General features: G+C 67.3%; 52 protein-coding genes (2 of these 52 only partly in view). 27 read left to right on the plus strand and 25 right to left on the minus strand.

What is annotated here, in order from left to right:
* On the plus strand, positions 1-1,074 hold the end of the coding sequence (locus tag C5O79_RS19895; RefSeq protein WP_046548397.1) for a patatin-like phospholipase family protein. Its footprint begins 1,353 nt before the window's first position; the window shows 1,074 of its 2,427 coding nt (coding positions 1,354-2,427); the start codon falls outside the window, past its left edge; its stop codon occupies positions 1,072-1,074.
* Between the two features lie 57 nt (positions 1,075-1,131).
* Here C5O79_RS19895 and C5O79_RS19900 read toward each other — a convergent pair whose 3' ends face one another.
* The 3 genes from C5O79_RS19900 to C5O79_RS19910 all read right to left on the minus strand — a co-directional run bounded on the left by C5O79_RS19900 (position 1,132) and on the right by C5O79_RS19910 (position 3,971).
* On the minus strand, positions 1,132-1,755 hold the full coding sequence (locus C5O79_RS19900; RefSeq protein ID WP_122476476.1) for an NAD(P)H-dependent oxidoreductase: 624 nt from the start codon (positions 1,753-1,755) through the stop codon (positions 1,132-1,134).
* 310 nt (positions 1,756-2,065) lie between these two features.
* Positions 2,066-3,196, minus strand: coding sequence for an ATP-binding protein (locus C5O79_RS19905; RefSeq protein ID WP_046548399.1), 1,131 nt, complete (start codon positions 3,194-3,196; stop codon positions 2,066-2,068).
* 64 nt (positions 3,197-3,260) lie between these two features.
* On the minus strand, positions 3,261-3,971 hold the full coding sequence (locus C5O79_RS19910) for a response regulator (RefSeq protein ID WP_046548400.1): 711 nt from the start codon (positions 3,969-3,971) through the stop codon (positions 3,261-3,263).
* 220 nt (positions 3,972-4,191) lie between these two features.
* Between C5O79_RS19910 and C5O79_RS19915 the strand changes: the two genes are divergently transcribed.
* Together C5O79_RS19915 and C5O79_RS19920 are read left to right on the plus strand one after the other, a co-directional pair.
* Positions 4,192-5,106, plus strand: a complete 915-nt coding sequence (locus tag C5O79_RS19915) for a glutaminase (RefSeq protein ID WP_047849601.1) — start codon at positions 4,192-4,194, stop codon at positions 5,104-5,106.
* Positions 5,107-5,244: 138 nt separating this feature from the next.
* Positions 5,245-5,619 (plus strand): cytochrome c, encoded by a 375-nt coding sequence (locus tag C5O79_RS19920; RefSeq protein ID WP_122476478.1) that lies wholly within the window; start codon positions 5,245-5,247, stop codon positions 5,617-5,619.
* Positions 5,620-5,775: 156 nt separating this feature from the next.
* Here the strand turns inward: C5O79_RS19920 and C5O79_RS19925 are convergent, their stop codons facing one another.
* Positions 5,776-6,162 carry a VOC family protein gene (locus C5O79_RS19925; protein ID WP_122476481.1) on the minus strand — a complete coding sequence of 129 codons (387 nt, stop codon included), beginning with the start codon at positions 6,160-6,162 and terminating at the stop codon, positions 5,776-5,778.
* 345 nt (positions 6,163-6,507) lie between these two features.
* Between C5O79_RS19925 and C5O79_RS19930 the strand changes: the two genes are divergently transcribed.
* Positions 6,508-7,143 carry an isochorismatase family cysteine hydrolase gene (locus C5O79_RS19930; RefSeq protein ID WP_122476484.1) on the plus strand — a complete coding sequence of 212 codons (636 nt, stop codon included), beginning with the start codon at positions 6,508-6,510 and terminating at the stop codon, positions 7,141-7,143.
* A gap of 251 nt (positions 7,144-7,394) precedes the next feature.
* Entirely contained in the window at positions 7,395-8,339 is a 945-nt protein-coding gene (locus C5O79_RS19940) for a fatty acid desaturase family protein (RefSeq protein WP_047849598.1), read from the plus strand.
* A 33-nt stretch (positions 8,340-8,372) separates the two neighbouring features.
* On the opposite strand, the gene C5O79_RS19945 is transcribed toward C5O79_RS19940, so the two are convergent.
* The 3 genes from C5O79_RS19945 to C5O79_RS19955 are packed head-to-tail and all read right to left on the minus strand — an operon-like array spanning position 8,373 to position 12,056.
* Positions 8,373-9,515, minus strand: a complete 1,143-nt coding sequence (locus tag C5O79_RS19945; RefSeq protein WP_236862341.1) for an aromatic ring-hydroxylating dioxygenase subunit alpha — start codon at positions 9,513-9,515, stop codon at positions 8,373-8,375.
* 4 nt (positions 9,516-9,519) lie between these two features.
* Positions 9,520-11,118 (minus strand): GH3 auxin-responsive promoter family protein, encoded by a 1,599-nt coding sequence (locus C5O79_RS19950; RefSeq protein WP_122476490.1) that lies wholly within the window; start codon positions 11,116-11,118, stop codon positions 9,520-9,522.
* Positions 11,118-12,056 (minus strand): fatty acid desaturase, encoded by a 939-nt coding sequence (locus C5O79_RS19955; protein ID WP_122476492.1) that lies wholly within the window; start codon positions 12,054-12,056, stop codon positions 11,118-11,120. The genes C5O79_RS19950 and C5O79_RS19955 overlap by 1 nt, the downstream gene beginning before the upstream one ends.
* 95 nt (positions 12,057-12,151) lie before the next feature.
* On the opposite strand from C5O79_RS19955, the gene C5O79_RS19960 reads away from it, so the two are divergent.
* Together C5O79_RS19960 and C5O79_RS19965 are read left to right on the plus strand one after the other, a co-directional pair.
* The gene (locus C5O79_RS19960; protein WP_122476495.1) at positions 12,152-13,039 is read left to right on the plus strand and encodes a metal-dependent hydrolase; all 888 of its coding nucleotides are present in this window, start codon (positions 12,152-12,154) and stop codon (positions 13,037-13,039) included.
* A complete protein-coding gene (locus tag C5O79_RS19965) occupies positions 13,036-13,935 on the plus strand; it encodes a hypothetical protein (protein WP_122476497.1) in 900 nt (299 codons plus the stop codon). The genes C5O79_RS19960 and C5O79_RS19965 overlap by 4 nt, the downstream gene beginning before the upstream one ends.
* Here the strand turns inward: C5O79_RS19965 and C5O79_RS19970 are convergent.
* Positions 13,923-15,038 (minus strand): hypothetical protein, encoded by a 1,116-nt coding sequence (locus C5O79_RS19970; protein ID WP_122476499.1) that lies wholly within the window; start codon positions 15,036-15,038, stop codon positions 13,923-13,925. The two genes, C5O79_RS19965 and C5O79_RS19970, sit on opposite strands and share 13 nt — an antisense overlap.
* Before the next feature lie 9 nt (positions 15,039-15,047).
* On the minus strand, positions 15,048-15,758 hold the full coding sequence (locus C5O79_RS19975) for a hypothetical protein (RefSeq protein ID WP_047849592.1): 711 nt from the start codon (positions 15,756-15,758) through the stop codon (positions 15,048-15,050).
* 61 nt (positions 15,759-15,819) lie between these two features.
* On the opposite strand from C5O79_RS19975, the gene C5O79_RS19980 reads away from it, so the two are divergent.
* Positions 15,820-17,280 (plus strand): fatty acid desaturase, encoded by a 1,461-nt coding sequence (locus C5O79_RS19980; protein ID WP_131931582.1) that lies wholly within the window; start codon positions 15,820-15,822, stop codon positions 17,278-17,280.
* 42 nt (positions 17,281-17,322) lie between these two features.
* Here the strand turns inward: C5O79_RS19980 and C5O79_RS19985 are convergent, their stop codons facing one another.
* From C5O79_RS19985 to C5O79_RS19995, 3 genes are all read right to left on the minus strand, one after another.
* Entirely contained in the window at positions 17,323-18,054 is a 732-nt protein-coding gene (locus tag C5O79_RS19985; RefSeq protein ID WP_046548427.1) for a ribonuclease T2, read from the minus strand.
* A gap of 195 nt (positions 18,055-18,249) precedes the next feature.
* Positions 18,250-18,828: a hypothetical protein gene (locus tag C5O79_RS19990; protein WP_047849590.1), complete on the minus strand. Its 579-nt coding sequence runs from the start codon at positions 18,826-18,828 to the stop codon at positions 18,250-18,252.
* Positions 18,829-18,923: 95 nt separating this feature from the next.
* Positions 18,924-20,327 (minus strand): DUF308 domain-containing protein, encoded by a 1,404-nt coding sequence (locus tag C5O79_RS19995; RefSeq protein ID WP_122476504.1) that lies wholly within the window; start codon positions 20,325-20,327, stop codon positions 18,924-18,926.
* Positions 20,328-20,670: 343 nt separating this feature from the next.
* Here C5O79_RS19995 and C5O79_RS20000 point away from each other — a divergent pair, with 343 nt between their 5' ends.
* The 8 genes from C5O79_RS20000 to C5O79_RS20035 all read left to right on the plus strand — a co-directional run bounded on the left by C5O79_RS20000 (position 20,671) and on the right by C5O79_RS20035 (position 28,627).
* Positions 20,671-21,309, plus strand: coding sequence for a hypothetical protein (locus C5O79_RS20000; RefSeq protein ID WP_122476507.1), 639 nt, complete (start codon positions 20,671-20,673; stop codon positions 21,307-21,309).
* A 34-nt stretch (positions 21,310-21,343) separates the two neighbouring features.
* Positions 21,344-21,910 (plus strand): helix-turn-helix transcriptional regulator, encoded by a 567-nt coding sequence (locus C5O79_RS20005; RefSeq protein WP_047849588.1) that lies wholly within the window; start codon positions 21,344-21,346, stop codon positions 21,908-21,910.
* 117 nt (positions 21,911-22,027) lie between these two features.
* Positions 22,028-22,237: a hypothetical protein gene (locus tag C5O79_RS20010; RefSeq protein ID WP_047849587.1), complete on the plus strand. Its 210-nt coding sequence runs from the start codon at positions 22,028-22,030 to the stop codon at positions 22,235-22,237.
* A 96-nt stretch (positions 22,238-22,333) separates the two neighbouring features.
* Entirely contained in the window at positions 22,334-22,915 is a 582-nt protein-coding gene (locus C5O79_RS20015; protein WP_047849586.1) for an HD domain-containing protein, read from the plus strand.
* Between the two features lie 55 nt (positions 22,916-22,970).
* On the plus strand, positions 22,971-23,699 hold the full coding sequence (locus C5O79_RS20020; RefSeq protein WP_046548434.1) for a class I SAM-dependent methyltransferase: 729 nt from the start codon (positions 22,971-22,973) through the stop codon (positions 23,697-23,699).
* 296 nt (positions 23,700-23,995) lie between these two features.
* On the plus strand, positions 23,996-25,177 hold the full coding sequence (gene macA, locus C5O79_RS20025) for a macrolide transporter subunit MacA (protein WP_047849585.1): 1,182 nt from the start codon (positions 23,996-23,998) through the stop codon (positions 25,175-25,177).
* A 2-nt stretch (positions 25,178-25,179) separates the two neighbouring features.
* Entirely contained in the window at positions 25,180-27,240 is a 2,061-nt protein-coding gene (locus C5O79_RS20030) for a MacB family efflux pump subunit (RefSeq protein WP_122476510.1), read from the plus strand.
* Positions 27,241-27,253: 13 nt separating this feature from the next.
* Entirely contained in the window at positions 27,254-28,627 is a 1,374-nt protein-coding gene (locus tag C5O79_RS20035; protein WP_122476513.1) for an efflux transporter outer membrane subunit, read from the plus strand.
* Between the two features lie 42 nt (positions 28,628-28,669).
* Here the strand turns inward: C5O79_RS20035 and C5O79_RS20040 are convergent, their stop codons facing one another.
* On the minus strand, positions 28,670-30,208 hold the full coding sequence (locus tag C5O79_RS20040; RefSeq protein WP_131931584.1) for an MFS transporter: 1,539 nt from the start codon (positions 30,206-30,208) through the stop codon (positions 28,670-28,672).
* A 171-nt stretch (positions 30,209-30,379) separates the two neighbouring features.
* Here C5O79_RS20040 and C5O79_RS20045 point away from each other — a divergent pair, with 171 nt between their 5' ends.
* The gene (locus C5O79_RS20045; RefSeq protein WP_047849581.1) at positions 30,380-31,285 is read left to right on the plus strand and encodes a LysR family transcriptional regulator; all 906 of its coding nucleotides are present in this window, start codon (positions 30,380-30,382) and stop codon (positions 31,283-31,285) included.
* A 67-nt stretch (positions 31,286-31,352) separates the two neighbouring features.
* Here the strand turns inward: C5O79_RS20045 and C5O79_RS20050 are convergent, their stop codons facing one another.
* The 9 genes from C5O79_RS20050 to C5O79_RS20100 all read right to left on the minus strand — a co-directional run bounded on the left by C5O79_RS20050 (position 31,353) and on the right by C5O79_RS20100 (position 43,331).
* Complete coding sequence (locus C5O79_RS20050; RefSeq protein ID WP_122476518.1) at positions 31,353-32,396, minus strand: AbrB family transcriptional regulator; 1,044 nt, start codon at positions 32,394-32,396, stop codon at positions 31,353-31,355.
* Complete coding sequence (locus tag C5O79_RS20055) at positions 32,393-33,766, minus strand: FAD/NAD(P)-binding protein (protein WP_163009034.1); 1,374 nt, start codon at positions 33,764-33,766, stop codon at positions 32,393-32,395. The genes C5O79_RS20050 and C5O79_RS20055 overlap by 4 nt, the downstream gene beginning before the upstream one ends.
* Before the next feature lie 88 nt (positions 33,767-33,854).
* Entirely contained in the window at positions 33,855-35,081 is a 1,227-nt protein-coding gene (locus tag C5O79_RS20060; RefSeq protein ID WP_122476524.1) for a biotin carboxylase, read from the minus strand.
* Positions 35,082-35,866: 785 nt separating this feature from the next.
* On the minus strand, positions 35,867-37,006 hold the full coding sequence (locus tag C5O79_RS20070) for an enoyl-CoA hydratase/isomerase family protein (RefSeq protein ID WP_047849579.1): 1,140 nt from the start codon (positions 37,004-37,006) through the stop codon (positions 35,867-35,869).
* Positions 37,003-37,794, minus strand: coding sequence for an enoyl-CoA hydratase (locus tag C5O79_RS20075; RefSeq protein WP_122476526.1), 792 nt, complete (start codon positions 37,792-37,794; stop codon positions 37,003-37,005). The genes C5O79_RS20070 and C5O79_RS20075 overlap by 4 nt, the downstream gene beginning before the upstream one ends.
* The gene (mmsB, locus tag C5O79_RS20080; protein WP_122476528.1) at positions 37,794-38,693 is read right to left on the minus strand and encodes a 3-hydroxyisobutyrate dehydrogenase; all 900 of its coding nucleotides are present in this window, start codon (positions 38,691-38,693) and stop codon (positions 37,794-37,796) included. The genes C5O79_RS20075 and mmsB overlap by 1 nt, the downstream gene beginning before the upstream one ends.
* Positions 38,694-38,711: 18 nt before the next feature.
* Positions 38,712-40,226, minus strand: coding sequence for a CoA-acylating methylmalonate-semialdehyde dehydrogenase (locus C5O79_RS20085; protein ID WP_122476530.1), 1,515 nt, complete (start codon positions 40,224-40,226; stop codon positions 38,712-38,714).
* A 110-nt stretch (positions 40,227-40,336) separates the two neighbouring features.
* Entirely contained in the window at positions 40,337-42,043 is a 1,707-nt protein-coding gene (locus tag C5O79_RS20090) for an AMP-binding protein (RefSeq protein WP_122476532.1), read from the minus strand.
* Between the two features lie 154 nt (positions 42,044-42,197).
* On the minus strand, positions 42,198-43,331 hold the full coding sequence (locus C5O79_RS20100) for an acyl-CoA dehydrogenase family protein (protein WP_023477775.1): 1,134 nt from the start codon (positions 43,329-43,331) through the stop codon (positions 42,198-42,200).
* Between the two features lie 137 nt (positions 43,332-43,468).
* On the opposite strand from C5O79_RS20100, the gene C5O79_RS20105 reads away from it, so the two are divergent.
* From C5O79_RS20105 to C5O79_RS20115, 3 genes are all read left to right on the plus strand, one after another.
* Positions 43,469-44,503: an AraC family transcriptional regulator gene (locus C5O79_RS20105; protein ID WP_046548446.1), complete on the plus strand. Its 1,035-nt coding sequence runs from the start codon at positions 43,469-43,471 to the stop codon at positions 44,501-44,503.
* Positions 44,504-44,624: 121 nt separating this feature from the next.
* Positions 44,625-46,217 (plus strand): nodulation protein NfeD, encoded by a 1,593-nt coding sequence (locus C5O79_RS20110; protein ID WP_131931589.1) that lies wholly within the window; start codon positions 44,625-44,627, stop codon positions 46,215-46,217.
* Complete coding sequence (locus C5O79_RS20115; protein WP_046548448.1) at positions 46,214-46,987, plus strand: slipin family protein; 774 nt, start codon at positions 46,214-46,216, stop codon at positions 46,985-46,987. The genes C5O79_RS20110 and C5O79_RS20115 overlap by 4 nt, the downstream gene beginning before the upstream one ends.
* A gap of 81 nt (positions 46,988-47,068) precedes the next feature.
* Here C5O79_RS20115 and C5O79_RS20120 read toward each other — a convergent pair whose 3' ends face one another.
* The gene (locus C5O79_RS20120) at positions 47,069-48,346 is read right to left on the minus strand and encodes a haloacid dehalogenase-like hydrolase (protein ID WP_122476537.1); all 1,278 of its coding nucleotides are present in this window, start codon (positions 48,344-48,346) and stop codon (positions 47,069-47,071) included.
* A gap of 503 nt (positions 48,347-48,849) precedes the next feature.
* Between C5O79_RS20120 and C5O79_RS20125 the strand changes: the two genes are divergently transcribed.
* From C5O79_RS20125 to C5O79_RS20150, 6 genes are all read left to right on the plus strand, one after another.
* Complete coding sequence (locus tag C5O79_RS20125) at positions 48,850-49,749, plus strand: M24 family metallopeptidase (RefSeq protein ID WP_046548450.1); 900 nt, start codon at positions 48,850-48,852, stop codon at positions 49,747-49,749.
* 45 nt (positions 49,750-49,794) lie between these two features.
* Positions 49,795-51,582 (plus strand): SDR family oxidoreductase, encoded by a 1,788-nt coding sequence (locus C5O79_RS20130; RefSeq protein ID WP_122476539.1) that lies wholly within the window; start codon positions 49,795-49,797, stop codon positions 51,580-51,582.
* Positions 51,583-51,612: 30 nt separating this feature from the next.
* Positions 51,613-52,518 (plus strand): metal-dependent hydrolase, encoded by a 906-nt coding sequence (locus tag C5O79_RS20135; RefSeq protein ID WP_122476542.1) that lies wholly within the window; start codon positions 51,613-51,615, stop codon positions 52,516-52,518.
* Positions 52,519-52,596: 78 nt separating this feature from the next.
* Entirely contained in the window at positions 52,597-52,884 is a 288-nt protein-coding gene (locus C5O79_RS20140) for a hypothetical protein (protein ID WP_046548453.1), read from the plus strand.
* 251 nt (positions 52,885-53,135) lie between these two features.
* Positions 53,136-53,513, plus strand: coding sequence for a DUF2917 domain-containing protein (locus C5O79_RS20145; RefSeq protein WP_047849571.1), 378 nt, complete (start codon positions 53,136-53,138; stop codon positions 53,511-53,513).
* 326 nt (positions 53,514-53,839) lie between these two features.
* Positions 53,840-54,214, plus strand: coding sequence for a DUF2917 domain-containing protein (locus C5O79_RS20150; RefSeq protein WP_047849570.1), 375 nt, complete (start codon positions 53,840-53,842; stop codon positions 54,212-54,214).
* Positions 54,215-54,374: 160 nt separating this feature from the next.
* Here C5O79_RS20150 and C5O79_RS20155 read toward each other — a convergent pair whose 3' ends face one another.
* Positions 54,375-54,653: a hypothetical protein gene (locus C5O79_RS20155; RefSeq protein ID WP_046548456.1), complete on the minus strand. Its 279-nt coding sequence runs from the start codon at positions 54,651-54,653 to the stop codon at positions 54,375-54,377.
* A 418-nt stretch (positions 54,654-55,071) separates the two neighbouring features.
* Positions 55,072-55,302 carry a hypothetical protein gene (locus C5O79_RS38160; RefSeq protein WP_163009035.1) on the minus strand — a complete coding sequence of 77 codons (231 nt, stop codon included), beginning with the start codon at positions 55,300-55,302 and terminating at the stop codon, positions 55,072-55,074.
* A gap of 140 nt (positions 55,303-55,442) precedes the next feature.
* Between C5O79_RS38160 and C5O79_RS20165 the strand changes: the two genes are divergently transcribed.
* Positions 55,443-56,086 carry the 5' end (the start) of an NCS2 family permease gene (locus C5O79_RS20165; protein WP_089462214.1) on the plus strand. It continues 658 nt past the right edge of the window, so only the first 644 of its 1,302 coding nucleotides appear in the window; its start codon is at positions 55,443-55,445; its stop codon lies off the right edge, out of view.

The following is a 56,086-nucleotide window of genomic DNA, read 5'->3' on the forward strand; positions in this document are numbered from 1 at the left end:
GTGCTCGAGATCGACGCGCGCGAGAAATACTGGGGGCCGAACTTCCTGCTGTTCGGGCTCGGCATGTCGAGCAGTTCGACCGATGAGGGCGGCTTCCGCCTGCACGTCGGCTACCGGCGGCCATGGCTCACCGAATCCGGGCTCGAATTCCGCGCGGACACGACGATCGGCAGCGACCTGCAATCGGCGCGCATCGAGTTCCGCCAGCCGCTGTCGATGGCATACGGCGTCTATCTGTCGCCGTATGCGGAATACCAGCGCCGCTATGCGAACCTGTACGACGACAGCGGCGACGTGAAGATCACGCAGTACCTGATGCAGACCGCACGCGCCGGGCTCGATTTCGGCCTGCCGATCGGGCGACTCGGCGATTTCCGGATCGGCCTCGGTTACGTGACCGGGCACGGCTCGCCGACCTACAACCTGCCGTTCGACGACGGCAACGGCCAGACGCTGCTGTGGCCGAGCTTCACGTCGCAGGCGCTGACCGCGCGCGCGCGGCTCGTCATCGACCAGCTCGACGATCCGCTGTTCCCGCGCAAGGGCTATTTCACCGAGCTGCGTATCGAACGCTCGCTGGTCTCGCGCAACGGGGGCTCGGCGTCGAACTTCGACGACAGCATCAACAACGCGCCCTACACCGAGATCTACGGCAAGGCGATGGTGGCGCAGCAGTTCGGCCGGCACAGCGTCAGCGCGACGATCGAGGGCGGCAAGAGCATCGGCGGCACGAACCTGATCAACGCGTTCAATTTCACGCTCGGCGGCTTCCAGCATCTGTCCGCGTATGCGGCCGACCAGTTGAACGGCAACGAGCTCGCGTATGCGCAGGTGACCTACATGAACCAACTGATGACGTTCAACGCATCGCCGATCAAGGCGCTGTCGGTGGGTGCCAGCGCAGAAGTCGGCAACGTCTGGTCGAGCGGCCAGCAGATCGGCGGCGGTGCGCTCAAGCAGAGCTATACGTTCTTCACGAGCCTGTCGACCGCGTTCGGGCCCGTGTACATCGGCGTCGCGCTCGCGCCCAGCGGCCGCCGCAACTTCTACCTGCAGCTCGGCCGTACCTATTGAGCGTGCGCGGATGCCGCTCCGGCGGCCTCCGCATCTGCCTCGCGCCGCCCGGCCGGGTCAGAACTCCGCCGCCATCGCGACCGCGCGGGCTTGCGCCCGTTCGATGCTGTCGCTGGCCCGCGCGCCCCACGTGTGTTCGACGGTCAGGCTCCTGACCTCGCTCACGCCGATGAACCTCAACCAGAATTCGATGTAGTCGGCCTGATGCCGGAACCCGGGATTGTCGGCGCCCGCACCGGGTTCCCGGCTTTGCCCGCGAACATGGATCACCAGCGCGCGCGGAATCTCCAGCAGCGGCGCGTACGCGTTGCCGTCGAACGTAAACAGCATGTTCCGCTGGCTGACGAGATCGATCAGCTGCTTGAGCTTGTACGGATAGCCGAAATTCCACATCGGCACGCCGACGACGATCCGGTCCGCCTCCTGAAAGCGCGTCACGAGCGACTGGATGCGCCGCCAGATCGACTGCTCCGCCTCATCCATCGGCGCGTTCGCGACGCCCTTGTACTTGGCGCCGATCGCATCGCTGTCGAAGTCCGGCAAGTCCTCCTCCCAGACATTCAGCGTATCGACGTCGATCGTGGCGCCTGTCTCCCGGTACGCATCGACAAAGGCATTGGCGACCGCGATCGAAGCCGACCTGGCGCCGCGAGGAGAAGACACGATATTCAAAAGCCGCATGATGTGTGACCCGGACAGGAATGCATGAACAACGGGGCAGCCATCATGGCGGCCCCGGCTTCACTGCTGCGTGGCGGGCCACTCGCCTGCATTGTCGTGGATCGGCCCGCCGATATAGTTGCAATTGCAATCGTAATGCAAAGCGCGTACGTGTGCCAAACGAATCGTCACGCGACGATTGCGGCGCGGGAACGCATTGATACCGGGAAGGAACGGCGGGAAGGGCCGGCGGCGCATTCGCATCCGGCGCGCGGCTGTGTGCTGTCGTGCTGTGGTTACTGACGAGGCCTGGCGCCCGGGCGGCGTCTCGCTAGACCGGCCAGCTGATCTCGAAGCGCGCGCCGCCAAGCTCGACGGGATCGACGACCGCGATCCGGCCGTTGTGCGCATGGAGCACCTGCCGCGTGATCGACAGGCCGAGGCCATAGCCGCCGGTGCGGCGGTCGAGGCGCACGAATGCGTCGAAGATTCGCTCGCGTTCGCTCTCCGGCACGCCGGGGCCGTCATCCTCGACGAAGATCCCGATGTTGCCGTGCACGAGCGAGATCCCGACGACGATCCGCGATTTCGCGTACTTGCTCGCGTTGCGCAACAGGTTGCGCATCGCATACGACATCAGCCGCCGGTCCATCTTCACGCGCAGGTCCGACGCGATCGCGATGCGCGACTCGATCGCACGCTCCGGATACAGCAGCTGCGCATCGCTGACCTGATGCTCGAACCACGCGACGGGGGCCGTCATCTCGAGGTTCGACTGCAGCGAGCTGTATTCGAGCCGTGCATACGTGAGGCTCATGTCGATCAGCTCTTCGAGCTCGGTCACGTCCTGCGCGATGCTCTCGAGCGCGCCCTGGTATTCTGCCGCGGAACCCGGTTCGCGCAGCATTTCGAGCGCGAACCGCACGCGCGCGAGCGGCGTGCGCAGCTCGTGCGAGATGCCGTTCGTCAGATCGCGCTGCGCGGCGATCAACCGTTCCATGCGCATCGCGAGCGCATTCAGCGTCCGCGCGAGCGGGCCGATGATCACGCTGTGCGATTCGCGCGCACGCGTGTTGAACCGTCCGCCCGTGAAGTCGATCGCGCGCTCGCGCACCATCACGAGATCCGACCACACGGGCCGCATCCACCGGTACGCCGCGAGTGCCGGTGCGGCGAACACGAAGACGAGCACGATCCAGATGTCGCCGGGCAGCGAGTCGAACGCATGCCACACGACCTGCGGCGACAGTTCGACGCACAGCGCGAGCGCCGGCACGAGCGCGGTCAGCAGCACGAGGCCGAGCAGATGGAGGTAGGTCCGCACGTAAAGGCGCGACCAGCTCGGGATGCGATCGGCGCGCGTGTCGGTCCACGCGCGGCGGAAATGCAGCCAGCGCCATTTGACGTAGCGCAGCGTCGGCAGCGGCGGTGCATCGGGGTGCGAACGGGTTCGTCGGATCATCTCGGCTCCCGGCCGGCGGGTGGGAAGCCCGCGCGGAACGTGACGGCGTCGTGCGAACGCCGCGTCATTCCCACGCGTGCTTGCTGAATTGATAGCCCTTGCTGCGGATCGTCTTGATCCGCTGCGGGTTGCTCGCGTCGTCGCGCAGCTTGCGGCGCAGCTTCGAGATGCGCCCGTCGATCGTGCGGTCGAGGCCGTCGAACTCGACGCCGCGCAACTGCAGCATCAGGTCGTCGCGGCTGACGACTTCGCCCGCATGGCAGACGAGCGCCCACAACAGGTCGAATTCCGCCGACGTCAGGTCGGGCGTACTGCCGTCGGGCAGCACGACGGAGCGGTCGGTGCGGTCGATCGAGAACTTGCCGAACGCGTAACGCTCGGGCTGCGGCGCGGTGCTCTCGGTCGCGCGCGCGGGCGCGCGGCGCAGCTGGGCCTTGATCCGTGCGAGCAGGATGCGCGGCTCGACCGGCTTGTGCACGTAGTCGTCCGCGCCGAACTCGAGGCCGAGCAGTTCGTCGAACGGCTCGTCGCGCGCCGTCACCATGATGATCACGCCGTCGTACTGCTTGCGTGCCTCGCGGCAGATTTCGAAGCCGTCCTTGCCCGGCAGGTTCACGTCGAGAATGACGAGATCGGGACGAATGGACAGGATCGCCGGCACCGCGGCGTCACCATGCAGCACAGTGTCGACTTCATAGTCGTTCTTGCGCAGGTAGCCGGCGATCAGCGTGGACAGGCGGGTGTCGTCTTCGACGAGCAGGATGCGAAAAGACATGGGCAGCGGTCGGGTCATCGAGGAAGCCGCGGCGGCGCCGGCCGGTGCCGGACGCCGGCCATCGGCCGAAACGTACCGCATGATACTGCGCCCGCCGATTGCCTGTTTAGACGTCTTGAAAATAAGGGCGCGATATCGCGCCGCGCTTGACGAATCGGCGCCGGGACGGTTCCATACGGGCTCGCCTGAATCCGGGCCATGCCCTGCCCCCCCTGACTTGATGAATTACCAGACGATCCTCGAACGCATCCACACCGACCTCGCCCCCTGGATTGGCCAGGGACGGGTTGCCGATTACATTCCCGAGCTCGCGAAAGTGCCCGCCGACAAGTTCGGGATGGCCGTCGTGACACTAGACGGAAACGTTTGCACGGTCGGCGACGCGTACGAGCGCTTCTCGATCCAGAGCATCTCGAAGCTGTTCGCGTGCACGCTTGCGTTCCAGCTGCTGGGCGACGAACTGTGGGAACGGGTCGGCCGCGAGCCGTCCGGGAACGCGTTCAATTCGCTGGTGCAGCTCGAGAGCGAGCGCGGCAAGCCGCGCAATCCGTTCATCAACGCCGGTGCGCTGGTCGTGACCGACGTGCTGTGCCGCCGCTTCGTGAAGGCCGAGACGGCGCTCGTCGAATTCGTGCGGCGGCTGATCGGCGCGAACGACATCGACTACGATTCGCGCGTCGCGCAATCGGAGCTGCAGCACGCGGAGCGCAACCGTGCGATGGCGCACTTCATGGCGAGCTTCGGCAACATGCAGATGCCGCCCGACATCGTGATCGATGCGTATTGCCGCCAGTGCGCGATCACGATGAACTGCGTCGAGCTTGCGCGCGCGGCGCTGTTCCTGGCTAACGGCGGTGTCGCGCCGGTCACCGGCGAGCGGATCGTCGATTCGAGTTCCGCGAAGCGGCTGTCGGCGCTAATGCTGACCTGCGGCACCTACGATGCGGCGGGGGATTTCGTATATCGCGTCGGGCTGCCCGCGAAAAGCGGGGTCGGCGGCGGGATCGTCGCGGTGCTGCCAGGCGAGATGGCCGTGTGCGTGTGGGCGCCGGGGCTCGATGCGAACGGGAACTCGTTGGCGGGGACGCTGGCGCTGGAGTGGTTGACGACTTATTCGGGAAGGTCGATTTTTTGAGGCGGCGGACTTGGGCGCGCCTCATCTGGCACGATGGGGGCGGATGAATATCGGCGCGCTCAATGGGGGAACTCGCCATTCGGCAGCAATCGCCCCCCACAGAGACATGCAGCGGTTCACACAACAAAACCACGAAAGATGAAAATATTCGTTGTCGCTTCATTGGGTGTGTCATTGCTTGCGCAAACATCACCCGCCTTCGCGGATAGCGATAACGGGAAAAAGATCTTCCTGGCGAGGTGTGCGATGTGCCACGGAGCAGATGCCAAAGGTACGGGGCCATTGGCCAATAAAAGCAATCCACCCACGCCCGACCTTACGACGACCGCCTTCAAAAAGCGGCTCAACGATTATCCGGGCGTGATTGTCTCGTCGGTCATCCTTCGCCCCAATGGGGACCTGATTCCGAAAACGTTGCGAGAGAATGGCGTTAAACTCCCGCCCCACTCCTGGACAGTCCAAGATTTCCGCGATTTGAATCAATACATGAGTGGATTGATTTTGAAGCGTTGAATGCTTTGATGCAGGTTGATATTGCCGGCGTGCCGGCCTGCTGGCGCTGGAGGGGTTGACGACTTGTCAGGGCAGTCGATTTTCTGGCGCGCGGGAGTCTCGCACGACCGAACGGGGCGACGGCGGCGGCACGATCACGTATTGTTCTCGGCTCGCTCATTCGCCTTGCGGGAAATTCAACTCGACGCCATTGCCCGCCGGATCGCGAAAGAAAAACTGCACCTGGCCGGTGAGCGGAACGTGCGCGCGCGTGAATGCCACATTGGCGCCCGTCAGATGACGCGCCATGTCGTCGGCGTCCGCACAGGAAAACGCAACGTGATCGAACGTATTGGCAACGTTTGACGGTCGCGACTCGCCCGGCCGCGCTTCCGACAGATGCAGCACGGCCTGCGCGCCCGCATACAACCAGTACCCGAAGCTCTTGAACGGCGGACGAAACCCTTCGTGCAAGCCGACGATGTCGACGTAGAAATCGCGCAGCGAATCGAGTGTCGCCCGATCCGCGCGCAGGTTGTAGTGACTGAATCCGGTAACTGGCATGGCGTGTCGCTCGTGTTGGCGCAACGTGACATGAAACGGCATCGCGCGGGGTATAGCCGCTTTGGGCATGCTTCGGGCACGCTCCGCGCAAGAACTGCATGCCGCTAGCGGCGAGCCGTCTCGACCGACCATCGGCATCGGCGTTGCACTACCGTGACCAACCGTGGGTCGATAAAGCGCATGCCAGTATATTGCGGCCGTGCAGAGACGTGGCGCCGGTTTGGCGGTGGCGGCCGCACAGCGCGGCAAAACACCCCTACGAAAATCGCTTCGGCGGCCGACCCGATTTTCCGGTACAAATCGGGGACGCTGACGTTCCCCGCGGGCTATTGGAGACTCTCGTTCATGACTCGGCAACACGCACCGGATATCGCAACGACAACCCGCACGAACCCCGGCGACAGCCCGTCCGTGCCGATTCCCGCCCTCGTGCCGTCGAGCACCGCGCTGCTCGTCATGCATTACCAGACCGACATCCTCGGCCTCTTTCCGTCCGTCGCGCCCGAATTGCTCGCCAATACGCGCCGGCTCTGCGATGCGGCGCGGGCCAGCGGCATCGGCGTCTGGTTCGCGAACCTCCGGTTCAGCCCCGGTTATCCGGAAGTCAGCCCGCGCAACAAGAACGGCCAGGGCATCAAGCAGCTGGGCCTCTTCATCAACGACGGTCCGTGCCCGGAGCTCGGCCGGCAGCCCGACGAGCCGCTGATCATCGCGCACCGTGCCAGCGTGTTCTTCGGCACCGATCTGCAGGCGCGGCTGGTCGAGCAAGGTGCCGATTCGCTGATCATGGTCGGCATCGCGTCGACGGGCGTGATGCTGTCGTCGATCGCCCACGCGAGCGATGCGGACTTTCGCGTGTACACGGTCAAGGACTGCTGCTACGACCCGGACCCGGTGGTCCATGAGCACCTGTTCTCCACCGCCTTCGAATCGCGCACGACGGTGCTGTCGCTCGCGGACGCGTTGCGGTTGCTCGAGTAAACAAGCGGTCGCGCGAGCGATGCGAAAGACCGGCAGGGACTGCGGGCGGTGCTCGCACGGCCCGAAGGTGCCGTCGCGAGGGCCAGTGACGATGCATCGAACGTCGACGAAGCCGCGCACGCGGCTGCAATGGTTCGGCACACCCTGCGCCAGGCGTTGAACACTACCGCTCGTCGTCTGAGGAATCAGGTGTATATTCCCGACCGATACGCCTGCATGCGCGCCATCGACGGCGCACCCGACCTCATCGAATGCTCACGCCATCCGCCCTGCCGACACCTGCCGAACTGAACCGCACGCTGCCGTCCGCCGCCGGCGCGCGGCCCTGGCGGCTCGTCCGCTATGCGTGCGTCGACTGGCTCGGCATCCTGCTGTGCTGGGCCGCGATCCGCTTCGTGCCGAATCCGGTCGTCTATGTCGCGGCCGTGTTGCTGATCGCGGGCCGGCTGCAGGCATTCGGCGTGATCCTGCACGATGCCTGCCATCTTCCGATGCGGCGCATGACGCTGCCGCTCGCGCTCGTCGAAGCGCTCGCCGGCTGGACGATCGGTTCGTCGATCGCCGCAATGCGCTATCACCACCTGCGCCATCACCGTGCGGTCGGCACCGCCGAGGATCCGTACCTGCACCGGCTGGCCGCACGCGGCGGCTGGGTGCAGCGCGTGATGATGCTGCGCGGCGCGCTGCTGCCGGTCTGGTGGCCGCTGCGCGCGCTGATGGCGCCGCTTGCGCTCGCGTGGCCGGCGTTCCTGCCGTGGTATGCGCGCGGCTTCATGCAGGACCGCTCGCGCCAGGACCTGCGCCGTCACCCTGAAGTCATTGCCTGCGCGCGCGCCGACCTGCCGCATTGCGCGGGCTACCTGGTCGCGATCGCGGCCGTCGTGCACTGGAATCTGCCGTTCTTCACGTACTACGGACTGCCGTGGATCGTCGGCGGCATCATGAACGCGAACCGCGTGCTGCTCGAACATCAGCACGTCGAGATCGACGAACGCACGCCGGAATCGATCTGGCGCATGACGCGCACGATGACGTTCGGCTGGATCGGCAAGCTCGTGCTGTATCCGCGCAACATCGGCTATCACCAGGTGCATCATGCGTATCCGGCGCTCGCGCTCGAGCATCTGCCGGCCGTGCATCGCTACCTGACGGACGGCACCGCATTCGCGCCGGATCAGGCCGGCTCCACACGCTAGACGCCCCGCCCCACGCGGCCCTGCGTGCCGCGCCTACAGCTCGAAGCGCATCACCTTCTCGCCGCACTGCGCGGCCGGCAGCGGCTCGCCGCGTTTCACCGCTTCGAGCAGCCGGTCGATCGCGACGTGCACGATGTCGGCGCGCACGTTGTGCGGACGGAAGCCCGGTGCGTTGTCGAGGCCCTGTCGGTGCGCACGCATGATCCGCACGTCCTGCCGGATCACGAGATGCGTGTACAGGTTCAGCAGCGGCCGCAGCGCGCGCAGCACCCAGCGCGGCAGCCGAAAGCGGTACGCGATGTACGTATAGACGCGCGAGCGACGTGCGTCGATCGGCGTGATCTGGCTGACGATCAGGAAACCGGAACGTTCGCCCCACAGATAGTCGCAGCGCGTCACGTTCGGCGCGATGAAGCGGTCGACGTGCGCGAGCGGCACGCTGTCGGGGTTCGTGAGCCAGTCGAGACAGAAGCCGATCTTGTCGTCGCCGTCGTGATACGTGACGGCGACGCTGTCCGGTGTCGTCGCGACCGTCGCTTCCATCGCCTGGCCGCGGCTGCTGCGGAAGATCCCGTCGTGCACGAATACCGTATGCGGCACGTCCATGAAGTTCTGCGCGAGCATCGCGATGTCGCCGTCGAACGTGTTGACCATGAAGTACGACTGCCAAGGTGCGACGTCGCAAAACGGCATCCGGAAGATCGCACGCGCCGACGGGTCGCCCGTGCCGAGATACACCCATACGAGCCCATCGAGCAGTTGCACGGGCAGCGTGCGCTGCCGGAACGGATAGCGACCAGGCGTGCCCGTTGGCTGCGTGCCGTCGATGCTCGGCACGTGGACGACCTGCCCTTCGCCGTCGTAGCGCCAGCCGTGATACGGGCACACGAGCGTGTCGCGGTCGACCTTGCCGGCCGACAGGCGCGTGCCGCGATGCACGCATTGGTCGATCAGCGCGGCGATCCGGCCGTCGCGCTGCCGGAACAGCACGATGCCGGTATCGAGGATCCGCACGCCGAGCGGCTTGTCGCGCGGGAGTTCGCGTTCGGTGCACGCGACGAACCATTGCTCGTGCAGGCCGTCGGGCGACGGCGCATGCTCGTGCTCGCGCGCCCCCGCCGCATCGCGCGACGGGCAGTCGTGCCCGCATCCGCGTGGTTCGATCATGTCGTTCATTGCGTCATTCATTCGTCATCGCAAGCAGCGCGTCGGCCACCGGCAACCGCGTCACGAGTGCGCACGGCTTCACGTCGCCCGCGCGGATGCCGGCCCGTTCGGCCGCCAGTTGCAGCAGGTCGCCGAGCCGTTCCGGCAATCGGCCCTGGCGGCGCACGCGCAGCGGGCCGAGCTGGCCGAGGCGGCGTGCGTGCGCGTAGTGGAACACTTGCGCCAGTTCGGCCTCGACGGCTGCGCACATCGCGTTTGCTGCATCGGTGCCGATGTCACCGGCAACGCACAGCACGTAGTGCGGCAGCCCTTCTTTCGCCAGGCACGGCACGATGCATGCGCTGACTTCGCGGTGTTGCCGATGCGCGCGGTTCAACGCGTCGGCCGCAATCTGTTCGTCGAGCTTCTCGCCGACGAGATCGACGCTCGCCGCCGCGCGCCCGACGAACGCGATGCGCGGCGTGCGCGCGGTCATGCCGACCACGCGCACGCGATCACCGAGTGCATAGCGATACAGCCCGCCTCCGGTGGTCAGCAGCACCTGTGCTTCGTCGCCGGGGCGCAGCCCATCGACGTCGCACACGCTGCCGTCGTCGCGCACGAATTCGAGGTAGTGGCTGCCGATCGCGAGCGGGCAACCCTCACCGGCACCGAACGGAATGCTCGCGACACCTTCCGTCGCGAACAGCCCCTTCGGCAGCCATTGAACATGCGGAAAACGCACGCGCAATGCCTCGGCGTAATGCTTGCTCGGGCCGTCCAGCCAGCAGCTCACGGCGGCCAGGCGCGGCCACAGCGCACGGCAATCGCCCTCCTCGATCGCGCGGCGCAGCGCCGCGCGGCGGTCGGCCGGCAGCGACGCATCGACCCATGCGAGATCGCGCGCGCCGTCGGCATCGTCGCGATCGAACAGCGGGCGCAGCACGCTCGTCAGGAAGGTCGGGCTCCATACGCTGATGAACGCGAGCGCTTCGTCCGCGACGAGCGCATGCAGCGTCTCGCGCCGCCACGTCGCTGCGTTACCGGTCAGCGGCGGCACGAGCAGCGTCGACGCGAGCGCGGCCGCGCTGCTGTCGCCGAGGTAGTCGAGATCGCTCGCCGAGCCGACCGGAATCCCGTTGGGCGCGACACCGGGCGCCTGCAGCGGCGGTGACATCGACCAATACGCGCGCCCTTCGCCGAGCGCCGGACAGGCGCGATGCATGTCGGCCAACCATACGACCATCGCGGCCTGCAGTTCGCGCAGGAAAGCGGGCGTATAGGGAATCAGCTTCTGGCGCGTGGTGCTGCCGCTCGTCCGTTCGAGGAACACCGGGCGCTCGGCAGTCAGCACCGGTTCCGTTTCGTGCGACACGCGATCGAGCCACGGCAGGAAATCGACGGCCGCATGCACGGGCACGCGCTCGCGGAACCGGGTGGGACTGTCGATCCGGTCGAAGCCGAACCGTCGGCCGAACGCCGTATCGCGGTTCGCGGCGAGCAGCGCCGTCAGCCGCCGTGCCTGCATGTCGCCCGGTGCTTCGAGGCCGGCCTGCCAGCGATCGACGTCCGGCTGTGCGGCGCGCGCGAACGTGCGCCACGCGTCGGGCAGGCTGCGGGCGGAGGCATCCATCAGAAATAGGTCTTGTCGAGTTGCGCGAGATCGTCGGGCAACCGGCGCGGCGGTGCGAAGATCGTGAGCCAGCCGTACCACAGTGGCCGCGTCTCGCGCTGATCCGACACCGCGTGCATGTCCTGCCAGCGCAGCGCGGGGCGACGATGATGCGTGAGGTTGTAGTTGAAGTTCAGCAACAGCCAGCGCACCGGCGTCGGCGCGCGCATGTTGTACGTGCCTTCGACGACGTCGAGCGGCGTGCGCATGTGGTACACCCATTGCAGCGACGACCACGAGAACGCGAACGCGACATATGCGACCAGCACCGCCGACACCGACCAGTCGAGCAGCCAGCCGACCAGCAGCCATGCGCCGACGGCAGCGAGCGTTTCGTAGCGGATCCGGCGGAAGTCGGCCGTCGTGAATTCCTTGAAGGCGGCTGCGTAGGTGTTGTCGTCGCCGCGCGCGGCGAGCCGCTGCATCGTGCGGCCGGGCACGAGTGCGAGCACGAAGCTGCCGACGAAACTGCCGAGCCAGATGCCGCCGAGAATCGCCGCGTAGTATTCGATGCGCTTGCGCAGCAGCGATTCGTCCGCAGTCGCGAAATCCGCGCGCTCGGCGCGCGTGCGGTTGCGCACGTGGTGGCCGAGATGGTTCACGTGGATGAGCGTCGCGGCCGCGCCGAACATCGTGGACGCCCACCACATCATCATATAATTCGCGATCGGCCGGCGATGCCCGAACCCGTGGAAGGTTTCGTGCATCATCGAGAATACGCCCTGCATCACGAGGCAGAACGGCACCAGCACGAGCCACTTGATCGCGCCGGCGCCGGTATGCGACAGCCAGGTGAGCGTGCCGGCCCACACCGCGCTCTGCAGCGCGAGCACGAGCAGGTTCGCCCGATCGTAACGTCGGTTCTGCGCGGCAGCGGCTTGCGCGCTCGGTCGGTTCATGGCTCGGAATGGCGGTTGTTTGCACGGGAGGATACAACAGATGCGTCAGCCGCCGGTAACGGCCCGCGCCCCGTCCCTGGCGGGGCGGAGCTAGCATGCGGCCGTTTCGCCGCCCGAGCGCCGACAGCCCCGCGTCGCGCATGCCGACCCGCGACGTGCGCTTCGCGATCGACGCGCGCATTCCGCGCTTCTGGTATCGCGGCACGTGCCATGTCACGCGCTTCTTCGACGCGTTTTCCGTGATGTTCCCGCTCGGCGAGCGCTTCTTCATCGAAAGCGTGCGGCCGTTTCGCGACCAGGTTGGCGGCGATGCATCGCTCACGGCCGAAGTGGATGCGTTCGTGCGGCAGGAAGCGTCGCATATCCGCGTGCACCGGCTCTACAACGCGCGCCTCGCGTCGCAGCAGGTGCCGGTCGACGCGCTCGAAGCGCTGCTCGAAAAACGCCAGCGCAATGCCGCGCGGCAGGTATCGCCGGTCACGCGGCTTGCGCTGACGGCGTGCCTCGAGCACTACACGACGATCCTCGCGCACCGCCTGCTGAGCGACCCGGCGATCCTCGACGGCGCCGATCCGACGATGGCGGCCGTGTGGCGCTGGCATGCGATCGAGGAAACCGAGCACAAGACGGTCGCGTTCGACGTGTTCGCAGCCGCCATGCCGAACGCGATGCGGCGCTATGTCGTGCGTTGCGCGGCCATGCTCGGGATCTCCGTCTACTTCGTGATCGACCTGATCCATTTCGTGCACCGCCTCGTCGCCGTCGACGGGCAGACCTGGAACCTGCGCGGCTGGCTGCAACTGCTGCGCTGGCTGTTCGTCGCGCCGGGCATCTTCACGCGTGTGATGCCGATGTGGCTGTTCTGGTTCTCGCCGCGCTTCCATCCCGATCGCCTCGACAGCGATGCGGCATTGCGCGCGGCACGCGCCGCGCTCGAACCGTATCTGGCCACTGCCGAACCCGAACCGGAGTCGCACGCATGACGCACGCGCCGTGGACGCCCGACGGGTTCGACGACTGGCGGCGCCACTATCCGGCGACGCCGTTCGCGCGTGCCGCGGCGAACCTCGACCGGACCGACGCGTTCATCGAAGGCTGGACGCGGCGCACCGCCCGCCTGCCGCTGACGACGACGGTCGTGCTCGTCGCCGGGCTGTATTCGGAATGGCTGCCCGGCTGCAATCGCGGCGCGCGACGGACGCTCGGCGCGGCCGGCTATCGCGTGCTGACGGTGCCGGTGCGTTCCGCGCACGGCGTGTTCGATCAGGGCGCGCATATCGGCGCGTTCCTGCGCACGCACCTGCCGGCCGGCGGCGAATTCGTCGCGCTCGCGCACAGCAAGGGCGGCATCGACACGCTCGCCGCGCTCGTCGGCGACCCGGCGCTGGCGGTGCGTTGCGCGGGCCTCGCGCTGATGCAGCCGCCGTGCGGCCCTTCCGCGATCGTCGATACGATCTTCCGCCATGGCATGCCGCCGCAGGGGGCCGCACCATGGCCCGACCGCCTCGCACGCCGCATGCTGCGCACGCGCTGGGCCGACGCCGGCACGCGCGACATCAGCAGCCGGCGCGATCCACGCGTCGGCGACATGCTTGCCGTGCTGCCACGCGACCTGCATCTCGTGCACGGCGTGAGCTGGTCCGTCGAGGCATCCACGCGCTTCGATTCGCACCACGGGCGGCTGAACGGGCATCGTCCCGGCTGCGCGCACGACGGACAGTTCTACCTCGAACACCAGGTGATGGCAGGCATCCCGCAGGTCTGCCTGCCACGGCTCGACCACGGCCAGCCCGTGCTCGGCGGGCTCGGCTTCGACGCCGGCCGCTTCTGGCTCGCGCTCGCCGATCTGCTGCACGTCACGCGCGCTCAGACCAGGTAGATCTCGAAGCCCGGCACGCGCCCGGCCAGCAGGCCGTCGATCGGTGCGGCCGGCTCGCCGGTCGACAGCGTATAGAGATCCATCGGCGTACGCGCCGTGTAGTAGCGCGCGAGCGCCGGCCCCAGCGGATCGCCGTCGTACAGGCACAACTGCATCAGCGCATGACTGTCGCGCACGCGCAGCCACGCGGCATCGAGCAGCGCCGCGAACACGGACGGATCGCGGTCGCGCACCTGCAGGTGCGTCAGGTAGACGTCGCGCAACGGCTCGCCGGGCGCCGCGATGCGCGGGCGGCGCAATGCGGGCGCGAGCGCGTTGAAGGCGACACGGACCGCCTGCAGCGGCAACGGCAGCCGTTCGAGCACGATCCGTTTGATATCGCCGGCGTCCCACGGCGCGACGCAGCCGAGCAGGTTGTCGTGCGCGTCGAGCGCCAGCACGAACGCATCGATGCCGAACGACGGCCACGTGTCGAGCCGCCGCGTGAATTCGTCCGCGGAGAACACGCCGCCGAACGGCTGGCGGCGCGATTCGGCATCGAGAAACGCGCGCAACGCGTCCGCGTGATGCGGCTGCGCTTCGACGATCCGCACGCCCGGCACGCAACGCGGCGCCGACGACAGCCCGCGCTGCGCGTAGATCGACACGTTCTCGTAGCCGTGCCAGTGCGTGAAACGCAGCCTGTTCTCGCGCCGCGATCGTGCCAGCGACTGCACCGCGAGCCGGTTGTCGCGGATCATGCAGCAATACGCATGCTGCACGCCGGTGTCGGCACGCAGCGCAGCGAAGCGTGCGCGCACCGAGTCGGTCCACTCGCGCGACAGACGCCGGTCAGGCATCAGCCGCAGATCGCCGAGATAGGCGACCGGCTGCGCGCGTTCGCCGAGATAGCCGTCGCGCACGACGAGGCTCGCGAGCCCCTTCAGCGCCGCGCGCTCGTCCTCCGCGAGCCAGACCTCATGATGCGGCGCGTGGCAGCGATGCAGCGCGAAGTAGTCGGGCGCACGATCGAAGCGCAGCGGCAGGCTGCCCTGCATCGCATGGCGGGACTGGAAATCGAGAATGCGCGCGTTGTCGGCCGGTTGCGCGAGACGGATCCGCATGCGCTCGGCTCACACACCGTCGAACAGCCGGCGCGCGAGCGGCCGCAGGTTTGACGCCGACAGTTCGCACAGGCACACGAGTTCGTCGCCCTGTGCATAGCCGGGATTGCGTGCGAGGAAGTAGTCGACGTCGGCCAGCCGCCGGTGCGCGGCCGGTACGTCCGCAAGCGCGGGCGTGAGCCGGCCCTGCGGGGTGTCGAACGACAGCAGGCCGGTAGCGGAGTCGTACGCGTGCCCGTAGCGGCTCGCGGCCAGGTGATCCATCAGGTCCTGCGTGGCCGGGGCGGTCAGGTTGTCGGCACGCGGCGCGTAGTCGCGCGCGAACGCGCGCAGGTAGCGATAGGTGCGATGCCCCTTGCAGATCAGGAACCAGTACAGCGGCACGGCGGGCGCCTGCCGCCACACGTCGCCCGCGTGGCGGATCCAAGCAAACGCGAGATGCTGCGTGCCCCAATGCGCGGGATCGATGATCGTATCGCCGGAAAAGATCACGCGGATCGAAGCGCCGCGCCAGCGTGTCTCGTACTGCTTGAGCGTCGAGAAACCCTGGATCGCGCCACCGCCGTCGCGCAGCAGGATGCAGTGCGTCTTGTCGCCGAGGTCGCGGTCGAACTGCGCGCGGACCGTGTCGCAATAGGACGCCGAATACAACGAGAACATCCGGTCGATGTCGTCCGGGCCCAGGGCCGCACGTTCGACGGCGGTGGCACGCAACTCCATCGGCTACTCCTGCAAGACTGAACAGCTTGCTATGATAGCCCGTTACCCGCCCGCGCCCGCCATGTCCAACGTCGTTACCCGCCAGGATGCGAACAACGCGCCGATCGCCCGGCCATGGTTGCTGCTCGCCACCTATCTCGTCGTGACGGGTGTGTTCTACACGTTCGTCACGCACCTGCCGCTCGGGCCGGTCACGGTCATTCCGGCGGGCGCGCTCGATCGCGCGATTCCGCTGCTGCCCGGCACCGTGCCGCTTTACCTCAGCTACCTGTTCGCGATGCCCACGCTCGTCTGGCTCGGGCGCGGCCGCGCATGGCTGCTGCCGGCGTTCTTCGCCGGCGCGCTCGCGGCCGGCGTTTGCCTCGTGTGTCATCTGCTGCATCCGACCGCCGTCGTGTGGCCGACCGCTCATGACGACTGGATCGCGTGGCTTCAGCGGATCGATACGCCGCTTGCCGCATCGCCGAGCGGCCACGTCGCGCATCCGGTTGCGATCGCGATCGTACTGCTGGCGCTGCGGCAACGGTCGTCCGTGCTGTTCGCCGCGTGGAGCGCGCTGCTGATGGTCACGACACTGACCACCGGCCAGCATCATGCCGCCGATGTCGCATGGGGCGGTGCGACCGGCATCGCGGCCGGCACGTTCACGCTCGCGTTGCTGCGCGCCCAAGTCGACCTGCGCACGATGGCGGCCGCGCTGCTCGAATGGGCGTGCATCGTCGTGGCGATCAGCGTGGCCATCGCGCTCGGCGCGTGGTACCTGTATGCGCCAGCGGTACTCGTCGTCGCGACGCGGCAGCATGCGCTGTTCATCCTGTATCACGACGCGACCCACTATCACCTCACGCGCCGTCGCGGTTTCAACGACTTCCTGATCAACGTCGCGATCGGCGTGCCCGGGCTCGTGCCCGTCGAGTTCTACCGGCCGCTGCATCTCGCGCATCACCGGCATCTCGGCACCGCGCAGGACCCGGAGCGCCAGTTTCTCTATCACGACCAGCCGTGGCGGTTCCGGCCGCTCGATGCCTGGCCGCTCGCGCGGCAATTCCTTGGCGACCTGTTCGTGCTGAACATGGTGCGCAACATGGCGGCGTTCCGGCGTGCAGGCGGACAGATCACACGGCTCGGCCTGCCGTTCCAGGCAGCCGCGGCAGTGTGGGTCATCATCGTCGCGCTGCTCGTATGGGCCTGTTCCGCACGAACGATCCTGCTGGTCGCGGCGCTATGGTTCGCGCCACTGCTCACGCTGTCGGTACTGCTGCAGAAGATCCGCAGCATGGCCGAGCACAGCGGTGGCCCGCATGCGACGCCCGGCTGGGCCGATTGGTCGTATTCATGGCGCACGGGCTGGATCGGCCGCGTGCTCGTATGGCCGTATCACATCAACCTTCATCTGCAGCATCACCGGAATCCGGCGGTGCCGTGGCATGCGCTGCCCGACGCGATCGACGAACACGAGCCGCAGCTCGACGCATCGGAACTGGCCCGGCTGCTGTGGTCGGGCATCCCGCCGAAACCGTGACCGGCGACGGCGCGCACGATGTCGCGCGCCGCCCCTTCCCCGTTACTTCGCGATAAACACGCCCGACGTCGGGCACGTGCCCTGCGTATTGCCGTCCGTCACGAGCGATGCGGCGCTCGGGAACTGCGTGGTCGCATTGGTCTTCACCGCGATCCACGCTTCGGTGAAGTAGCTGACGCCATTCGTCTTCGTGCACTTCAGCGACACCGCGCTGCGCGTGTTGCTGCCGAATGCGCCTTCGAACGCCGACAGCAACTGGTTGCGCGTGACCGTCTTGCCCGCGTTCGCCTGCAGGAACGTGTTGAACGACGTGTTGCCGAGCCGGCTGATCATGCCGGATGCCTGGTTCCAGTATGCATCGGGCGATGCCGAATTCGAGCAGGTGCCGTGCTTGAACCACTCGTGCTTGTCGAGGCACGACGCGACGCCCGGCATATACGTCGACAGCGTGTTGCGGGTCGCGCTGCTGATCGGGTACGCGTCCATGCTGCACCACTGGTGCGCGTTGTCGAGGTCGATGTCGTTCTGCGGCACGCCGCAGTAGAACGGCTGGTTGCCGTCGTAGTTGTTCGGCCACAGGCCATGCAGCGACAGGCTCGTCGCCGCGTACGTGCCGGCGAGGTTCGTGCATTCGGGCGTGTCGTGCGACGCGCAGAAGCCGGGTTCCCACGACGCGGCGAGCAACAGGTAGTCGTAGCTGGTCTGCGCGGTGGCGTGCAGTGAAGCGGAAGCGACGGCGAGTGCGGCAGCGGCGCGGGCGAGCGTCTTGAGCATGGCGTTTCCTCGGAAAAGGCTTGCGGTCGCGGGATGCGCCGCAAGGTTGTCGAATGTCTGTCCGCGATTGTTGCCGACGCAACGTGGCACGAATGTGAAGGTGGACGAAAGATATCCGGAGACACGAGCACAAGTGCAGGCACGCGCCGCTTCACATGTCTGAAGCGCGCCGCCGGCGCGGCGGCACGCCGTCGCTCACGACCCGGCACCCAGTTGCGTGCACGCGCGTGTGATCGATTCGGGGCCTTCGAGCGCGAGGATCTGCCACACGCCGATGCTGACGCGCTGGCGCGCCGCCGTCGACGCATCGGCCAGCAACGCCTCGACGCGCGGTGCGGCCGCCGGCGCCTGCTGCTTCAGCGCCGCGTGATGCCGCGCGCGCGACGCCGGCTCGGATTCGTACACGTCGCACAGACGCACCATGCCGGCAAGGCCGGCGAGGTCGTCGTCCTTGTCGATCGCGCCCGGCTCGACCGGCGCGAGCCCCTTGCGCTCCGCCGCCGGCAGCTTGTTGCGCGCGCCTTCGTCGATCGACGTGGCGGATGCCGGCGGCAGGCCGCCGATCGCCGCGACGATCCGGCTGCCCGCGGCGATCATGTCGCCCTGGCACGCGATCTTCTCGGCGGCCGCGACATTCGAGCAGAACGACACCGATGTGCGGTACACGTCGTTGCTCATGCGCGGCACCTCGTCCGCGCTCGCCTGCGCGAAGCCGGCGCTCGTCAACGCCAGCGCGGCGGGAATCAGGATGCGGAAAGCTCTCGTCTTGTTCATTGTTGTTGGCGTAGGGAGTTCTCGGGGCGAGCAACATCGCGCAGCCGCGCGGTGGCGGCCGCAGTGACGCCGGGCCCGCGTCCGGCGGCACGCGATCACTTCATCGACGCTGCCTCCGCTCCGCCCGGCGACAGCGCCGCGTTGTCCTGCTCGCGCCACGTGCGGCGCGACGTCATGATCGCCTTCACGGCCGAGCGCGCGACCTTCCACCACGCGAACGGCCGCGGATCGGCGAGCATGCTGAGCGCGCGCGCATAGTCGAGCGTGAGCCCGGGCGTCCACGCCATCGTCACCGCGCGCTTGCGGATCTGCGCGGCGACCCACAGCTCGGGCGTGAGCAGCAGCCGCACGAACGCGCCCCACCCGGCCCGCGCGCCCTTCAGCCGCCACACCGCGCCGTCGAGCGCGGCTTCGAGCGCGTTCGACACCGTGCTCGAGCAATTGCGGTGCGTGAGGTTGTACGTCACGTTCTGCCGGTACGACGTCCAGAACGCATCCAGCTTCGACGGATCGTAGTTGCGGATCCGCACGCGCACGGTCGACGGGCACCACGCCTTCGACTCGGTCGCGTAGTCGGGCTGGAACAGGCCCGGCACGTCGTTTTCGCGGGTCGCGCGCAGGATGCGCGTGAATTCGTCCGGAGAACGATCGATTTCGACGCCCGGATACAGGCTGATATAGATGCCCTCGGGCGACTCCAGCGCCGCGTGCCCGGTCGAGATCACGCCGTTGACGTCCACGGCCGCGATATAGCGGTCGATCACCGGATAGCGCTGCGCTTCGGCCTTCGACGTGCCGGTGGGCGTCCACACGTGCACGGTCAGCGCATGCTCGCCGTCGGCCGGCGGGCCGTCCCATTCGGATTGCGCGAAATGCGGCTGGCCGCGCGCATCGTCGAGATCCGGCGCGAGCGCCGGCGCCGGCGACGTCGCGAACGCCGGATTGCGCGTCAGCCGGCGCACGCGCGCGGCGAGGCTCAGCATGTGCATCCCGCCGAACATCAGCAGCAGCCCGAGGCAGTACGGCACGGTGCCGACATAGTGCGTCGGGTACGGCTGATAGAAGAAGATGGCCAGCAGGATCTCGACGACGCCCCACGCGAAGGCGACGCTCCAGCGGCGATACCGCACCATCCACGCGGCGGTGCACTGCAGCAGCCCGTCGACGAGGAACAGCGTGCCGAAGATCATCGACAGCAGGAAATGGCCGTGGTGATGCCCCGCGAACACGAGCCCGGCGGCGACCACGACCACGATCCCCTTCACGTAGCGCAGGATGCGCTGCCCGCCGACGCCGCTGCCGGCCACCGCGAGCGTCGCGAGCCCTTCGATCAGGAACAGCCACGCAAAGATCTGGATCGGGAAGTGCAGCGCGCCGTCGAGCGCGTCGACGAAGATCACGACGCCCGCGACGACCCACACCCAGCCGAGCACGGTCAGCCCGCGCCAGCGGGTACGCAAGTATTCGATGCCCAGCAGCAGCAAGACCAGTCGTACCATCGCGCCCTCTCGTCATTTTTTCGGGATATGCGCTGGTCGCGCGTTTCCTGTCGTTTCGACCGCGCATCGTGCAACGCACCAGCCGAAAGGCGGTAATTCATACCGGCGCGTCATGCCTCGACATGACCGTTGGCGGCCGGTATACCTCCGCACTGGCCGAATAATAAGATATGGCGGAGACGGTTGAAAGCGGCGACGGAAACGTTGTCGGCATGGCACTGGCAGGGGCCGTCGACCGCTGCCAAGGCAGATATCCCGTTCGACAATCTGCGTCGGATACGCGAGAATCCGGCTTCCGAGGGCGAAAGCCACTGAACCGAACCGCACAGACGGGACAACAACAATGAACGTATCGATCACGCGCCGGCGCCTGCTGGCCGCCGGCGTGGCCGCCAGCAGCCTCGCGCTGTCGGGCTGCTTCACGCCGAAGTTGTACAAGGACGACGGATACAGCGAACAAGTGTCCGGATTCATGATGACCGAGGACGGCAAGAAACTCGTCGTCCTGGGCACGGACTACCATTACATCTTCGATCTGCCGGCGCAGTTGCGGCCGGTACTGATGTCCGGTTACCGGAAGTCGCTGCGCACGACGTTCGCCGCCTTTCATGCGAGCGGCGGCAGCATCACGGGCCAATACCGGATCGTGCTGCCGAAGGACGCGTCGGACGACGATCGACAAGCGGCCACCGCCGACGGCTTCACCGCCGCGCAGGCCGGCCTCGTGCTCGAAGGCGACATCAGCGGCAAGCGCTATTCGACGGAAGGATTCGCCGAAAAGTACAAGACGAGCACGCAGCCGTTCAACCGGCCGTACTCGGTCTACATCAGGCAATCGCCCTCCGCGCTCGGCATGGGGCTGCGGATTCTCGCCACGCCGGTCACGGTTGCCGCCGACGGCGTGCTCGTACTGGGCGGCATCGTGCTCTTGCCGTTCGCGGCAATTGCGATCCAGGCGAACGGCGGCCTCCGGATCATGTAAAGGCGTGCGGTACGAGCGCAACTGGAGCACCACCATGACCGCCTCACCGCTTCACGTCCCGCCGCTCGGCCCGCAACTCAAGCGCTGGCGCGCGCTGCACCGCGTCAAGCAAAGCCACGCGGCCGAGCTGTTCGGCGTCGCGCAATCGACGATCTCGCGCTGGGAAGCCGGCCGCCAGCAGATGTCGCCCGACGAGCGCGCGGCCGCCGAGCGGTTGCTCGCCGCGCGCCTCGATTCGGCCGGCGATCACGCGCTCGCGCGGCTCGTCGCGGGCAGCGCGGGCCGCATGCATCTCGTGTGCGACCTCACGCACCGCCTGCTCGCTTCTTCGCCGGCGCGCGCCGCCGAATTCTCGCAACCGCTGTCGATGCTGCTCGGCGCGTCGCTGTGGCGCTACGCGACGCCGGAGATCGTTCGCATGGAAACCGCGCTCGACTCGCTCGGCTGGCACGATCACGCCGGGCCACCGAGCGTCGAATTCGACACCGGTGCGAATGCGTCGCACGTCGTGCCGATCCGCGGCAGCATGTGCCGGTGGACGCGAATGATGCTGTCGGACGGCTCGGCAGTGCGGCTCGTGGAGACGCTCCAGGATGCATAAGCGCTGGATCGCGACGAAGAACCGCATGCAGGCAACAGCACAGCGACCTTCGACGCATCCGGCATGCCACGCAAACAAAAGCAACGTGAATGGCAGCACGCCCAGGGGACATGCCACATGTCGACGCTTGTCATGCGAGAACTCGTGATCGTCGCGTTCATTCTCTATACGGGCGCGGCCGTGCTGGTCGCGCTTCGCTCGGGTGTGGCCAACGCCGGCGGCCGGCGCGTGGCGCGCCGCAGCAGCCCCTGGCTGTTCACGCTGGTCGTCGGTATTCAAGCGGGCTTCTTCGCACTGTTCTGCTGGGCCGGACTTTTCGTGAAGTAGCGGCGCGGTCAAGCGCCACTGCCACGCATATTTCATGCGTGGACGGCCCGCGCCCATCCGCATTACGCTAGGCAGTTCATCGCAAGGACGCCGACCATGACCCCCGATACGATCCACGCGCGGCTCGCTTTCCTGCGCGAAGCCGAACGCCTGAAGGATGTGCTGCGCAGCGGCCATACGTCGGCCGGGCGCGCGGAAAGCACGGCCGAGCACAGCTGGCGGCTGTGCCTGATGGCGCTCGTGTTCGCCGACGCGCTGCCCGGCATCGACACGCTGAAGCTGCTGAAGCTGTGCGTCGTCCACGATCTCGGCGAGGCGCTGCACGGCGACATTCCCGCGATCGACCAGGACATGCACCCCGACAAAAGCGCGCAAGAACGCGACGACCTGCTGACGCTGACCGCACCGCTCGACCCCGCGCAACGCGACGAAATCGTCGCGCTGTGGGATGAATACGAGGCGGCGGCTACGCCGGAAGCGCGCGCGGCAAAGGCGCTCGACAAGCTCGAGACGATCCTGCAGCACAATCAGGGCAGCAACCCGCCCGATTTCGACTACGCGTTCAATCTCGGCTACGGCCGCCGCTACACCGACGCCGCGCCGCTGTTCAGCGCGATCCGCGACATCGTCGATGCCGACACGCAACGCCGGATCGACGCGCACGGGCAGCGCGCGTAAGCTCGCAGGATCGGGCACGCGGCACCGCGCGCCCTGCCCGCACGAGGCCCTACGCATGACGCAGAACATCTACGACGACCCGGCCTTCTTCGAAGGCTACAGCCGCCTGAACCGCTCGATTCACGGCCTCGACGGCGCACCCGAATGGCCCGCGCTGCGCGCGCTGCTGCCCGAGCTGCGCGGCCGCAACGTGCTCGACCTCGGCTGCGGCTACGGCTGGTTCAGCCGCTGGGCGGCCGACCAGGGCGCGGCAAGCGTGCTCGGCATCGATGTCTCCGCGCGCATGCTCGAACGCGCGGCCTCGACCGCCGCGCACCCGGCGATCGCGTACCGCCGCGCCGATCTCGAAACGCTCACGCTGCCGGATGCCGCGTTCGATCTCGCGTACAGTTCGCTCGCCTTCCACTACGTCGCGCACCTCGACACGCTGCTGCGCACGATCCATCGCGCGCTCGTGCCCGGCGGGCGGCTCGTGTTCTCGATCGAGCATCCCGTTTATACGGCGCCGCGCCGGCCCGGCTTCGTCGTCGATACGCAGGGCAACCGCTCCTGGCCGCTCGACGGCTACCAGCGCGAAGGCGAGCGCGTGACCGACTGGCTCGCGCCGGGCGTCGTCAAGCAGCACCGTACGCTCGGCACGCTCGTGAACCTGCTGATCGGCAGCGGCTTCACGCTCACGCACCTGAACGAATGGGGGCCGACGCAGGCGCAGGTCGATGCGCTGCCCGCGCTCGACGAGGAACGCGACCGGCCGATGATGGCGCTCGTCGCCGCGCAGCGCTAACGCACGTCAGCGCACGCCGCGACACCCGCACGAACCTTCGCTTGCCGTTGTCACGGTCCGCAACAATGACGCCGCACGGCCTCCGTTGCCGTGCGGCGTTCGCACAATTCAGCACAATTTCCACACGATTTGGCGTGAAGTCCTCGCTTACCATGAGCGGCTGATCCGACTCGGCACGCCCGCGCGATGCGTACGCGGATGCCGTCGCGGGCACCCTGCCCGACATGCGACGCCGACCGGATCGTCCCGCCCGGCCGCACGCATCGCCGGCACCGCCCGCTCCTCGCCGCACGCTCATGACTCAGAAGACCCATCGCCGCCGGCGCATCGTGCTGGCTACCCTTGCCATCGTGGCGATCGCCGCCGGCATCACGCTGAAGGCGTGCGCGCCCGACAAGCATCCGCAATACCTGTCCGCGCCCGTCTCGCGCGGCGATCTCGAGAACGCGGTGCTGGCAACCGGCGCGCTGCAGGCGTTCCGGCAGGTCGACGTCGGCGCGCAGGTGTCGGGGCAGTTGAAGTCGCTGAAGGTCAGGCTCGGCGACAAGGTCACGAAGGGCCAGTGGCTCGCCGAGATCGATCCCGTGATTTCGGAAAACGCACTGCGTCAAGCGCGCGCCAGCGAAGAAAGCCTGCGCGCGCAGCAGCAATCGACCGCCGCGCAACTCACGCAGGCCGAGCTCGCATTCAAGCGCCAGCAGGCGATGCTGCCCGACGATGCGACCTCGCGCGAATCGTTCGAGGCCGCGCGTGCGACGCTCGACGTGCAGCGCGCAACCCTCGCGTCGCTCGCCGCGCAGATCCGCTCGGCCCGCATCCAGATCGAAACCGCGCAAGCCAACCTCGGTTACACGCGCATCGTCGCGCCGATCGACGGCGAGGTCGTCGCGGTCGTCACGCAGGAAGGCCAGACCGTGATCGCGCAGCAGCAGGCGCCGGTGATCCTGAAGCTCGCCGATCTCGACACGATGACCGTGAAGGCGCAGGTGTCGGAGGCCGACGTGATCCGTGTGCGTGGCGGCCAGACCGCGTATTTCACGATCCTCGGCGAACCGGACAAGCGTCACTACGGCAAGCTGCGCGCGATCGAGCCGGCGCCGCAGAACTATGCCGAAGCGCAGAGCCCGCTCGGCGGCGGCTCGAAGCCGAACTCGGCCGTGTTCTACAACGCGCTGTTCGAAGTCCCGAATCCCGAGCACCGGCTGCGCATTTCGATGACCGCGCAAGTCAGCATCGTGCTCAGCAACGCACGCAACGCGCTCAGCATTCCGGCCGCCGCGCTCGGCGAAAAACGCAAGGACGGCACCTACGCGGTGCGCGTGCTGCGCGCCGACGGCAGCACGGAAACGCGCAACGTCCGCATCGGCATCAACAACAACGTGCGCGTCGAAGTCCTGGGCGGCCTGAAGGACGGCGAACGCGTCGTGATCGGCGACGCAGCCGGTGACGACCACGCGCCGCTCGCGGACGTGGTGTGACGATGAGCCAGCCCCTGCTGAAACTCGCTGCCGTTACGCGACGCTTCCCGGCCGGCGACAAGGATGTCGTTGTCCTGAACAACGTCAACCTGTCGATCCACGCGGGCGAGATCGTCGCGATCGTCGGCGCGTCGGGCTCCGGGAAGTCGACGCTGATGAACATCCTCGGCTGCCTCGACCACCCGAGCGAAGGCACCTACACGGTGGGCGGCCGCGACACGCACATGCTCGACAGCGACGAGCTCGCGCAACTGCGCCGCGAGCACTTCGGCTTCGTGTTCCAGCGCTATCACCTGCTGCCGCACGTCGACGCGGTCGCGAACCTCGAAATGCCCGCGATCTACGCCGGCACGCCGCGCGCCGAACGGCACGCACGCGCACGCGAACTGCTCGCGCGCCTCGGGCTCGCGGATCGGGCGCACCATCGCCCCGGGCAGCTGTCCGGCGGCCAGCAGCAGCGCGTGAGCATCGCGCGTGCGCTGATGAACGGCGGCCAGGTGATCCTCGCCGACGAACCGACCGGCGCGCTCGACACGAAAAGCGGCCAGGACGTGATCCGCATCCTGCACGAGCTGAACGCGCTCGGCCATACGATCGTCATCGTCACGCACGACCCGGCCGTCGCGCGCCATGCGAAGCGCATCATCGAGATCAGCGACGGCGAGATCGTCGCCGACCGGCCGAATCGGCACTATGCGGAAGCCCTCGCGGAAGTGAGCGTGGGCGCAGCAGAAGCGGCGGAGGCGATCGAAGCGGAAGCCGGCGCGCTACCCGCCGACGATCGCCACGACACGCCGCCGCCCGCACCGGTCGACACCGATGCGCATCCCGATACCGGCACCCGCACGCGACGCTTCGCGGCCGGCTCCGGCCGCTTCGCCGAAGCCTGCCGGATGGCGTGGATCGCGCTCGTGTCGCACCGGCTGCGCACGCTGCTGACGATGCTCGGCATCATCATCGGCATCACGTCGGTCGTGTCGATCGTCGCGATCGGCGAAGGCGCGAAGCGCTACATGCTCGACGAGATCGGCAGCATCGGCACGAACACGATCAACCTCTATCCGGGCACCGACTGGGGCGACAGCCGCGCCGACGCGATCCAGACGCTCGTGCCCGCCGACGTCGCCGCGCTCGCCGAACAGCCGTACGTCGACAGCGCGACGCCCGAAACGTCGCGCACGCTGCTGCTGCGCTACCGCAACGTCGACGTGAACGCGCTCGTGAGCGGCGTCGGCGACCGCTTCTTCCAGGCCCGCGGGATGCGCTTCGCACAGGGTGTCGCATTCGACGAGGACGCGGTGCGCCGCCAGGTGCAGGTGGCCGTGATCGACCAGAACACGCGCCGCAAGCTGTTCGGCGCGACGCGCAACCCGATCGGCGAAGTGATCCTGGTGGACAACGTGCCGTGCGTCGTGATCGGCGTGACCGCCGACAAGAAGAGCGCATTCGGCAGCGTGAAGAGCCTGAACGTGTGGGTGCCGTACACCACCGCGAGCGGGCGCCTGTTCGGGCAGCGCCATCTCGACAGCATCACCGTGCGCGTGCGCGACGGGCAACCGAGCGCCGCCGCCGAGAAAAGCCTCGAAAAGCTGATGACGCAGCGCCACGGCCGCAAGGACTTCTTCACGTACAACATGGACAGCGTGGTGAAGACCGTCGAGAAGACCGGCCAGTCGCTCACCTTGCTGCTGTCGCTGATCGCGGTGATCTCGCTCGTCGTCGGCGGGATCGGCGTGATGAACATCATGCTGGTGTCGGTCACCGAGCGCACGCGCGAAATCGGCATCCGGATGGCGGTCGGCGCGCGCCAGTCCGACATCCTGCAGCAGTTTCTCGTCGAGGCCGTGCTCGTCTGCCTGCTCGGCGGCACGATCGGCATCGCGCTGTCGTTCGGGCTCGGTGCGCTGTTCTCGATGTTCGTCGCGCAGTGGAAGATGGTGTTCTCGGCCGGCGCGATCGTGACCGCGTTCGTCTGCTCGACGCTCACCGGTGTGATATTCGGCTTCATGCCCGCACGCAACGCGTCGCGGCTCGATCCGATCGATGCGCTCGCGCGCGACTGACGCAAGGCCCGCCATGACGCATTGCTCACCGCTTCACCGCCTTGGCGCATTCGCGTGCGCGGCCGCGCTGCTCGCCGGCTGCGCAGGCGCGCGCCACGAACCGCTGCCCGCCGTCGCGATGCCCGCGAACTGGGAAGCACCGGTTTCCGCCAATGCACCGGCCACGACGCGCGACTGGTGGCGCAGCTTCGGCGATCCGCGACTCGATGCGCTGATCGACGACGCGCTGCGTGCCAACAACGACCTCGCGATCGCGGCGATCCGCGTGTACCGCGCGCAGCTGCAGGCCGGGCTCGCGGATACGAACCTGACGCCCACCGTGTCGCTCGGCGCGAACGGCACTGTGTCGCGCACGCTCGATACCCACCAGATGAGCCGGACGAGCGGCGTGACCGGCTCGCTCAGCTATGAAATCGACCTGTGGGGCCGCCTGGCCGCGCTGCGCGACGCCGCGCGCTGGGAAGCCGACGCGACGGCCGCCGATCTCGAAGCCGCAAGGCTGTCGCTGATCGGCACGACGGCGTCGCTGTACTGGCAGATCGGTTATCTGAACCGGCAGATCGCACTCGGCGACGCGAACATCGCATATGCGGTCCGCACGCTCGCGGTCGTCCGGTCGCGGCATACGGCCGGCGCCGTGTCGGGGCTCGACCTTGCGCAGGCCGAACAGAGCCTCGCCGCGCAACGCGCCGCGCAGACGCAACTGCTCCAGCAGCGCACCGAGAACCGCCACGCGCTCGCGATCCTGTTCGACCGGCCGCCGCAGCAACTCGCGGCGGAACCGTCGGCGCTACCCGTCGCTGCGCCGCCGGAAGTCGCGGCCGGCCTGCCCGCGAGCCTGCTCGGCCGGCGCCCCGACCTGCGCGCGGCGGAATTCCGGTTGCGCGAGTCGCTCGCGCAAGTCGACGCGACACGCACGAGCTTCTATCCGGCCTTCACGCTGACCGGCCAGGCCGGCACGTCGAGCCCGAGCCTCGAGCGCGTGCTGATGAATCCGGTCGGCACGCTCGGGCTGGGCCTGGCACTGCCGTTCATCCAGTGGAACACGATGCAGCTGCAGATCAAGGTGTCGAAGTCGCAGTACGAGGAAGCCGTCGTCGGGTTCCGCCAGAAGCTCTATACGGCGCTCGCGGAAGTCGAAAACGTGCTGTCGGCGCGTGTGCAGCTCGAACGCGAGGCCGAGCAGCGCGCGCTGTCGCTGGCCCAGGCGCAGCGCGCCGAACAGCTGGCCGCCGCGCGCTTCGCGGCCGGCGCGACCGCCGTGCAGCCGTGGCTCGACCAGCAGCAGCGGCTGCGCGACGCGCAAAGCGCCGACGAGCTGACGCGCCTGAACCGGCTCAACAACCAGATGACGCTGTACCGCACGCTCGGCGGCGGGATGTCCTGACCGGCGCGTGCACCGCGCCGGCCGCGCCGATCACGCGCGGTGTCATTCACACACGGGCGCCCCACGCCGCGCCGGTGCGAACGCCACCGCGCTCGCCGTCGCGAGCAGTGCCACGCCCGCCGCGCCATACACCATCACCCAGCCGAACCCGTGCACGAGCGCCGCGTGCAGCGCCGCGCCGGTCGGGTCGGCCTGCGCGAGCGCCGGTGCGATCTCGTGCAGCCCGTCGGTCCGGCCGGACGCAATCTCCTGCGCGAGCCGGCGCAGCGCTGCGTCGCCGATCGTGCCCGCGACACCGGCCTTCAGGTTCGCGACGATCCCCGCGACCAGCACGAAGCCCATCGCCGCGATGTTCAGCGCGAGCGAGATCATCCGCGCGCTCATGTCGATGCCCGACGCCATCCCGGCCCGCGAACTCGGCACCGCGCCCGTCGTCGTGTTGGTCACGGGCGTGTTCGTGAGCCCGAGCCCGATGCCGGCGATCACGCAGCCGGGCAGCATCGTGATCCAGCTTGCATGGTCGGCCGCGCTGCCGATCCGCATCAACGCGAACCCCGCGGCGATCGTGAACAGGCCGCCCGGGATCACGACACCCGGCCCGTAGCGCAGCGCGAGCCGTTCGCCGAACGGCGGCGCGACCAGCGTCGGCAAGGTGTACGCGAGCAACGCGAGGCCGGCCGTCACGCTGTCGTAGCCGAGCGCGACCTGGAACCAGATCGGCAGGTAGATCATGAACGGCCAGAAGCTGAAGTTCATCCCCATCGAACCGAAGATCGAGCCGGTGAACGCGCGAATCCGGAACACCGAGAAATCGAACATCGGCCGCGCACTGGCGCGCTCCGCGATGAAGAAGCCGGCCAGCGCCAGCACGGTCGCGCCGAGCACGCCGAGGCCGGCCGCGCTGGTCAGCCCGAGCGCCGCACTTTGCGTGATATAGAACGCCAGGCCGAGCACCGCGAGCGACAGCGTGACGATGCCTGCGACGTCGAGCCTGCCCGCGTGCGGATCGCGCGACTCCTGCACCGCGCCGCCGATCAGCACGAGCGCAATGGCCGCGAGCGGCGCATGGACGAGGAACACCCACGGCCAGCTCGCCAGCGCGACGATCGCGCCGCCGACGATCGGCCCGAACCCGAGCCCGATGCCGAACACGATCCCCCAGATCCCGAACGCGCGACCACGCTCGCGGCCGTCGCGGAACTGATGCGACAGCACCGCAATCTGGCAGATCAGCATCGCGCCGCCGCTCGCGCCCTGCAGCAGCCGCCCCGCGACGAGCACCGGCACGTTCGGCGCGAGCCCGCACAGCAGCGACGTCAAACCGAACAGCACGGTGCCGATCACGTACACGCGCTTGCGGCCGAACCGGTCGGCGAGCGTGCCGGCCGCCATCAGCACGGTCGTGCACGCGATCGTGTACGCATTCATGATCCACTGCATGCCGTTGAAATCGCCATGCAGCACGTGTTCGAGCGTCGGCAGGATCACCGGCACGCTCGAGATTTCGAGGCCGAACATCAGCGACGTGAGACAGACGGCCGCGAGTGCGACCGCATTCCTGCGGGAGTCGGATTGCGTCATGCGTATTGCGCCTCAGCCCGGCAACGGGCCGCGCGCCTCCAGGTGAGAAGGATTCGCCGCGTGCGGCCGGTGACGCACGCTGGACGGGAATCGATACTATAGTGAGAATTTCCATCCCCATTGACGCACGCATTTCTCCAGACTGGGGAACTGCAGGACTCAATTTCCCCCATGACCGACAGACTCGACGGCGTGACGACCTTCGTCCAGGTAGTGGAATCGGGCAGCTTCGCGCTCGCCGCGGAACGGCTCGACATGACGCGCTCGGCGGTCGGCAAGGCTGTCGCACGGCTCGAGAAGCGGCTCGGCGCGCGGCTGCTGCAGCGCACGACACGCAGCCAGAGCCTGACCGACGACGGCCAGGCGTACTACGACCGCTGCGTGCGCGCGCTCGCGGAACTGGAAGCGGCGGAGGCCGACCTCGACTGCGGCCGCAACGAGCCGCGCGGCAAGCTGCGCCTGAGCGTGCCGCTCGCGTTCGGGCACCACTGCGTGACGCCCATCGTGCTCGATCTCGCGCGCACCTATCCGCATTTGCGGATCGACGTGTCGATCACCGACCGTTTCGTCGATCTCGTCGAGGAAGGCATCGACCTCGCAGTGCGGATCGGCACGCTCGCGGACAGCACGAGCCTCGCGGTGCGGCGGCTCGGCACGCAATACGGCAGCCTCGGCGCGGCGCCGTCGTATCTCGCCCGCTACGGGATGCCGAAGACGCTCGACGACCTGAAAGACCACCGGACGATCGCGTATTCACGCTCGGGCGTGATTCAACCGTGGGACTTGCGCGCGCTGGACGGCTCGACGGTGCGGATCGACATGCCGCATCAACTGAGCTTCGACGACGTGCAGGCGATCGCGGCGGCCGGCGCGTCGGGGTTCGGAATCGCGTGGGTGCCGAGCTGGCTGCTCGACCAGTACGTGAAGCGCGGGGAGATGGTGGTCGTGCTGGATCGCTGCTTCGTCTGCGAAGGCGACATCCACGCGATCTGGCCGAAGACGCGCTACCTGCCGCGCAAGACGCGCTGCGTGATCGACGCGCTCGCGCAGGCGGTGCCGCCGATGATCGAACGATAGGCAGGACTGCGCACGGTGCCGCGGATCGTGCCGTACACAAACGTGCGACACGTGCGCGCTACCCGCGCTACTTCGCGTCACCGCCGTCGATCGCCAGCATGCGCCGGCGGCGGGCGCGGGCGAGTGCCGCCGGCGCGAAGTGCAGCACGACCAGCCGCGTCAGATGATGTGACAGTACGAACACGACATTCAATCCGCCGCCATAGGCCACGATCGTGATCGTCTCGATGGCCCCGGGCGCATACGAAAGCCACAGCGGCAGCACCCCATAGCCGGACAGCCGCGCCATCGCCCACGCGAACGCACCGGCCACCATCAGCATCAGCGCGATGCACGCAAGGCCGGTCCGGCCGTATCGCAGCCCGTCCGCCAGTGTGATCTGCTTGAACTGTGCGCCGATCAGCGCGCCCAGGATGACCGACGCCGCATCGACACACCATGCCGGCACTTCGACGTCATGCAGCCATCCCGCTCGCACGAACACGCCGGTCAGCACGATGGCCGTGATCATGAACGGCGCCGGCACACCGAGCCCGAGCAACGCCCGCCCGGCCAGCACGCACAGCGCGACCAGCCCCGTCAGCGCCAGCCATGTCTCGGCCGGCAACGCGGTGACCGCCGCTTGCTGCGGCGCACCCGCCTGCGCCGGAATGAAGCAACTGACGAGAATCGTGATCGACAGGAGCCGCACGAGATGCACGACGATCACCTTGGCCGACGCGCGCTCGGATTCCAGCAGGTCGAATACCGCGGCGAGTGCGCCGGGATAGACGGCCAACAGTGCATCGGCCCGGTTCCAGCGCGAGACGCGGGACAGCCAAAGACTGCCGACTGCAATCTGCGTGGCCAGGCATACGAGCAGGACGCCCAGGCTCGGCACGATCGAGACGACCGTCTGCGTGTCCCACGACCTGAACAACAAGCCGGTCGCCATGCCGAGCACGATCTGCACGAACTCGAGACCGAAGCGCAGCCTAGGCGCGAAACCGAACCGGCTGGTCGCGATCGACGCGGCGAGAATCGCGCCGAGCAGCAGGCCATGCGGGACGCCTGCAACCCGCAGCACGAGCCCGACCGTGGTCAGGCAGGCAAGATACGCGAGCGTTTTCATCGGGAAGCGGCCTGGTTGTTAGCCAGGTTCCGGCAAATCGTTTTCGCTTGCATCTGCAGGACATCGATGTTGCTGACGGCATAGAACACACCAACGGTCGGGTTACCGATCGCGAAGATGTTCGACGGGCCGTCGGCCCCGATCACGCGGCAATCGTCGTAGCGCACCTCGATGCCGCCATAGGGATGCCGGACGCACAATCCCGACGCCGACATGTTCGCGTAGATCGCACTGTCCATTGCGTCGCCGGATCCCGTGGCATTGATGATGTGCGAGAACGCATGACTGAAGCCCCTCCCTTGCACGACGAAGTCCTGCTGCCCCGCCCGCACCTCGCGCAGGCCGGTGCGGCACGCAAGCCTCCCGGCCTTCAGATAATGCTGGATCTTCATCCAGTTGTCCTTCGGAATCGGCACGCGAAGCTGACGCCACGGCCCCCTGAGCTTTCTGACGAACACCTGCCGCTCGCGCTCGGGCAATGCATGCCAGAGCATCGGCACGACTAGATTGGTGGCGGCGAGGACCGAATAGATTTCCTTGCGGGATGCCGACACCCGGCTGTGATCGCGCATCAGGTCGCTGAGGTTCACGTCGATGCCTTGCGCGTCGAACTCTTCATTGAACAGCGTCTCGACGACCTTCAACGTCGCACCGCCGATGCGCAGGCGACGCTTGATCGTGTCCTCGCTCAACACCTTCAACTGGCAAGGCACATACTCGTCGCTATAGTTCGGCAGCTTACTGTGCCGAGTCAGCATCGTGACGTGATTGACTTCGTTGCCGGCCAGCAGCGTTAACGCCACATCGATCGCAGACAGCTGGTTGCCCAGCACCCCGATGCGGTCGGAACAGATGCCTTCGAGACAGACTGTCGGGTACGGATTATTAACATAGCCCGACTGCCCCCGGAGCCCGTACAAGTCGGTCGGTTCCGTATTGCCGGTCGCGAGCACCAGTGCATCGTATCCCGGCACCGTCCCGATCGACGTTCGCAGCACGTAGCGCCCGTCCTCCACCGTCACGTCGAGCACATTCGCCCGCTGATAGCGAATCGCCAAATGCTCGCGCATGGACGAGCGCAGCGACTCCTCGACGAATTTTCCGAACAAGGGCCGCGGCTGGTACGAGTCGGCACCGGCCTCGACGGTCCCCTGCAGCCATTTGCGAAAGTCGCCACGCTCCCGCAGGTACATCAGGCTCGCGGGCCTGTTCACCAGATTGCCCGGCGAGTCCGCCTGATAGGCCAGGCCGGCCCCGATACTGCCGGCGGCATCGTAGACGTCGATTTCCATCGCCGGCGCGAGTTGCTTCAAGCGCTCGATAACCACGGCACCGCTGTAGCCAAGACCGACAATTGCCACTTTTTTCATGTCACACCTTGCCATTCCAGAATCCTCGCCCCAACGCGTACCAGGCACTCGCCGGACCCGTCGCGCCCACCGCACGCGCGCGCCGCGCTCACTCCCAGACGAATGCGTCGCGCACCCAATCGTCGAGCGCAACGAGGTGGCGACTGACCGCCTGTTCGCTGTCGCCGTCGACGACGGCGGACACGATCTCGGCATTCGTCATCTTCATGCCCGAGTAGGTCACACCCTTTTGCGCGGTGACAGCGCAATAGCGGATGAACGGGAGATCGATCCGTGCCGGAAAATCACGCAGGGTTCCTGCCCGCGGCGGAATATTGAGTTGGCCGAGCAGACTCTTCGCGACGATGCTTTGCGTCAAACTCGACGACGCCCCGCCACGCAACGCGTCAATCAGGGTCATGCGCGGGTCGATGCCATAAGCCGCAGACAATTCCTGGTTGACGCTGCAACCGCCAAGCCGGCAAGCGATCTCGCAAACCACCAGTTCGTCGCCGTCGAGGAACACCTCGAGGTGAAACAACATCGTGGGAATCGGCGGCAGCGCACGCTCGACGATGTTCCGGGTCAATTCCACGCACGCGTCGTGCAATGGATTGTCCGCAGCCAGCATCTGGAATCCGAGGCTCTTGCCACCCAGGAAATCGAGGCAGGTCACGGTCGAGCGAACGGGAGAAACGATGATCGGCTTGCCGTTGATGTACAAGCCGTTGACGTTCAACAGCGGTGCGTCCAGGAATTTTTCGACCATCAGGTTATGGAAGGTCGTGCCGTCCTGCTCCGTCAGATAGGTCAATAGCGCCTGCCGGTCGCGCAGCACGCTCACGCCGCCCGATCCGCGGCCATCACGCGGCTTGACCACCACCGGATAACCATGACGCTCGATAAAGTCGTCGATCTCGCACGCGGAGCGTACGGCCGCCATCGAATTGATGCGGATGCCCCGTTCGGCCAGCCGCTGCTTCATCAGGAACTTGTCCCGGTAAAGCAGCGTGGCGGCTTCGTGGCTGCCGCCGCTCGCGTGGATACGGTCCTTGATCCGCGCGGCCCGCAGCAGGTCGACCTCCGCCAACGCGATGACAGCATCGGTGCGCAAGGTCCGGGCCTCGGCCAAAGCATCGAGTTCGACCCGAGCCGAATCGTTGAACCGCTCGTACAGGCGAAACATGCCGGACAGACCTGGCAAGCGGGCATGCAGCGCATCCCGCGCCGCCAGGTCGCTGTAGATCAACGACTGAGGGCCGAGCGCCTCCAGCCACGCCGTCTCCGAGTGTTGCAGCAGAATTTTCGCGGGTGCGAACAAGATTGCCGAATTCAAACTACCTCCTCATTTACGGGAGCGATCAAATACCCACCTTCAAATCACACGAAAATGTAATTTGAAGTAATTGAATTGAAATATTGAATTTTTAAAACAGAGAGCCCGATTATTTCAGACTCAATCATCCTGATTCACGCATCCAATAGAGATGCGACGACACACGTTTCAACTCACGTTAAAACGAAAAATGCGCAACGTACCCGTCAGGGAAACCAGCCGATGCACGAATGCCGATCGATCAAGCGGCGATCACGAACCCGGCCGCCAATAGACGCCCCGATCGATAGTCGATACCTGGATTTGTCTTACGGAACCCCCGGGACCGGACGGCTCAGCGCCTCGCTACAACCGCGATGGGCGAGCGGCCACGACGGTACTGTCGACGCGCGCCACCGGAATGTACAAACGCAGACAGCACGGCACCCTGCCCGGAGTAGCCCCTTTCTCTCATGCTTGCCTCGGATCTTTTATCGAATAGCGGCATCTTCATGCGCGCTTTCCATACGGCGGCTTAAAATTGATGAGCCATCAATCAAATTTTGTTTGATGATATTAATGGCTTTTCCGATTCCGTGGCAAGTAGAAACCCCCATACGCCACGCCAGAATTAGTAAATTATTATTGATATTTTCATCTATTCGTGGCGGTTGTGATTTAACGCGGCTGATGGTAGCGCGCGTTATCGTATGCACGGCACTGGATGCGTGCCGACCTCAAAAAAGAAAAACGGCGCATGCCGAAGCATGCGCCGCCTTGCAGATTGCCGGCGCAATGCCGGCGGTTCAATCCGCGCCCAGCGCCGCCAGCGGATGCGCGAACAGTTTCCACGGCGACGTGAGGAAATGCCGCACGCGTTCGGCGCGCAGCTCGACGAGCGACGCGGGCGCCCAGCGCGGCTTGCGATCCTTGTCGACGAGATGTGCACGCACGCCCTCGCAGAAATCGCCCTCCTCGATCGCCCGCGCGACGATACCGAGCTCCATCCGGAAGGATTCCGCGAGCGTCATCTGCCGGCCACGCAGCAGCGCTTCGCGCGTCACGCACAGCATCGTCGGCGAATGGCCGGTGAGCGCATCGAGCGTCGCCTGCAGCCATTGACGGTGCTCGCGCGACAGCTCCTCGCGCGCAAGATCCTGCGTCAGCGTCGCGACGATCCGCTCGACGGTCGAGCGCTTGTCGAAGTGACGCACGATCCAGGGCATCTGGCTGTCGAGCGCCGCATGCGGCACGACGTTGCACGGCGGCTCGAACACCTTGCGCAGCAACGGCAGCGCATCGCCTTCCCACTTGACGCTTTCGATGCGCGTCTCGAACGTGTCGAGCCATGCGGACGGCACGCAAAGATCCGCGAGCTTCGCCGTGAGCGCGTCGGCGCCCGACAGCATCGCGCCGGTCAGCCCGACGTACAGCTCCAGTTCGGCCGGCATGCGCGACAGGAAATGCGTCGCGCCGACGTCGGGCACGAGGCCGATGCGCGTCTCCGGCATCGCGATCTTGCTGCGCTCGGTCGCGACACGCAGCGCCGCGCCCTGCGCGAGGCCCATGCCGCCGCCCATCGTCACGCCGTCCATCAGCGCGACCACCGGCTTCGGGAACGTATGGATCGCGTAGTCGAGCCGGTATTCGTCGACGAAGAACGGCAGCCAGGTCTCGCGCTGCGCGACCATCCTGTACAGCGCACGCACGTCGCCGCCCGCGCAGAAGCCCTTCTCGCCGGCGCCGCGCAGCACGACCGCGACGATCTGGTCGTCGTCACGGCAGCGCTCGAGGAGCGCGGCCAGCTCGCCGATCATCGGGTACGACAGCGCATTGAGCGCCGCCGGCCGGTTCAGCGTGATCAGCGCCACGCGGTTCACCACGCGGAACAGCACCTCCGGTGCATGCTCCGCGAACGCGTCGTGATTCGTCACCGGCGTACTCATCGTTGCGGCTCTCCATCGTTGTGCCACTGCGGTGCGCGCTTGCCGAGGAACGCGGCCACGCCTTCGCGCGGATCGTTCGTCTCGAACAGGTCGACGAAGCGTTCGCGCTCGACCGCGAGCGCCGCGCTGCGCGGTACGCCGCGGCGCGCGAGGCCGATCAGCTCCTTGCTGTACGCGACCGCATGCGGGCTCTGCCGCGCGACGTTGCGCGCGAGCGCGAGCGCCGCATCGCGCGACGCGCCCGATTCCACGACGTCCTCGACGAGGCCGATCCTGAGCGCCGTGGCCGCATCGACGCGCGCGCCGGTCAGGATGATCTTCTTCGCCCAGCCTTCACCGACGAGCCAAGGCAGCGTCTGCGTGCCGAGGCCGCACGGCAGCAGGCCGACCGACGGTTCGGGCAGCGCCATCTGCGCATGCGTCTCCGCGATCCGCAGGTCGCACGCGAGCGCGCATTCGAGCCCGCCGCCCATCGCGTAGCCGTTGATCGCCGCGATCGTCACGACGCGCGCGTCGTGCAGCGCCTCGAACGCCGCGCCGAAGCGCGACGCCATCGCACGCGCGACTGCGCGATCGCCTTCGGCGAACGTGTTGAGGTCGGCGCCCGCGCTGAAGAACTTCGGGCCGTCGCCGGTGATTACCAGCGCGCGCACGCGCGGGTTCGCGTTCAGTTCGGCGACGGTTTCCTGCAGTTGCCGCAGCCCGTCGGCGGTAAAGGCGTTCGCGGGCGGACGCTTGAGCGTCGCGCACGCGATCGCGCCGTCGTCGACGTAGTCCAGTTCGATCATCACGCGTCCTTCTTCGTTGCCGGTTGGTACAGGCGGATCACCGCCGAGAAATCGAGCTGGCCGTCGCCGCGGCTGCTCATCGTCTGGTACAGCTGCTGCGCGAGCGCGCCGAGATAGACGGGCTGGCGGGCCTGCTTCGCGGCGTCGTTCGCGAGGCCGAGATCCTTCAGCATCAGGTCGGTGCCGAAACCGCCCGAGTAACCGCGCGACGACGGCGCGGTGTCGATCACGCCCGGATACGGGTTGTAGGTGTCCGAGCTCCAGCAGCGGCCCGTCGACGTGTTGACGATGCCTGCCAGCACCTTCGGGTCGATGCCGAGTGCGACGCCGAGCGACATCGCCTCCGACACGGCAGCCATCGAGATGCCGAGCACGAGGTTGTTGCAGACCTTTGCGACCTGCCCCATCCCCGTCGCACCGCAATGGACGATGTTCTTGCCCATGCCGGCGAGCACCGGCTTCACGCGCTCGAAATCCGCATCGCTGCCGCCGACCATGAAGGTCAACGTACCGGCCGCCGCGCCGCCGGTGCCGCCCGACACCGGCGCATCGACGAACGCGCCGCCGTGCTCGCGCACCAGCGCGCCGAACGCCTGCGCGCTCGCCGGGTCGATCGTGCTCGAATCGATCACGGTCGCGCCCGCGCCGAGGCCGGCGAGCACGCCGTTCTCGCCGGTGAGCACCGAGCGCACGTGCGGTGCGGCCGGCAGCATCGTGATGACGAACGTCGCGCCCGAGGTCGCATCGCGCGGCGACGCGGCCACCTGCGCGCCGGCATCCTGCAGTGCGCGCAATGCATCGGCGCTCAGGTCGAACGCGTGCACTTCATGGCCGGCTTTCAGCAGGTTCAGCGCCATCGGCGCGCCCATGTGGCCGAGGCCGATAAATCCGATTTTCATGTTCGTGTCCTCCGCCGCTCAGTGCAGCCGGATCGTGGTGTTCACCGGGCCGGCCGTCGTGTCGTCGTCGAACCAGCGCGCGGTGACCGTCTTGGTCTGCGTGTAGAACTGCACGACCTGCTTGCCGTACGGGCCGAGATCGCCGAGCTTCGAGCCGCGCGAACCCGTGAAGCTGAAGAACGGCACCGGCACCGGGATCGGGATGTTGATGCCGACCTGGCCGACGTCGATCTCGCTCTGGAACTTGCGCGCGGCCGCGCCGCTCTGCGTGAACAGGCCGACGCCATTGCCGAACGGGTTCGCGTTGACGAGCGCGATCGCGTCGTCGAGCGTGTCGGCTTCCATCACGACCAGCACGGGGCCGAAGATTTCATGCGTGTAGACCGACATGTTCGTCTTCACGCCCGAGAAGATCGTCGGGCCGACGAAATTGCCCTGCTCGTAGCCGGCCACCTTCACGTCGCGGCCGTCGAGTTCGAGCTTCGCGCCTTCCTTCACGCCCGCGTCGATCAGCGACAGGATGCGTTCCTTCGCGGCCTTCGACACGACCGGCCCGACGTCCGTGCCGGCTTCCGCGCCCGCATTGACCTTCAGCGCCTTCGCCTTCGCGACGATGTCCGGCAGCCAGTCGCGCGCGTTGCCGACGAGCACCGCGACCGACGTCGCCATGCAGCGCTGGCCGGCCGCGCCGAAGCCCGCACCGACGAGCGCGTTGATCGCCTGCTCGCGGTTCGCATCGGGCAGCACGACCGCGTGGTTCTTCGCGCCCATCATCGACTGCACGCGCTTGCCGTGCGCGCTGCCAAGGTTGTACACGTGCGTGCCGACCGCCGTCGAACCGACGAACGAGATCGCCTTCACGAGCGGATGGGTGCAGATCGCGTCGACCACTTCCTTGCCGCCGTGCACGACGTTCAGCACCCCTTTCGGTACGCCGGCCTCGATCGCGAGCTCGACGAGCTGCATCGTCGACAGCGGATCCTGTTCCGACGGCTTCAGCACGAACGTGTTGCCGCAGACGATCGCCATCGGGAACATCCACAGCGGAATCATCGCGGGGAAGTTGAACGGCGTGATGCCCGCGCACACGCCGAGCGGCTGGCGCAGCGTGTAGGTATCCACCCCGCCCGCGACGTTCTCCGCGAATTCGCCGAGCTGCAGCGAACCGATCGAGCACGCGTGCTCGACCACTTCGAGGCCGCGGAAGATGTCGCCTTCGGCATCGGGAATCGTCTTGCCCTGCTCGGCCGTCAGCGTCTTCGCGATGCGCTGCTGGTTCGTGCGCACGAGATCCTGGAATTTCAGCATGATGCGCATGCGCGCCGAAATCGGCGTGTTCTTCCACGTTGCGTACGCGGTGTGCGCGGCCTGCACGGCCGCGTCGACTTCCGCGACGGTCGCGAACGGCACGCGCGCGAGCACCTGCTGCGTCGCCGGGTTGACGATGTCGCGCCACTCGTTCGTGGCGGACTCGACGAAGGCGCCGTCGATCAGCAGCTTGACCGTCGGCACGTCTTTCGAATTCGCGTTCATCGATCTTTTCTCCTGGCAGAGGGCCGCGAAGCGCGATATCGCCGCGCGGCCGGTTCAATTCGGCTGCGGGCGGCGGCCGCGGAATGCGGCGCGCGCGGCCCGCGGTCACGTCACTTCAGTTCGGCGGCGAAATCTTCTTCCCAGTATTCGCCGGGCATCCGCTCACTTGCGTCGTCGCCACGCTCGATCTCGCGGCGGCGCAGCTCGACGCGGCGGATCTTCCCCGAGATCGTCTTCGGCAGCTCCGCGAACTGCAGCCGGCGAATGCGCTTGTACGGCGCGAGCTTCTCGCGCGAGAAACGGAAGATTTCCAGCGCGAGTGCGGGGCTTTCCTCGTAACCCTGGCGCAGCGTGATGAAGGTCTTCGGCACCGACAGCCGCACGGGGTCGGGGCTCGGCACGACGGCTGCCTCGGCGATCGCCGGATGTTCGATCAGCACGCTTTCGAGTTCGAACGGGCTCAGCCGGTAGTCGGACGACTTGAACACGTCGTCCGCGCGGCCGATGTACACGTAGTAACCGTCGTCGCGGCGCATCGCGATGTCCGACGTGCGGTAGTGGCCGTCGCGCATCGCGTAGGCCGTCGCGTCGGGGTTGTTCGCATAGCCTTTCATCAGCCCGACCGGGCGCGTGACGCCGGCGCCGATCGGCAGCGCGACCTCGCCTTCGGTCACGGGCGCGCCGTCGGGGTCGAGCAGTGCAATGCGGTAGCCGGGCAGCGGCCGCCCCATCGAACCCGCGACGACCGGCTGGCCCGGCGAGTTGCCGATCAGGCAGGTCGTTTCGGTCTGGCCGTAGCCGTCGCGGATCGCGATGCCCCACGCCTTCTTCACGCGCTCGATGATCTCGGGATTCAGCGGCTCGCCCGCGCCGACGATCTCGCGCAGCTTCACGTCGAACGACGCGAGCGGCTGCTGCACGAGCATGCGCCACACGGTCGGCGGCGCGCACAGCGTCGTCACCTGGTATTTGACGAGCGCATCGAGCACCACCTTCGGCTCGAAGCGCGCGTAGTTGAACGCGAACACGCACGCCTGCGCATTCCACGGCGCGAAGAAGCAGCTCCACGCGTGCTTCGCCCAGCCCGGCGAGCTGATGTTCCAGTGGATGTCGCCCGGTTGCAGGCCGACCCAGTACATCGTCGACAGATGGCCGACCGGATAGGTGCGGTGCGTGTGCTCGACGAGCTTCGGCTTCGACGTCGTGCCCGACGTGAAGTACAGCAGCATCGGATCGTTCGCGTGCGTGATGGCGTCCGGCTCGAATACGGCGCTCGCCGCATAGCCGTCGTTCATCGCGAGCCAGCCCGCGCGCGGCGCGCCGGCGACGATCTTCCGCGCGAGGCCGAGATCCGGCTGCTCGAACTTGGCGGTTTCGTTCTCGTCGACGATCGCGTATTTCGCGCCGCCGATCTGCACGCGGTCACGTACGTCGTCGGGCGACAGTTGCGTGGTGGCAGGCAGCACGATCGCGCCGAGCTTCATCGCGGCGAGCATCGCGTCCCACAGCTCGACACGGTTCGGCAGCATCAGCAGGATCCGGTCGCCGCGCACGACGCCGATCGAGCGCAGCCAGTTCGCGATCCGCGACGAACGCTCGGACATCTGCGCGAACGAATACGGATCGCCCGTGCCGGTCGCCGCATCGACGATCCACAGCGCGGGCTGGTCGTTGCCGCGCGCCATCGGGTCGAAGTAGTCGAGCGCCCAGTTGAATGCGTCGAGCACCGGCCACTCGAACTCGCGGTACGCGGTGTCGTAGTCGGTGCGGTGGCGCAGCAGAAAGTCGCGTGCGTTCAGGAATGCCTGTACCGTCATCGTGTCCTCCAGTCTCCATGCGTCGAACCGGGCATGTGCTGCAGCGCATGCCCGGTTGCCTCTGTTGCGGCGCACGGTCACGTCGTTGCGTGCCGCGTTCGCCGCGCTGCCCTCGTGCCCTGCGTGATGTCGTCGCCGGGGCAACCGCCGCGGCTCAGAGCTGCCGCGCGATCACCATCCGCTGCACTTCGCTGGTGCCTTCGTAAATCTGCGTGATGCGCGCGTCGCGATAGTGACGCTCGACTTCGTAATCGACCAGATAGCCGTAGCCGCCGTGGATCTGGATCGCGTCCGAGCACACGCGCTCGGCCATCTCCGATGCGAACAGCTTCGCCTGCGACGCTTCCGACAGGCACGGCAGCCCGGCCGTGCGCAGTTTCGCCGCGTGATGCACGAGCAGGCGCGCGGCGTTGATCTGCACGGCCATGTCGGCGAGCTTCTGCTGGATCGCCTGATGCTCGGCGATCGGTTTGCCGAACTGCACGCGCTCGCCCGCATAGCGGCGCGCCTTGTCGAATGCGGCGCGCGCGATGCCGAGCGCCTGCGCGGCGATGCCGATGCGCCCGCCTTCGAGGTTCGACAGCGCGATCTTCAGCCCTTCGCCGCGATTGCCGAGCAGGTTTTCTTCCGGAATCGCGCAGTTCTCGAACGTGATCGGGCACGTATCCGACGCGCGGATGCCCATCTTCTTCTCGGGTTTGCCGACGATGAAGCCCGGCGTGTCGGTCGGCACCAGGAACGCGGAAATGCCGCGCTTGCCGGCTTCCGGGTCGGTCATGGCAAAAACGATCGCAACGCCGGCACGCTGGCCGTTGGTCACGAACTGCTTCGCGCCGTTCAGCACCCATTTGCCGTCACGCAGTTCCGCACGCGTGCGCAGGTTGTTCGCCTCGGAGCCGGCGTGCGGCTCGGTCAGGCAGAACGCGCCGATCACGCGGCCCGCGGCCATGTCGGCCAGCCAGCGATCCTTCTGCGCCGGCGTGCCGAAACCGAGGATCGGCCCGCAGCCGACCGAGTTGTGCACGCTCATCATCGTCGCGCACGCGGCGTCGCCGGCGGCGACCTCTTCCATCGCCAGCGCGTAGGCCACGTAGTCCGTATACGAGCCGCCCAGCTCCTGCGGCACGATCATCCCGAGCAGGCCGAGTTCGCCGAGCTGCGCGACGATCGCGTCGGGCAGGTGCGCATCGTGGTCCCACTGCGCCGCGTTCGGCGCCAGCATCTCGGTGGCAAACGCGCGCGCGGCGTCGCGGATCATCCGCTGGTCTTCGGTGTAAAGCTCGTCCATGGTGCTGCTGTCTCCCGCGGCCGCCGGGCGCGACCGTCCTTGCGTTTCGATGCAACAAGTGTAGGCAAGCAGGCGCGACTGTTCGATGCTCGCGTCGCTCATTTACACTGAGCGTTTTTGCCACACCGGCGGCACGGATGAAGCAGGAAGACAAGGGAACCGTCGCGATCAGCCTCGTCGCGTACAGCGTCGCGCTGGCCACGCGGCGCGGCGTCGCGGCCGAACCGCTGCTCGCGCAGGCCGGCATCGCGCCCGCGCTGCTCGGGCAGCCGCGCGCACGGGTGTCCGCGCAACAATACGGCGCGCTGTGGAACGCGATCGCGCGCACGCTCGACGACGAGTTTTTCGGGCAGGATCGCCACCCGATGCGCAGCGGCAGCTTCATCGCGATGAGCCAGGCGGCGCTGTCTGCGCGCGACGGGCTGCACGCGATGGCGCGCGCGGTGAATTTCATGCACTGCGTGCTCGACGACCTGCACGCGGAGCTCGACGCGAACCCGCAGCGCGTGCGGCTGCGCTTCGTGCACCGCAACAACGGTGCGACGCCCGCGATGTTCACGTACGCGACCTATTTCATCATCGTCTACGGGCTCACCTGTTGGCTGATCGGGCGGCGCATCCCGCTGCTGCATGCGAGCTTCCGCTGCGACACGCCGCCCGCCGACCACGAATATCCGTCGATGTTCTGTGACGACATGCGCTTCAACGAGCCCGATTCGTATGTCGATTTCGATCCCGAATTCGCGACGCTGCCGGTCGTGCAGAACGCGAAGACGCTGAAGACGTTCCTGCGCAACGCGCCGGCGAGCTTCATCGTCAAGTACCGCAACCCGAACGCGCTCGCGCAACGCGTGCGGGCGGTGTTGCGCGGAATGCCGCCCGCCGCATGGCCGGGCGCGGGCGGGATGGCCGCGCGGCTGCACGTGGCCGAGGCCACGCTGCGCCGCAAGCTGCACCAGGAAGGCCAGGCCTACCAGTCGATCAAGGACACGCTGCGGCGCGATCTTGCGTTCGAGGCGCTGGCCGACCCCGCGCGCACGATCGCCGATGTTGCTGCGGCAACCGGTTTCGCGGAGCCCAGCGCGTTCTACCGCGCGTTCCGCAAATGGAGCGGGCGCAGCCCGGCCGACTATCGCGACGAAGTGCTCGCGCGGGGCGGCAGCGCGAGCTGAAGCCGGCCGGCACGGCCGCGGTTTCGCGCTTTCTGCAGAAAGCGCCTAATCTTTAAGCATCGGGCCCACGCCCTTTCCGCGAGCCGGACGGCGCGCGGCCGCGCGCCGCCTGGACGCCCCGATGCTCTTTCACCGTCATGAGCCGCCGCCGGCGCCTGCCGCGCCCGACGGCCGCCCCCGTCATCCGCTCTCCGCGCGGGTCGCGCGCGCCGCGCTGTTCGCGGCGCTGCTCGTCGTGTGCGCAGCGGTCGCCGCGCCGCCGCCCGCCGAAGCACCCGCCGCGCGCCCGGTCATCGTGATCCCCGTCAACGGCGCGATCGGCCCGGCCAGCGCCGACTTCATCGTGCGCTCGCTCGATCGCGCCGCCCGCGAGCACGCGCCGCTCGCGATCCTGCAACTCGATACGCCCGGCGGCCTCGACACGTCGATGCGGCAGATCATCAAGGCCATCCTCGGCTCGCCGGTGCCGGTCGCCGCGTTCGTCGCGCCGGGCGGCGCGCGGGCCGCGAGCGCAGGCACCTACATCGTCTATGCGAGCCACTTCGCGGCGATGGCGCCCGGCACCAATCTCGGCGCGGCGTCGCCCGTGCAATTCGGCATCGGCGGCGCGGTGTCGCCGGGCGGGAACCCTGCTGCACCGCGCGCGCCGGCGGGCACCTCGGGCACCTCGGGCACCTCGGGCGCGTCAGGGGCGTCCGATGCGGCGGCTACGGCGGCCGCCTTGCCGACCGATACCCAATCGACCGAGATCCGCAAGGCGATGCAGGACGCCTCCGCGTATATCCGCGGCCTCGCGCAGCTGCGCGGGCGCAATGCCGAATGGGCCGAGCGCGCGGTGCGCGAGGCCGTGAGCCTGTCGGCGAACGAGGCGCGCGCACAGCGTGTGGTCGACCTGATCGCGCAGGATCCCGCCGACCTCGCTCGCCAGCTCGACGGCCACACGGTGACGACCACCGCCGGCACGGTGCGGCTCGCGACCGCGCATGCGCCGCTCGTCGTGGTCGAGCCCGACTGGCGCAGCCGTTTCCTGGCGATCATCGCCGACCCGAACGTCGCGCTGATCCTGCTGACGATCGGCATCTACGGCCTCTTCTTCGAGTTCGCGAACCCCGGCTTCGTGCTGCCGGGCGTCGCCGGCACGATCTGCCTGCTGGTCGGGCTGTTCGCGATGCAGTTGCTGCCGATCAGCTATGCGGGCCTCGGCCTCGTGCTGCTCGGTCTCGGCTGCCTGGTCGCCGAGGCGTTCCTGCCGACCTTCGGCGTGCTCGGCTTCGGCGGGATCGTGTCGTTCACGATCGGCGCGCTGATGCTGATCGACACCGAAGTGCCCGGCTACGGGATCCCGTGGCCCGTGATCGCGAGCCTCGCGCTCGGCGGCGGGCTGCTCGTCGCGGGCGTATCGAGCGTCGCGCTGCGCGCGCGCCGCCGCCCGGTCGTGACGGGCGCCGAGGCGATGGTCGGCAGCATCGGCGAAGTGCTCGACGACGGCCTGCTGGCCGACCAGCCGCATGGCACGGCCGGGGCCGCGCCGTCCGCCGTCGGCTGGGCGCGGGTGCGCGGCGAACGCTGGCGCGTGGCCAGCAGCGCGCCGCTTGCCGCCGGCTGCCGCGTGCGCGTCACCGGCCGCCACGGGCTGCTGCTCACGGTCGCCCCGCTCTACGACGTGCCGGGGCAGGAACCACATCGAGAACAACACCAGGGAGAACCTTCATGATCGGTTTCACGTTCGGCTTCAGCAGCATCCTGATCGTCTTCGTCGTGGTGCTCGTCGCGTCGTCGATCCGCATCTTCCGCGAGTACGAGCGCGGTGTCGTATTCATGCTCGGCCGGTTCTGGAAAGTGAAGGGGCCGGGGCTCGTGCTGATCATCCCGATCGTCCAGCAGGTCGTGCGGATCGACCTGCGCACCGTCGTGTTCGACGTGCCCGCGCAGGACGTGATCACGCGCGACAACGTGTCGGTGAAGGTCAATGCGGTCGTGTATTTCCGCGTGGTCGACCCGGAGAAGGCCGTGATCCAGGTAGCGCGCTTCTTCGAGGCGACGAGCCAGCTCGCGCAGACGACATTGCGCGCGGTGCTCGGCAAGCACGAACTCGACGCGCTGCTCGCCGAGCGCGAGCAGCTGAACGCCGACATCCAGAAGACGCTCGACGCGCAGACCGATGCGTGGGGGATCAAGGTGTCGACGGTCGAGATCAAGCACGTCGACCTGAACGAGACGATGATCCGCGCGATCGCGCGGCAGGCCGAGGCCGAGCGCGAGCGGCGCGCGAAGGTGATTCATGCGGAAGGTGAATTGCAGGCGTCGGAGAAACTGCTGCAGGCCGCGCAACGGCTCGCGCTGCAGCCGCAGGCGATGCAGCTGCGCTACCTGCAGACGCTGACGACGATCGCCGCGGACAAGAACTCGACGATCGTGTTTCCGCTGCCGGTCGATCTGCTGGGGGCGTTGCTGGAGCGGTTGGGCTCGCCGCGCGAGCGCTGAGACGCTCGCTTTCCGGCCCGCGCGGCGCGGCGATCGGTCCCGATGGACGCGGGGCCGCAACGGCCCCGCACCCGGCGCGCGTCAAGCCAGCAGCTTGCGCTCGGTCTTGCCGTACTTGATCGACTTCTCGTCCGGGATCATCAGGCCCGTATGCTCGTCGCGGCCCTGCAGCAGGAAGCGTGCGTCCGATTTCCCGACCTGTTCGGCCGCGAGTTTGCTGTCCGCGCCGATCTCGCCCTTCTTCATCCGGTTGACGATTACACCGGCCGCGGTGTCCTTGAAGTCGCGCAGCATCCACGCGTCGCCGTCGCTGTCGCCGAACACCAGCAGCGGGCCATAACCCTTCTTCGACTCGAGGACGTTGCGGATGCCCACCGTCTTGCCGGGCCCCCAGTTGAAATGCCAGCCGGCCGGATACGTGCTCGTGTACTTGCCGTCCCGCATGTCGAGACGCAAGCCGATCACGTTCCCGGGCGGCACGCCGTAGCCATAGTTCGGATTGCCGGCGAACACTCGCACGACATCGTCGAGCGATGCCGTGCTGACGTACACGTCGATGCCGTTCGCCCGCAGCGTGTGCATCACCGCGCGGATTTCCTCATGAATGCGAATGCCGTGGAAATGCGTGTCGGCCACCACGCCTGCCTTGCCGGGCAGCGTCTTCGGGCTTTCGTAGCGGACCTTGCGCAGCGCGTCGCCGATGCCGTAGTTGTTCGACGCTTCCGCCATCGCCTGCAGCTCGGCGGTCGTCATGTTCTTGTAGAAATAGATGATCCACTTGTAGCCGATCTCGAGCGGATGCGTATCGCAGATCGCGTCGTACATGAAGTACAGCTTCGCGCGGAAATCCTTGAACTGATCGGTCTCGCGAATCTCGTCGAGGCTCTTGTCGCCGCCGAATCCCTGGTAGTTCGCGTAGAGCCAGCGATAGTCGGATTCGATGTCCGCCGCGAGGTCTTCCATCGTCACCGGCTTGCCGTCCACCGTCGCATAGTCCTTCATGAAGGCGCCCTTCGGCACGTCCTTCCACATCACGTCGACGAATTCGGCCGGCGTCAGCTTGTACTGCAGATGGTTGATCTGGTACATCAGCAGCGCCTCTTCGCAGTCGTTCATGATGCACGTGTTGTCCCAGTCGAAGACCGCGTACGGGCGGCGCTTTTCGTCGTAGCGCGCGCTCGCCACGCCATGCTGGTCGAGCACCGCCTGCAGGCGCGCGGCGTTGAACGGCGACCAGCGGCCCGGGTCCAGCGCATCCGGCACGGCTGTGCTCTTCGCGCCGGCCGTGCCGGCCTTGAACATCAGCGACGTCGCGGCAGTCGCCGCGGCAAGGGTATTCATGAACTTGCGGCGTTGCATGGTCTCTCTCCCTGGAAATGTCAAATCGGTTTCAGTCGCTATCCCGCGCGGCTCACCGCGCACCGGCCGCTGATCGGCGCGGCGAAGCAGGGACGGCTCCGAACCGGGGGCGAATGATGTGACGAAATTATTTCGGCAATTTGACAGCGTCGCGTCGCGACGCGACGGGGAGTTGATCCGGCGCGACATGCCGGGCAGCCGCACGGCGGCCGTACGCGCAGCCCTCCGGGCCGGCGCCGGCAGACCGCGCGTGGCGATCCCCGGCCAGCCCCCTGCAGACGGGTGCGCTGGGGCCCTCCGGCCCAACTTCCGGAAATCTAGAGTGACGACTCCATTTCGGCCCTTCATTAGGACAAATCCTCACCTCAGGGGGCTGGCGCACTTTCCGGAACCGTCTATGATCGTTACATCGCTCAATGACACATTAAATGCTGACTGAATAACCCGCGACTGTGACGCCGGCGGGTGCATTCCGGATCAGCGCCCCCCCTTGGAGACGCATCATGGCCGACCACCATCCGCTGCCGGAAGTCCACCTCGACGAGCTGCCGCAATTCCGTGCGGTCCAGCAGCTGGCATACCGCTGCGTCGAAACCGTCGGCGCGATGCTCTACCCGGGCATCACCGAAAAGGAAGCCGCGCGCCTGCTGACCGAATGGCTGCAGGACAACGGCGTGCACGACTGGCTACACAAGCCGTTCGCGTGGTTCGGCGACCGCACCGCATTCGAGGGCTTCTCGGGCCTCAAGCACATGGGCGGCTTCAATCTCGCGTTCTTCCCGAGCAACCGCCAGCTCGAGACCGACATGCCGGTGATCCTCGACGTCGCGCCGGTGCTCGACGGCATCGTCGCCGACGTCGGCTACGCGCACTGCCTCGGCCACAACCCGATCCTCGAACAGTTGCAGGACGACCTGATGGACCACCGCGACATGATCGTGCGGCTCGTGAAGGCGCGCCGGCCGATGGCCGAGGTCGCGCAGGAGGTCGACGCGCTGTGCCGCCGCCAGGGTGTCGAGCCGCGCCACAAGGCCTATCCGTTCAAGGTGCTCGCGCATCGCGTCGCGAAGATCCACAAGCTGTCGAAACCGCGCTTCGTCGCGCGCTTCGGGCTGAACGCGACGCGCAACCTGCTGCTCGACCAGGGCCGCGCGGCGAAACAGCAAGGCTGGTCGCCGCTGTGGTCGATCGACCGCCGCTCCGAGCATGCGCCGGTGCCGGGCCTGTGGGCCGTCGAGCCGCATCTCGGCTTCGCCGGCGTCGGCGCGAAATTCGAAGAGCTGCTCGTCATCACCGAAGACGACGCGTACTGGCTCGACGAAGACCTGCCGCACGTGCGCCGCTGGCTGCGCCGCCAGGCCGAACGGTCGCAGGCCGTCACGACCGTGCCGGCCGCCGCCTGACCCGAACGCGCCTTTCCTCCCGACTCCCTGAACGACGGACTCACGATGCAGCCTCTTTCCGACGAAGCGCCGCTGGCCCTGTTCGAATCGGTTCATAGCGAAACGGCGATCGCCTCCGGCGACCTGACGCTCGCGGTCAAGACCTGGGGCGACCCGGCCCGCTCGCCGGTCGTGCTCGTGCACGGCTACCCCGACGACAGCAGCGTCTGGCAGCACGTCGCGCCGCTGCTCGCGCGCAAGCACTACGTGATCGCGTACGACGTGCGCGGCGCGGGCCTGTCCGGCGTGCCGAAGCGCACGGCCGACTACCACCTCGCGAAGCTGACCGACGACTTCGTCGCGGTGATCGACGCGCTCTGCCCCGGCCGCGCCGTGCACCTGATCGCGCACGACTGGGGCTCGATCCAGGGCTGGGAATTCGTCACCGATCCGCGCCTCGCCGGCCGGATCGCGTCGTACACGTCGTGCTCGGGGCCGTGCCTCGACCATGTCGGCTTCTGGCTGCGCGAACGCGTGCTGCGCCCGACACCCGCGTCGCTCGGCAAGCTCGGCGGCCAGCTCGTGCGGTCGTGGTACGTGTACCTGTTCCACTTGCCGTTCATCCCCGAGCTCGGCTGGCGGCTGTGGCTCGGCCGCGCGTGGCCCCGCCTGCTGCGCAGGCTCGAAAAGACGCCCGCCGTGCCGCGCCCGACGCAAGCCGACGACGGCGCACGCGGCGTACGCCTCTATCGCGCGAACTTCATCCGCTGCCTGTTCGCGCCGCGCGAGCGCTACGCGCATGCGCCGGTGCAGACGATCGTGCCGCTCGGCGACAAATACGTGAGCCCGGCGCTGTCCGAGAACCTGTCGCGCTGGGTGCCGCAGTACTACCGCCGTGAAGTCGCGGCCGGCCACTGGCTGCCGCTCGCCGATCCGACGCGCTTCGCGGCGCTCGCCGGGCAACTGATCGACGCGGTCGAATCGGGCAACGAACCGCCCGCGCTCGTGAATGCGCGCCGCCGCGCCACAAGTGGTCGCTTCAGCGGCAAGGTCGCGGTGGTGACCGGCGCGGGCAGCGGGATCGGCCGCTATGCGGCACTCGCGTTCGCCCGCGAAGGCGCGACGATCGTTGCGTGCGACATCGATCTCGCGAGCGCCGAACGCACCACGCTGCTGATCGGGCTCACCGGTGCGCAAGCGCACGCGAAGCGGGTCGACGTCGGGTCCGCCGACGAAATGGAAGCGCTGGCGACGTGGGTCGGCAGTGAACTCGGCGGCGCGGACGTCGTGATCAACAACGCGGGCATCGGCATGGCCGGCGGCATCCTCGACACGAGCACGCGGCACTGGGAGCGCATCCTGCACGTGAACCTGTGGGGCGTGATTCACGGCTCGCGGCTGTTCGCGCAGCAGATGGCCGCGCGCGGCACCGGCGGGCACATCGTCAACACCGCATCGGCCGCCGCGTTCGGGCCGTCGCGCGACCTGCCCGCGTATGCGACGACGAAGGCCGCCGTGCTGATGCTCAGCGAATGCATGCGCGCGGAACTCGCCGAAAAAGGCATCGGCGTGACGGCCGTATGCCCCGGCTTCGCGGAAACGGGAATCATGGCGTCGACGCAATACGCGGGCGCCAACGCACAGGACGAAGCGCGGCTGCGCAAGCGCGCGACGAAGCTGTACCAGATGCGCGGCCTGAAACCCGAAACCGTCGCGCAGGCGATGGTCGACGGCGTGCTGCGCAACCGCCCCGTCGTCGCGGTCGGCGGCGAGGCGCACGCGATGCGCTTCGTCGGCCGCTTCATGCCGTGGCTCGGCCGAATGATCGCCCGCGTCAGCATGGCATCGCATTGACGGCGCACGACGCCGCACAGGGAGACACAGATGACCGATACCGCCGACTATCACAAGATCAAGGCCCGGCACGTGAAGTTCGACTTCAGCGACACGCCGATCACCTGGGTGCCGAACGACCCGGGCAGCACCCACATCATCAACACGCTGAACCTGCTGTTCCCGGAAGGCGAGCTGTGGTTCTGCCGCGTGTACAACAAGGCGTTGCCGCTGATCACCGATGCGCGCCTGCGCGACGAGGCCGAAGGCTTCCTGCGCCAGGAAGCCGTGCATTCGCGTTCGCACGGCGGCGTGCTCAAGCACTACTACGACCGGCACGGGATCGACACGAAGCCGTTCACGCAGAAGCTCAATCGCCTCTTCACGCGCGTGCTCGGCGAACAGCCGTTCGGGCTGAAGATCGGCCACACGCGGTTCTGGCTGCGCCAGCAGCTCGCGGTGATCGCGTCGCTCGAGCATTTCTTCGGCTATCTCGGCAACTGGGTGCTCAACGCACACGGGCTCGACGACGGAAAAGCCGACCCGACGATGGTCGACCTGCTGCGCTGGCACGGCGCCGAGGAAGTCGAGCACCGCACGGTCGCGTTCGACATCTACCGGCACCTGGGCGGCACCTATCCGGAACGCTGCGTGCACATGGCGTTCGTGATCCTGCTGCTGCTCTACTACATCACGACGGGCGCGAAGTTCATGTACCGGCGCGACCCGGCCGCCGGCCGCTACCCGGGTTTCGTTCTCGCGTGGTGGCAAGGCTCGCGGCGCGGGCACCTGCCGTCGTTCTGGAAGGTGATCGGCGCGGCGCTGCGCTATTTCAAGCCGGGCTATACGCCGCACCACGAAGGCTCGACCGAACAGGCGCTCGCCTATCTCGCCCGCTCGCCGGCCGCGCAGGCGGCCGCGCACGGCGGCAACTGGGGCACGACGAAGGGTGCCTGAACGGGTTTCCTGCCGGCTCGGCGGGCGGCGCCCGCCGAAATGCGTACAATCGCGGCTTCATTTCCCGGAGGTGCCGCGATGGCCATGAAGAAAACCGATCTCGAAAAGAACAAGGCGCTCAAGCTGACGCACGCGATGAAGCAGTCCAGCTCCGCGCGTTTCGGCAAGGGCGCCGACGACTCAGCCAAGCTCGACCGCCGCGCGCAGCGCAAGCTCGACCAGGAACAGGGCCTCGTGCCGTTCGCCTGCAAGCTCAACGCCGAACTCGTCGAACAGCTCAAGGCCCGCGCGGCCACGCACCCGGAAGGGATGACGGGCCTGTTGTCGGAGCTGCTCGTGAACGGGCTCGCGCAACGCGACGCGTGATCGCCACGTATCTCGAAATTTCCGTTGACATTGCTGCGCCGCCACGACACACTCGTTCGCATGCCTATGCTCAAGCCCGCCGCCATCGCGCATAAAAACCGAGTGAACGCCCATGCGTGGCGATCACCGGAGGCGCTTGTGCGTTAGCATCGAGATTCAGTTGCGCATGTCACAAGGCCTCGCCGGAAACGGATGAGGCCTTTTTGTTTTGGTGCGCGTCATCCCGCCCGGCTCAACGGATGGAGATGACGATGGACCAAGCAAGCCGGCTGGTTGTCTGCCCCGATCGGTGCCGCACCGATGCGATCGCATTGCCGCGGGTCGTGATGCAATTCACGGTCGCGCCGCGCAAGACACTGACGTGGTGCGCGAAAAACGACGCCGAGATCCGCGTGCACGACGCGACGCTGTGGGTCACGCGGCTCGGCAGCGTCGATGATTACTGGATACGAACCGGCGACGTGCTGCGCGTGCGGCGCGGCGATCGCATCTGGATGAGCACCGACGGCGATTGCCCGGCCGAAGCATCGATCACGACCGCCTACGCGATGAGTCGCGGCGCGTGGCTGGAGCGTGCACTCGTGCGCATGCGCAGCCTGCTGCGTGAGCGATGTCGAAGTCGACCATGACGAGAGTGCCGCTGCGCACTCGATACGGGTATGCGGCGGCGTCACGCCATTGCGGGCGAGCACGTCGGCGCATCACCCTCGCCTATCCCGAAAATTATCGTTGACAACGTCGTTCCGCGCAGACAAACTCGTTCGCATGCCTACGTACCCGCTCATCGCCGCCGCGATTCATCACTCGATGAACATTCGAAAGAATGGTTCACGGGAGGCGCGTGTGCGTTAGCAGTCGAGCAGTACCGCATGTCACACAAGGCCTCACCGGAAACGGATGAGGCCTTTTTGTTCTGGTGCGCGTCATTCGTCCGGCTCACTGAATGGAGAAGACGATGGACCAGGCAAGCCCGCTGTTTGACCGTCCCGATCGGTGCCGCGCCGGCACGATCGCATTACCGACTGTCGTGATCCGTTTCCCGGTCGCGCCGCGTACGACGCTGACATGGCGCGCGCCGCAGGACGCGGAACTCCGCGCGCATGGCGCGGCGCTGTGGGTCACGCGTCCACCGTGCGTCGACGACTACTGGGTGCAGCCCGGCGACGTGCTGCGCATCGCACGTGGCGAGCGCATCTGGCTCGGCACCGATGCCGACCGGTCGGCCGAAGCAACGCTCACGACTGCATACGTGCGTCGCGGCGAGCGCTTCACGCGCATGCTCGCGCACGTGCAACGTTTGCTCTTCGGGGCAGGGAGAACGAGTGGATGAGTGACGCGTCGTCAGGCACGCGAGACGCGGAACGGCCGCGACCGGAAACGGACGCACCCGCGGCGTAACGCGCCGCGGGTGCGCATCGAATGACGCGGCACGCCGGTGCGTGCCGCGAGCGATCGCGCGCCGTGCGCAGCGACCGGATGCAGCAGGTGCATCAGGTGCTGGCGGCGAGACGCGGGCCCGTGCTTCGGGGAGTGGACTCGAGGTCGGGACGTTGCGTTGCCTGCGAGGTCACCCACGGATCGATGCCCTGCTTCTGCACCTCTTCCAGGAATGACACACGTGTGCGCCAGTAATCCGCTTGTAATTTCGCGTCGATGACGCGCTGTTCGGCAGCGAACAGTTCCATGCGCGCCGTCACGAGCATCGACGCAGCGGTTTTTTCCGGCGTGGGGGCGTGTCGCATCGCCCAACGGCTGATCCAGTTCAACATGCTGACCTCCGTGATTACGGACGAACCCGCATCGGGCAATCGCAAGCGGCCGTGCCTGCCCGAACGCGCAACGGCCTTGACCGCACTTCACCGCCCGGCCTGCACGGACTGCGACTCCCCCGCGTCGGCAATTACCGGCCGGCGTGTGCATGCGCGGTGTATCTATCCTAGAAAGACTTGCCGGTTTATGCGATGGGGTCTTGCAATCTTTTACACAGAAACCACAGTCGCACCCGCATCACGAAATGACAGTTGCGGGCGGGACGGCTTCGGCGCACGATAGCCCGATATCTGCACCTGCCTGGACTGACGAATGGCCGCTGCACGCCGCTGCCGGGCATCCGCACCGGCAACGCACGGGCGTTCGCGCGCACGCGCTGCTCTGCCCCGCGTTCGTGCAGCATGCGGGCGCTCCGTTTCAGTCGGATGTCATCATCCCGCGTCCACGCCGCGTGATACGCCGCGCGCGTCGTCCTGCACGCCGTTGCGCATGCATCGGTCGGTGCCATTCGCGCATCTCCTCCCGTTTCAGCCATTTCTTCCGGCTCGTTCCGCCCGAACCGGTAAAATGCGCGCCTTCGTCGCGCGGCCGGGCTGCCAGACCGTTCGCGCGCAGGCAGCCGATCGATCTTTCGATCGTGCCCTCCAACTATATCGTCCGAGCTATCCGCGCTATTACAATCCGCCGATAGCCGGGCAATAGTGGCTGGTTACAGTAAGCCGGCCGCGCTGCCTTTACAACAATTCGGCACAACAAGCAACACGACAACCGACCGGAGAAACGCCTTCATGGAATCCATCAAGCGGTATTTCGGCTTCGCTGAAGCCGGCACCGACTTCCGCACCGAAATACTCGCGGGCGTCACCACGTTCCTGACGATGGCCTACATCATCTTCGTCAACCCCGCGATCCTCGGCGACGCCGGCATGCCGAAGGAATCCGTGTTCGTCGCGACCTGCCTCGTCGCGGCGCTGGCGTCGCTCATCATGGGGCTGTACGCGAACTACCCGATCGCATGCGCGCCCGGCATGGGCCTGAACGCGTATTTCGCGTACACGGTCGTCAAGGGCATGGGCTTCACGTGGCAGGCCGCGCTCGGCGCGGTGTTCATCTCCGGCTGCCTGTTCCTGCTCGTGACGCTGTTCCGCGTACGCGAGGCGATCGTCAACGGCATTCCGAAATCGCTGCGAATCTCGATCACCGCGGGCATCGGCCTGTTCCTCGGCATCATCTCGCTGAAGACGTCGGGCGTGATCGTCGGCAACCCGGCCACGCTCGTCACGCTGGGCGACCTGCACAAGCACGACACGATCCTCGCGATCGTCGGCTTCTTCACGATCGTCACGCTCGACCACCTGCGCGTGCGCGGCGCGATCCTGATCGGCATCATCGGCGTCACGGTCCTGTCGTTCTTCTTCGGTGACAACCAGTT

Source organism: Burkholderia sp. SRS-25 (assembly GCF_004343765.1).
Lineage (GTDB): Bacteria > Pseudomonadota > Gammaproteobacteria > Burkholderiales > Burkholderiaceae > Burkholderia > Burkholderia contaminans.

Excerpts from the sequence above, each read along its gene's own strand:
- C5O79_RS20110 (WP_131931589.1), top strand. The coding sequence starts at position 44,625 with ATGCTCTTTCACCGTCATGAGCCGCCGCCGGCGCCTGCCGCGCCCGAC.
- C5O79_RS19995 (WP_122476504.1), bottom strand. The coding sequence starts at position 20,327 with ATGGTACGACTGGTCTTGCTGCTGCTGGGCATCGAATACTTGCGTACC.
- C5O79_RS19930 (WP_122476484.1), top strand. The coding sequence starts at position 6,508 with ATGACTCGGCAACACGCACCGGATATCGCAACGACAACCCGCACGAAC.
- C5O79_RS19980 (WP_131931582.1), top strand. The coding sequence starts at position 15,820 with ATGTCCAACGTCGTTACCCGCCAGGATGCGAACAACGCGCCGATCGCC.
- C5O79_RS19940 (WP_047849598.1), top strand. The coding sequence starts at position 7,395 with ATGCTCACGCCATCCGCCCTGCCGACACCTGCCGAACTGAACCGCACG.
- mmsB (WP_122476528.1), bottom strand. The coding sequence starts at position 38,693 with ATGAAAATCGGATTTATCGGCCTCGGCCACATGGGCGCGCCGATGGCG.
- C5O79_RS19985 (WP_046548427.1), bottom strand. The coding sequence starts at position 18,054 with ATGCTCAAGACGCTCGCCCGCGCCGCTGCCGCACTCGCCGTCGCTTCC.
- C5O79_RS19910 (WP_046548400.1), bottom strand. The coding sequence starts at position 3,971 with ATGTCTTTTCGCATCCTGCTCGTCGAAGACGACACCCGCCTGTCCACG.
- C5O79_RS20125 (WP_046548450.1), top strand. The coding sequence starts at position 48,850 with ATGGCCGACCACCATCCGCTGCCGGAAGTCCACCTCGACGAGCTGCCG.
- C5O79_RS19955 (WP_122476492.1), bottom strand. The coding sequence starts at position 12,056 with ATGAACCGACCGAGCGCGCAAGCCGCTGCCGCGCAGAACCGACGTTAC.
- C5O79_RS20015 (WP_047849586.1), top strand. The coding sequence starts at position 22,334 with ATGACCCCCGATACGATCCACGCGCGGCTCGCTTTCCTGCGCGAAGCC.
- C5O79_RS19920 (WP_122476478.1), top strand. The coding sequence starts at position 5,245 with ATGAAAATATTCGTTGTCGCTTCATTGGGTGTGTCATTGCTTGCGCAA.
- C5O79_RS20055 (WP_163009034.1), bottom strand. The coding sequence starts at position 33,766 with ATGAAAAAAGTGGCAATTGTCGGTCTTGGCTACAGCGGTGCCGTGGTT.
- C5O79_RS19945 (WP_236862341.1), bottom strand. The coding sequence starts at position 9,515 with ATGAACGACATGATCGAACCACGCGGATGCGGGCACGACTGCCCGTCG.
- C5O79_RS20135 (WP_122476542.1), top strand. The coding sequence starts at position 51,613 with ATGACCGATACCGCCGACTATCACAAGATCAAGGCCCGGCACGTGAAG.
- C5O79_RS20120 (WP_122476537.1), bottom strand. The coding sequence starts at position 48,346 with ATGCAACGCCGCAAGTTCATGAATACCCTTGCCGCGGCGACTGCCGCG.
- C5O79_RS20130 (WP_122476539.1), top strand. The coding sequence starts at position 49,795 with ATGCAGCCTCTTTCCGACGAAGCGCCGCTGGCCCTGTTCGAATCGGTT.
- C5O79_RS19950 (WP_122476490.1), bottom strand. The coding sequence starts at position 11,118 with ATGGATGCCTCCGCCCGCAGCCTGCCCGACGCGTGGCGCACGTTCGCG.
- C5O79_RS20070 (WP_047849579.1), bottom strand. The coding sequence starts at position 37,006 with ATGAGTACGCCGGTGACGAATCACGACGCGTTCGCGGAGCATGCACCG.
- C5O79_RS19960 (WP_122476495.1), top strand. The coding sequence starts at position 12,152 with ATGCGGCCGTTTCGCCGCCCGAGCGCCGACAGCCCCGCGTCGCGCATG.
- C5O79_RS19915 (WP_047849601.1), top strand. The coding sequence starts at position 4,192 with ATGAATTACCAGACGATCCTCGAACGCATCCACACCGACCTCGCCCCC.
- C5O79_RS20050 (WP_122476518.1), bottom strand. The coding sequence starts at position 32,396 with ATGAAAACGCTCGCGTATCTTGCCTGCCTGACCACGGTCGGGCTCGTG.
- macA (WP_047849585.1), top strand. The coding sequence starts at position 23,996 with ATGACTCAGAAGACCCATCGCCGCCGGCGCATCGTGCTGGCTACCCTT.
- C5O79_RS20145 (WP_047849571.1), top strand. The coding sequence starts at position 53,136 with ATGGACCAAGCAAGCCGGCTGGTTGTCTGCCCCGATCGGTGCCGCACC.
- C5O79_RS19905 (WP_046548399.1), bottom strand. The coding sequence starts at position 3,196 with ATGATCCGACGAACCCGTTCGCACCCCGATGCACCGCCGCTGCCGACG.
- C5O79_RS20140 (WP_046548453.1), top strand. The coding sequence starts at position 52,597 with ATGGCCATGAAGAAAACCGATCTCGAAAAGAACAAGGCGCTCAAGCTG.
- C5O79_RS20105 (WP_046548446.1), top strand. The coding sequence starts at position 43,469 with ATGAAGCAGGAAGACAAGGGAACCGTCGCGATCAGCCTCGTCGCGTAC.
- C5O79_RS20085 (WP_122476530.1), bottom strand. The coding sequence starts at position 40,226 with ATGAACGCGAATTCGAAAGACGTGCCGACGGTCAAGCTGCTGATCGAC.
- C5O79_RS20005 (WP_047849588.1), top strand. The coding sequence starts at position 21,344 with ATGACCGCCTCACCGCTTCACGTCCCGCCGCTCGGCCCGCAACTCAAG.
- C5O79_RS19900 (WP_122476476.1), bottom strand. The coding sequence starts at position 1,755 with ATGCGGCTTTTGAATATCGTGTCTTCTCCTCGCGGCGCCAGGTCGGCT.
- C5O79_RS20030 (WP_122476510.1), top strand. The coding sequence starts at position 25,180 with ATGAGCCAGCCCCTGCTGAAACTCGCTGCCGTTACGCGACGCTTCCCG.
- C5O79_RS20150 (WP_047849570.1), top strand. The coding sequence starts at position 53,840 with ATGGACCAGGCAAGCCCGCTGTTTGACCGTCCCGATCGGTGCCGCGCC.
- C5O79_RS20115 (WP_046548448.1), top strand. The coding sequence starts at position 46,214 with ATGATCGGTTTCACGTTCGGCTTCAGCAGCATCCTGATCGTCTTCGTC.
- C5O79_RS20020 (WP_046548434.1), top strand. The coding sequence starts at position 22,971 with ATGACGCAGAACATCTACGACGACCCGGCCTTCTTCGAAGGCTACAGC.
- C5O79_RS19990 (WP_047849590.1), bottom strand. The coding sequence starts at position 18,828 with ATGAACAAGACGAGAGCTTTCCGCATCCTGATTCCCGCCGCGCTGGCG.
- C5O79_RS19965 (WP_122476497.1), top strand. The coding sequence starts at position 13,036 with ATGACGCACGCGCCGTGGACGCCCGACGGGTTCGACGACTGGCGGCGC.
- C5O79_RS19925 (WP_122476481.1), bottom strand. The coding sequence starts at position 6,162 with ATGCCAGTTACCGGATTCAGTCACTACAACCTGCGCGCGGATCGGGCG.
- C5O79_RS20045 (WP_047849581.1), top strand. The coding sequence starts at position 30,380 with ATGACCGACAGACTCGACGGCGTGACGACCTTCGTCCAGGTAGTGGAA.
- C5O79_RS19975 (WP_047849592.1), bottom strand. The coding sequence starts at position 15,758 with ATGGAGTTGCGTGCCACCGCCGTCGAACGTGCGGCCCTGGGCCCGGAC.
- C5O79_RS20035 (WP_122476513.1), top strand. The coding sequence starts at position 27,254 with ATGACGCATTGCTCACCGCTTCACCGCCTTGGCGCATTCGCGTGCGCG.
- C5O79_RS20155 (WP_046548456.1), bottom strand. The coding sequence starts at position 54,653 with ATGTTGAACTGGATCAGCCGTTGGGCGATGCGACACGCCCCCACGCCG.
- C5O79_RS20075 (WP_122476526.1), bottom strand. The coding sequence starts at position 37,794 with ATGATCGAACTGGACTACGTCGACGACGGCGCGATCGCGTGCGCGACG.
- C5O79_RS20010 (WP_047849587.1), top strand. The coding sequence starts at position 22,028 with ATGTCGACGCTTGTCATGCGAGAACTCGTGATCGTCGCGTTCATTCTC.
- C5O79_RS20000 (WP_122476507.1), top strand. The coding sequence starts at position 20,671 with ATGAACGTATCGATCACGCGCCGGCGCCTGCTGGCCGCCGGCGTGGCC.
- C5O79_RS20090 (WP_122476532.1), bottom strand. The coding sequence starts at position 42,043 with ATGACGGTACAGGCATTCCTGAACGCACGCGACTTTCTGCTGCGCCAC.
- C5O79_RS19970 (WP_122476499.1), bottom strand. The coding sequence starts at position 15,038 with ATGCGGATCCGTCTCGCGCAACCGGCCGACAACGCGCGCATTCTCGAT.
- C5O79_RS20040 (WP_131931584.1), bottom strand. The coding sequence starts at position 30,208 with ATGACGCAATCCGACTCCCGCAGGAATGCGGTCGCACTCGCGGCCGTC.
- C5O79_RS20100 (WP_023477775.1), bottom strand. The coding sequence starts at position 43,331 with ATGGACGAGCTTTACACCGAAGACCAGCGGATGATCCGCGACGCCGCG.